This is a genomic window from Desulforamulus profundi, from assembly GCF_002607855.1.
In genome coordinates this window covers 69,761-127,431 of the sequence record NZ_AWQQ01000047.1, presented here as the reverse complement: position 1 = coordinate 127,431, position 57,671 = coordinate 69,761, and the positions used below count along the sequence as shown (strand labels likewise).

The following is a 57,671-nucleotide window of genomic DNA, read 5'->3' as shown; positions in this document are numbered from 1 at the left end:
AAAGTGAAAGGCAGGGAGCTTCCGTAGGTTCCCCCTGCCTTTCATGCTATCTTGGTGCATTACTTTTTGATGGGAAAATAAATTTCGGTTACATATTCACTGGGCGGAACGTTGTCATCGCAGCCTTTAATGTACAACTCAAAGGGCGGCCCGGAAACGGTATATCCTTCTCTTTCAATCCATTCCATCAGCGCCGTATAGCACGGCGTGAAATCGTCATACGGACCGATATGGGTTGCAAAGCAGCAAAGACCCGGAGCAAGCGCCCGCACATGCTCGCCGCTGCCGCCCGACACCTCCACCCCGACTTCAATATCCGTGCATTCGTGATTAAATTCCTCATCATGGTAGACGGACAGGAACGGCCCGGCAGGCTTCAGCCGACTCTTTTCCAACTCGGCGCATAATGCGCCAAAGGCTTCCGCAAAATCCCGAACACTCATTTTTCGTCTCAGGGAATAGATGGTTTTGGGCTGCGTCTCCACGGTTTTAACCAAATAATTGGCTTGCATTATATTCTCACACCTTTCTATTTTCTCAATGTCCTGCTCCATTTGCAGCAGGAGGTGCTGCTGGTCGTTGATTTGCCGCAGGAACTCCTCTTTTTTGGCTTGCAGGAGTTCGGCCAGACGGCCATTGTCCCTTGTGGCCAGAACAGCGGATATCTCAGGCAAAGAAAACCGATACCGCTTCAGCCTCGAAATCAGCAGCATGTCTCGAAGCTGAGAGACCTCGTAATAGCGGTAGCCGGAGTCCTTGCTGACGAATCCGGGCTTGAGCAGCCCAATCTGGTCGTAGTAACGGAGCGTCTTGGCAGACACTCTGCTGATTCTGGAGAATTCTCCGATTGTGAGCATAGAATCACCACCCGATGGCATTTGAACATGTTCTGATTGGAGTATACGGCTTCCAGTTAGGGCAAAGTCAAGCGCTCTTTCATATGTTTATAAAATTATTTCTATCTGACAAGGAGGGAGGGAAAAGATGAACGATCTGACGAGATACAGGCTTTGCGCGGGCCTCCACGCCCCCGCGTCGGCAAAGCTCCTGTACTGCTACCTGCTGGACATGGCGGGAGGCCGCCACCACAGCGTGGTCATATCCATTAAAAGCCTTGGTAAAAGCGTGGGCCTGTCCCGTTCGGCCACCAGCAGCAATCTGAACCGCTTGAGGCGGTTGGACATGATCGGCATTGCTCCCCGGTACTCCGAGGACGGCGGCAGGCTGTCCAACCAATATCTGATGAAGTAAAGGAGGGATACGGATTGGCGACAAAGCTGCAACTGATTACCGAGCTTTCCGAAAGGACGGCCCGCAGCGTCACCAGAAGCCATGCCAACTGGACTTCCTTCCTGAAAACTGCGGCCTGGAGCTACAAATATCCGTTTCAGGACCAGCTTTTGATTTACGCGCAGCGGTCCGACGCGACGGCCTGCGCTCCTATTGAAGTGTGGAACGGGAAACTGGGACGGTGGGTGAACAAAGGCGCGAAGGGCATCGCCCTCATTGACGACAGCGGAAGCCGGTTAAGGCTCCGCCATGTGTTCGATGTGAGCGACACCAACAGCCGCTACAATCGTCCCGTCCTGCTGTGGGAAATGCGGGATAAATATGCCAAGGCGGTGACGGAATCCCTGGAAAACACCTTTGGCGATCTGGATGATAAGAACGATCTACCATCCGCGCTGGTCTCGGCGGCCCACAATGCGGTGGACGACAATTGCACGGATTACCTGTCCGAGTTGCTTTCTTTTCGGGAAGGCAGCTTCTTGGAAGAACTGGACGATCTGAACGTCGAGGTGTTTTTCAAGAACGCCCTGAAAAGCTCCGTGGCCTGCATGCTCTTAACCCGTTGCGGCTGCAATGCCGACGAATACCTGACCTTTGAGGATTTTCAGAGCGTCCTTAACTTCAACACCCTCGACACCATTTCCCGGCTGGGCGCGGCCACCAGCGACATAGCGGAAATGCTCCTGCGGGAAATCGAGGCCACAGTCAAGGACATGCAAAAAGCGGAGCGAAAGCAAAGCCGCACATTTGCCAAAAATCGCAGCACGCCCCACAATAAAAACATAAAGCCACATGATGAAAGGAGCGGTGAGCATGGAACTGACCTACACGCAGCAGGGCGATTATCTGATACCCGACCTGGCCCTGCCGGAAGAACAAACGCACATCGGCAAATATGGGATGTTGCGCAGAACATACCTGAAAAACCACCGGAAAGGAATGTACGCCAGCCTGATGCTGTCCGGGGACCTGAACAGCCACCTGGCGGAGATCGACCGGACGGCGCGGGAGCGCGTCGAGCGGATCACGGCGAAGCTCCTGGAAAAGAGCCCCGCGCCGAACAAGGCGACCGACCCGCTGGGCTGGACGGGGCACATGAACAGCCTCAAGCACCAGGCGGAGGAAAGCGTACTGACGGAGCTTATTTACAGCTAACCCTCCTGCCAACCGAGGAACAGCAAACAGCGGCCATAGAACAGGCGGAGGACGAAAAATCCTCCGCTTTTTCTATTCCGCAGGAAGCCATTGACGCGGTTTTGCGGCAAGGCAGCGGTGCCCAGGGCGGCAAATACCGGATTTATCTGCACTTCCAGCAAAACGCCTCCGCGAAAGAAAACGCCGAATTTCTGAAAAAGGAGTACGGCACCGGCGGACGCGCCCCTGCCCTGTTCGACCTGGACATTGACGAATGGCATGATGTCAAAGGCATCACCCTCACCAGGGGAAAGCGCACCGGGCCGGATGCCAAAATCCTTCTGCCCTGGATGAAGGTGCAGAATCGAATCGGCGAGTTGATCGCCGCCGGACGCTATTTAAGCGACAAAGAAAAAGAGTATCTGCCCGCCTACCGGCAGCAGATGGAGGAACGCCGCCAGCAGCTTGCTGAGGAAGCCTACGCCCGCGACAGCCTGAACCGAGAGCCCGCCCCTGCCGAGGCAAAGCCGCCTTCGCGGGAAAACGCGCATTACGCCTTTTCCCTTGGCAGCACGGTCTACATTGGCGCGGACGAATACGAGATTTTAGCCTATGACGAAAGCACGGTACAGCTTCGGGACATAAGCTTCCCGCTTTTCAACAAGGAGCTTGCGCGGAGCGACTTTGACCGGAGGCTGCGGGAAAATCCCCTCAACGACCACCTGATCGCCAACAAGCAGGAAACTGCTGCAATGCAGACGGAAGCTCCTGCAGAGCAACCAGCCGAAAAAGAGCAAGCGCCATCCCCCCGCGACCTGTACCGGACATATCTACCGGAGCTGGTCAGCCGGGTGCAGCAGGATGAGATATTCTCCTTCCTGCGGGACCGGGACACCGACCCCGATAGCGCCAAGCGGGAGCTGGACGAGGCCCTTGACCGGATTGCCCTTTCCATGCGGAAGGAACACCCGGACTTTTATGAAGCCTACGCCACCCTGCCGCAGTTTCGGGAATGGCTCCAGGAGGACGTATTCCAGCGGACCTATCAGGATTACCTGACGGAACCCCGCGACCTGGCGACCATCCACGGTGACGACCCCGAAGCGCCGGAGTGGGCGCGGCAAACCGGGGATCCCAGCGTCACCCGCCAGGATACCGTCACCATCGGCAGCGGCGGCGAGGGCGAATCCCCGACGCGGAAAGAAGACCGCTCCCCGCCGTTCTATCTGTTCAGTATTGATAAAGAAGCGGGAACGGTAGTTCTACAGGACTTGAATTCTCCCCAACAGCTCACGGTGCGTCTGGAGGCCCTTGACATCCACGGAATTGCCCGGCGGATGCAGGGCTCTTTTTTAAATGACGACGCGGCCCTCGAATACTTTCAAGACTTCAGAATCGGCATCTATCCCGACACGGATATTAAACAACCAGCCGAAAAAGAAATGGCCGCGGGCCTGGAATTGTCCATCGACGGCCGCCGCTTTGCCATTGACACCATCGACGAGGAAACCGGCACGGTCAGCCTGCGGGACATCACCTTCCAAAACGGCGTGGGCTTCCCCATCTTCCGCCGGGAGAGCGTCGGCTTTGTGCGCCGTGTTTTGGAGCAGCAGACGGAACCAGCTCGGCAGAAGGCGCAGAGCGGCGAGGCTGCCAAAGCCCGCCTGCACCTTGCGCCGGAACCAGCGAAGCAGCCCCGCGTCAATTTCCGGATCACCGATGACAACCTGGGCGTGGGCGGGCAAAAGACCAAGTACGCCTGGAATGTCGCGGCCATCCGTCTGGTCAACCAACTGGAGGAAGAAAACCGCCTGGCCACGCCGGAGGAACAGGAAATCCTGTCAAAATACGTCGGCTGGGGTGGCCTGCCGCAAGCCTTTGACGAGGCCAACCCCCAGTGGGCGAAGGAATACGCGGAGCTGAAGGAATTGCTGGAGGAGGATGAATACAATTCCGCGCGGGCCTCCACCCTTAATGCCCACTACACGTCGCCCGTCGTGATTAAAGCCATCTACACCTGTTTGGAAAACATGGGCTTTCAGACCGGCAACATTCTGGAGCCCGCCTGCGGCAGCGGCAACTTCTTCGGCCTGGTGCCCGAGAGCATGAAAGACTCCAGGCTCTACGGCGTGGAGCTGGACGGCGTCACGGGCCGGATCGCCAAGCAGCTTTATCAGCAGGCCAATATCGCGGTGCAGGGCTTTGAGGAAACCAACCTGCCCGACAGCTTTTTCGACCTGGCCGTGGGCAACGTGCCTTTCGGCAGCTATGGCGTAGCAGATAAGAAATATGACAAATACAAGTTTTACATCCACGACTATTTCTTTGCCAAGACCTTGGACAAGGTGCGGCCCGGCGGCATTATTGCTTCATCACGTCCAAAGGCACGATGGATAAGCAAAACCCCGAGGTGCGCAAATACATCGCGCAGCGGGCCGAGCTTTTAGGGGCGGTCAGATTGCCCAACAACGCGTTTCTGGCCAACGCCGGGACCGAGGTTACCACCGACATCCTCTTTTTGCAGAAGCGCGACCGCATCATCGACATTGAGCCGGACTGGGTGCATCTTTCCGCCACCGGGGACGGCGTACCCGTAAACCAATATTTTGCCCACAACCCGGACATGGTGCTGGGCACAATGGTCTTTGACAAGAGCATGTACGGCAACGAATCCGAGACCGCCTGCCTGCCCCATGAGGACGCCGACCTTGCCGAGCTTTTGCGGGAGGCGCTGGAAAACATCCACGCCGAGATTAGCGACTACGAGATCGACGATATTGGCGAGGACACGGATACCTCCTCCATCCCGGCGGACCCCAGCGTCCGCAATTTCAGCTATTGCCTGGTGGACGGCCAGATTTACTACCGGGAAAACAGCCGGATGAACCGGGTGGAAACCTCCGTCACGGCGCAAGGCAGAATTAAGGGCATGATCGAACTGCGGGACTGCGTCCGCGAACTGATCGAATACCAGACCGAGGACTACGGCGACGAAACCATCCGGGCGCAGCAACGCAAGCTTAACCGCCTCTACGACGCCTTTACCGCCAAATACGGCCTGATCAACAGCCGGGGCAACAGCATGGCCTTTGCCGACGACAGTGCCTACTGCCTGCTCTGCTCCTTGGAGGTGCTGGACGAAAACGGCGAGATGGAGCGCAAGGCGGACATGTTCAGCAAGCGCACCATCCGGCAGCGCGCCACCGTTACCCATGTGGACACCGCCGCCGAAGCTTGGCCATCTCCATCGCGGAAAAAGCCCGCGTGGACTTAGGTTTCATGCATGACCTGACCGGGCTTTCCGAGGAACAGCTTGCCGACGACCTGCAGGGCGTGATCTTCCGCAACCTCGGCGACCAAGACCCTGCTCAAGTGCCGAAAGCCTTTTTCGACATCACCCGTTGCCCCTTCGTTACCGCCGATGAATACCTTTCGGGGAATGTGCGGAATAAACTCCGCCTGGCCAGAGGGCTTGCCGAAACGCGACCCGACTTTGCGGAGCAGATCGCCCCCAACATCAAGGCGCTGGAAGCGGTGCAGCCCAAAGACCTGTCCGCCTCTGAAATCGACGTGCGTTTGGGCGCGACCTGGCTGCCTCCTGATGTTGTAGAGCAATTCATGTTTGAGCTGCTTGAGCCTCCGTATTATATAAAGTCCAAAATTCACGTAAGCTTTTCAAGCTATACCGCGATGTGGAATATTTCCGGCAAAAACGCCGACAGCACAAACATCAAAGCGGCAATGACTTACGGCACGAACCGTGTCAACGCCTATAAGATCATCGAAGAAACCTTGAATCTCAAGGACGTGCGCATCTTTGACACCAGATACGATGCAGACGGCAGGGAAACGCGCGTCCTCAACAAAAAAGAAACCGCCATCGCCCAGCAGAAGCAGGAGGCCATCAAGGAAGCGTTCCGGGATTGGATATGGAAAGACCCCCAGCGCCGTGAACGGCTGACCAGAATCTACAACGACCGCTTCAACGCCATCCGGCCCCGCGAATACGACGGCAGCCACATCAAATTCACCGGCATGAACCCGGAAATCAGCCTGCGCCAGCATCAGGTGGACGCGGTGGCCCACATCCTTTACGGCGGCAACACCCTGCTGGCCCATTGCGTGGGGGCGGGCAAGACCTACGAGATGGCCGCAGCCGCGATGGAAGGCAAGCATTTGGGGCTTTGCAACAAGAGCCTGTTCGTCGTGCCCAACCACCTGACCGAGCAATGGGCCGGGGAATTCTTGCAGCTTTACCCATCGGCCAACATCCTTGTGGCCACCAAAAAGGACTTTGAGACCAAGAACCGCAAGAAATTCTGCGCCCGCATCGCCACCGGCGACTACGACGCGGTGATCATCGGCCATAGCCAGTTTGAGAAAATACCCATTTCCGCCGAGCGGCAAAAGCGCCAATTGCAGGAACAAATATGGGAGATCACCGACGGCATCCGGGAACTCAAGGCGGAGCGCGGCGAACGCTATGCCATCAAGCAGCTTGAAAGGACCAAGAAGACCCTGGAATTGAAGCTGAAAAAGCTCAACGACACCAGCCGCAAGGATGATGTGGTCACCTTTGAGGAACTGGGCGTTGACAGGTTGTTTGTGGACGAGGCGGATTTTTACAAAAATTTGTTCCTCTACACCAAGATGCGCAACGTGGCGGGCTTGGCCCAGACCGAGGCGCAAAAATCCTCCGACCTGTTTGCCAAATGCCGGTATCTCGACGAACTGACGGAAGGCCGCGGCATCGTTTTTGCCACGGGCACGCCCATCTCCAACTCCATGACCGAGATGTACACCATGCAGCGGTATCTGCAATACGAAGCCCTGCGCAAACAAGGACTCCAGCATTTCGACTGCTGGGCCTCCACCTTCGGGGAAACCGTGACCGCCATCGAGCTTGCGCCGGAGGGCACGGGCTACCGGGCCAAAACACGCTTCGCCCGGTTCTACAACCTGCCTGAACTCATGAGCATGTTTAAAGAGGTTGCGGACATCAAAACGGCGGATATGCTGGACCTCCCCGTGCCCAAGGCCAATTATCACAATGTGGCTGTCAAGCCCAGCGAGTTTCAGCAGGACATGGTGGCCGAGCTTGGCGAGCGCGCCGAAAAGGTGCGCAACCGGATGGTGGAACCACACGAAGACAACATGCTGAAAATCACCAACGACGGACGCAAGCTGGCCCTTGACCAGCGGTTGGCCAATCCCATGCTGCCCGACCATGAAGAAAGCAAGGTGAACGCCTGCGTGGATAATATCTTCCGCTTATGGCAGGAGCACCGCGACCAAAAGCTGACGCAGCTTGTCTTCTGCGACCTGTCCACCCCGAAAAGCGACGGGAATTTCAACGTCTACGACGACGTGCGCCAAAAGCTCATGGCGCGCGGCGTTCCCGCAGGCGAGATTGCCTTCATCCACGACGCCAACACGGAAACCCGCAAAAAGGAGCTGTTTGCCAGAGTGCGCACGGGACAGGTACGCGCCTTGTTAGGCTCCACCTTTAAAATGGGCGCGGGCACCAATGTCCAGGACCGCCTGATCGCGCTGCACGACCTGGACTGTCCCTGGCGGCCCCGCGACTTGGAGCAGCGCAGCGGCAGGATTGTCCGCCAGGGCAACAAAAACGACGAGGTGCATATCTTTCGCTATGTGACGGAAAATACCTTTGACGCCTATCTCTATCAGATTTTGGAGAATAAGCAACGCTTTATCTCCCAGATCATGACCTCAAAATCCCCGGTACGCTCTGCCGAGGACATTGACGAAACGGCCCTTTCCTACGCGGAAGTCAAGGCGCTGGCGACGGGCAACCCGCTCATCAAGGAGAAGATGGATTTAGACATCCAGGTTTCCAAGCTTAAGCTATTGAAAGCGAACCACCTCAGCCAGCGTTACGCTTTGGAGGACAGATTGCTCAAACAATTCCCCCGGCAGATCAAATCCACCGAGGAACGCATTGCGGGCTATGAGAAGGATATTGCCCGGTATGAAAGGCACAGCGCCTTGCCACCCGCCGGAGGGGATGCCGAGGAAAGCAAATTCGCTGGCATGACGGTCAAAGACATTTCCTACCCCGAAAAGGCCAAGGCGGGCGCGGCCATCCTGGAAGCCTGCAAGCTGATGACCTCGCCGGAGCCACAGGAAATGGGCAGCTACCTGGGTTTTCCGATGCTGTTTTCTTTCGACAGCTTTAACAAGAAGTATCAAATCACGCTCCAGGGCGCTCTCAGCCATACGGTGGCCTTGGGCGCGGACGTGCATGGCAACATTACAAGATTGAATAATGCTTTGGCCGAAATGCCGAAAAAACTGGCGTATTGCCGGGAACAGCTAAAAGCCCTCCTCCAGCAGATGGAAACGGCCAAAAAAGAAATTGACATCCCCTTTGAGAAGGAGCAGGAGCTGCAAAGCAAATCCGCGCGGCTGCATGAACTGAACATCCTGCTGAATATGGACAAGGCGGAAAACGAGATCATGGACGACCAACCGGACGAGGACCTGGATATTTCCGAAAAAAAGGCCGTGGGCTATGAACGGTAAAGGCTGAATACGCTTTAGCAGTTTTGACTTTCTATTTTCCCAGGCTAAGAGTAAAACAAAAAACCAGGAAGGAGGCGCGTGATGAACGAACCTTTTATATTCCAGACCCTGCCGGAGATACTGCAACCCGAATGGAGGACATGGAGCGTATGCAGCTTTATTTTCGCGGGCATACGGACGGCTTTTCCTATATCAAAAATCGGCGCAATATAGCCGCATTGCAAAAATTTCGTGAAAAGCATCGGAAGACAAAATCCGGTGCTTTTTCACGTTTGGAGGTGATCGCTATGCCCTATGTGGCCCCGGAACAGATTAAGCGCGCCAAACAGATGGATCTGCTGACCTATTTGCAGCATTACGAGCCGCAGGAGCTGGTTCGCTTTTCCGGCAACGTCTATACCACCCGCACCCATGACAGCTTGAAAATATCCAACGGGAAGTGGTGCTGGTGGTCCCGCGGCATCGGCGGGCGCTCCGCCCTGGATTATCTCATCAAAGTCCGGGGCATGACGCTTCCCGAGGCGGTCATGCGGATAGACGGGCAGGCAGTTGTTATGCCGTCTGCCCCGTCAAAGGCGCGGGGACCCGCCCAGCCGAGAACGCTACTGTTGCCGGAGAAAAACAAAAGCAATGACCGCGTGGCTGCCTATCTAAGAGGGCGCGGCATACACAGCGCCTTGATAGATTACTGCCTTCAAACCGGACGGCTGTATGAAAGCCGCTACCGCCACAACGCGGTCTTTGTCGGCTTCGACCCGCAGGGTGTCCCCCGGTATGGCGCTCTCCGGGGCACATCCGGCAGCCGGTTTATGGGGGACGTAAGCGGCAGCGACAAGCACTTCTCCTTCTCCATTCCGGCAAGAGATAAATCCACAAAGCTGCATTTGTTTGAAAGCGCCATTGACCTTTTGTCCTACGGCACATTGGAGCTGCTTTCCGGCAGGGATTGGCGGCGGGAAAACTGCCTGTCCCTGGCGGGTATTTACAGGCCGAAAAAGAACATCGGAGAAAGCACCCCGCCCGCCGCTTTGATGCAATACCTCAAGGATTACCCACAAATAACCGAAATTGCCCTGCATCTGGACAATGACGCACCGGGAAGGCTGGCGGCGGAGACCATCAAGGCCCTCCTTCCCTCAACCTACACCATTTCCGACGAGCCGCCCCAGCGCGGGAAGGATTACAACGATTATCTCAGGGTTGTATTAAGGATACGGCAGTCAAATAGCATGGAAAAATGATTGCTTTTTAGATGTTTTACAAAAAATACAAAATCCTTGATTTGTGTTATCGTATATGATAACATGATGGTGAGGTGAAGCATATACTAAGATTAGAGGTGTATCATGGATTGGCAAGTGGAATACTATAAAAAGGAAAACGGAGATATTCCCGTACTGGATTTTCTGCTATCGTTGGAAGCAAAAATGCGGGCGAAAGCCTTTAGCGAAATAGAACTGCTGGAAAAGCATGGGCCTGAATTAAGGGAACCATACGTCAAGCCTATAAAAGGCAAAGGACTTTTTGAATTGAGAATCAAGTTCGCCTCGGATATCAGTAGGATATTCTATTTCACATACCGCCATAAGACTTTTGTGCTGCTTCATGGTTTCACCAAAAAACTCAAAAAACTCCGCAAAGAGAGATTGAACGGGCACTGCGTTATAAAGAAGATTATGAAAGAAGGTGTGACAATGAGTAAGGCAGGAGCAAAGTTTTCCGAAGTGAAAGAGCTTTTGATGAAGGACGAAGAATTCAAAGCGGAATACGAAAAGCTGAAACCGCGCTATGATGTGATTTCGCAAATCATTGAAGCACGCACCAGCCAAAATATTACCCAGGAAGAATTGGCGCTTCGGGTTGGGACCCAGAAATCCAATATCAGCCGCCTGGAAAGCGGAACGTACAATCCATCCCTGGACTTTCTGGCCAAGGTTGCCCGCTCCCTCGGCAAAGAGGTACAGGTTACGTTGAAATAAAAAATGCGAGAAAATCATAAAGAAGTTTGTGATAGCACAGATGATTAATAATTAAGGCACTGAGAGATCAGCGCCTTTTTATCGTGCTGAAACGAATAAATGCGCTTTTGCGCTGCTTTATTCATTGATTCGGGTAAAGAAGTATAATATGATTAGATTGTAATTATAAGGAATATAACAGATAAAACCCTATGTGAGTATTTTGCGCAATTACAATGGATTTGCGGCTTTCCGTAAGTTAACCGGAAAGCCGATATATCTTACAAAAACGGCGAGGGGGATCTCGTGGTGATGGATATAGAGGCGTTTACTCTCCGCGAGAAAATGCTGAAGCTGCGGGAAAAACTGCTGGCCGTCGAGGAAGACCGTCTGGCAGGACACACGGGAGTTACCCCCGATGAACTGGACAAATACCTGGACGGTATTATCGACGAGGTGGAGCATGGTGCAGGGCTGTTATGCGACATTGGCATGGGGGAATAAAACTTGGAGATATTTAAGATATTTTTAAGAATACCCAGTGTTGTAAGAGCAATTTATTTTTTGAGGATTTGGGGATATAAGTTTTATACAGTTATCCCAATTTCAAAAGCAATCAATCAAAATGGGTATAAAGAAAAAATAGGAAAGGCAATTAGAAGTATTACCGAAATATTGAATGACAACAAAAATCTCAAGACAGAAATACTTGAGTATTTTTCTTCAGAGGAACCCTATCATTATATGCTCATCGAGGAAGGCAGAGTTGAGTTTGAAATTGTATTGCTAAGTTTTTTGATGAAGGAGATTAATCTTTTACAGATATTTGATAAAGAGATAGAAATGCTGCCCAAAGAAGCTGATGAAAAGTATGGACTTGTGCAGCTAGGGAAGGGTAAAATATTTACTCACGAAGGAGTAAATTTCGAGATGATTTCTATTATTTTAATCCGTTTGTAAGGTTAGAAATTCGAGGAATAGAGCCACCAAAACTTATTCAAACATTAAGTAAATGCAATACTGCAGAAAATTCATTGTTATTGCGCTTAGATTGTAATTTAAGTGTTTCTTTGTCAGATTATAAACCCATATATTTTGAGTATTTTGAAGTCTATTATGGTAAAGAAATAAATCTTGATAACTTTGAGTTCCCGTTTAGTAAAAATGACACATATTTTTGTGTATTCAATCCAAAGACCATGAAAAAAATACAGTTTCGACTATCTTTAAAAGAAGATAAGAAATGGATTGAAGTTGAAGAACTATGGAATTACAAAGAATCACAAGAAATCTACATTACTCGATACCTACATTCGATATATGATGATTCAATTTGTCAATTCAATCACATTGATGGCTCAATAAATGTTTATATGAATAAGGAATACAATAAACGATACGCTTCTCAAATTTCTTCACACGCAAATTCTCATATAAAGCTTTGGCTTATCAAAGGACTAATTGACATAAAAGATTGGGCAAAGTTGATATTATACTATTTTGACGATTATGATTTGCTCATAGATGCGTTTACTGGCAAATTAACAGAAGAAATATTTGAAGAAGAATTATATCGCAAATAAGGCCAACGTCGCATAACTTTTAGAGATTTATGATGTTCCTAGGTGCGAAAAAAGCCCGCGATAAAATCGTGGCTTTGACCGAGTAATTGCTCTAATTAGCGCATTGAACATCATAAATCTGTTGTTGTACTGAACCGCTGCCGAGGGATCCCCGGAAATATGGGAATTCAATCTTTTCTGTTCGGGTAAAAAGTTCTCCTCGAAGAGTCTTTTTCCGGATAGTTTTAGGATTAATCCGAATAAAATTTAGGTTAAAGGCCTAAAATGGGTAGACCTTCCCCCTCCCCAAAACGGGCAGTTTTTAAAATATTAAGTTCGCCAGACTTTATGGACCAGCAGATTGATAGCTGCGGAAAACCAAAAGAATTACATTCCGGCTTCCACAACATCGGCAAGACCTGTTCTGCTTATGGAAGATATGTGCCAAGGGCTTGGCTCGGGTCAGCTTTATACACCTTGATAACTTGGTCTGGATATTTCGGCTGGAAAGCAGACCGTAATGCCTGATCTTGACAAAACGATCCGGGAGTACGTGAAGAAGAAACCGCCGGGTAAACTCCACCGCCTCAAGTGTCATAACTTTAGATTTAGCGTTATCCTTATAATCCTTCCAGGAAAAACTGACGGACTGACCGTCAAACGACTGGATTCTCGAATTGCTGATAGCCACCCTGTGAGTATAGCGGCCAAGATAACGAACCACATGAGCCGGAGTCTTAAATGGTTTTTTAGCGAAAACAACCCAGTTATTGCGGTATAACCTATCCACAAGGGAAAGGAAATTACTCTTGAACGACAATTCTGCTGCCTTATGATAAAAGCTCATTTTTCCCTCGAAGTAGGCTCGCTTCAGAAGGTAAAGGAACTTTCCTCGAAACTTCTTCGATATCACTCTAACCGGGATAAAGAACTTTTGGCTGGAACGAACGAACCGAAGTCCATCACTGGAAAGGCCACCGCCGGTAACAATACAATGGACATGAGGATGAAATGATAAATTCTGTCCCCAGGTATGCAGTACCGAAGTAACTCCGATTGTTGCCCCAAGAAATTTAGGGTCCTTGGCCAGTTCAATGAGAGTATGTCCCGCCGATTGAATTAGTATGAAATAAAGTAGCTTCTGATTTTGAAAAACCAGGGTATTCAGCTCTTGGGGGAGCGTAAAAACCAGATGGAAGTAGCCGACAGGCAAGAGCTTGGACATCTGAGCCTCAACCCACTCTTCTTGTACCGAATGCTGGCATTTTGGACAATGGCGGTTGCGGCAAGAGTTATAAGAAACTTCAACTGAGCCGCATTCCATACAAACTTCGGCATGGTAACCGAGTTTTGAAGTGCGGCAGTGACGAATCATATGAAAGGCTTTGGCTTGAGCAGGAGACAGCGTATCAAGCCGGACGTGATTAAATATATCCTGAAGCTCAGGCATCGGAATCACATCCGTCAAGAGGACTTTTTACAGAGGCAATATGTTTAGTGGATAGGTGGATATAATTAGAGGTCGTCGAAATATCGCTGTGGCCCAAAAGTGTTTGGATCGTCCGCAGGTCGGCATTTGCTTCGAGAAGATGGGTAGCAAAACTGTGGCGGAGCGTATGAACGGTAGCCGGTTTCGAAATGCCGGCTCTGAGCTTGGCCATCTGAAAAACATATTGAATGTTCCTGGCGGCAAGCGGTTTACCCGGAACCTGTCCGGGGAAAAGCAAATCCGTTGGCTTATAAAGTTTCCAATAGGCTCTGAGCATTTTCAGGTTTTCAAGCGATAGAATGGTTAAACGATCTTTGTGGCCTTTGCCTTGGTTAACGCGGATCAACATACGATTAGAATCGATGTCAGAGACCCGAAGGTTAAGGGTTTCGCTAATGCGAAGGCCAGAGGAGTAAGTGGTCAGGAGAATAACTTTGTGCTTAAGATTATGGACCTGATCAATAATGGATAGGATTTCGTCTTTAGACAAAACGCAGGGCAGCTTTTTCGGTCTTTTGGGCCGGATGATAACGTCATCGGACCAATTATACTGAAGCACTTTGTTAAAAAAGAGCTTGAAAGCGTTGCAGGAGATATTCACATTACTGTAGCTGACGCCGGATTTAATGCGGTGGTGAAGGTACTCCTTAAGTTCGTCGGGAGAAACCTGGTAAGCCGGTTTGTCGAAATATTTTTCCAGGAGCCTTAAATGAGATAGATAATGTTGCAGGGTTTGAGGGGATAGACCGCGAAGTTCAATTTCGACCTTCATTTGTTGGAAATAACCAGGAAGGGTTAAACAGTTTTGAGTCATGATAATCCATCCTTTCGAGATTGATAGGGGTGTCAGAAAAGATGATATCATGACTCAAATTAAATTAGTTTGCTATAAATAGCCACCGCGCAGCGGTTTAGTACAACACTCGCTTCACACAAGGCTGGTACCGGAACCGAATCCCAGTCCGGCATTACGCCACAGCCCTTCGCCGGATGCAAGCACCGCAAAGGAGATGGGCTCCGTGGGTCCGGCTCAGGGGCGTCGTGAAGCTGGGAACGTAGGCGACAATGCAACTGCGGAGAATATGAGGTGAGTAATTATGAAATATATTAACGCGGATATCTCGGAAGAAGATTTGGAGGAGTTTTTTCCGTTTTATAGAGATTATTATCGTGATATTTCCGATTATACAAGGTTTCATGATGCAATCGATCGATTCATTTGGCTGATTCGATATAGGTATTCAGATAAAGAGGCAATGAAAAGTAAAAAGTATCGTTTAGATTTACTATTTCAACAATATATAAAAGAACATAGGATTAAGCCGGAAGATTTAAAGAAAAACTTAATTGGTAAGGTATATTCGAATGAAAAGTTTACATATTTTCTACAACAAGGTTGGTATAATGAGCTTGCCACAGCATTCCCCTTTATCGACGACCCAATGAATCTTAGTACAAACCTAGTTTCATCAAATTCTAATTGGAAAGTTGACTTATTTCCTTCATGGTACATTATAAAAAGTTATTATGCTGTATATTCTTTCCATAATGCTTTTGTATTCACTAATTCAAACAATATTAATACTTTTCAGCATAGAAAGCCTACCAATCATTTTAATAATGCACTTTTAAAAAAGTTTACAAACAAACTAATCTATTATCCATTTAATTTATCTGATCCAATTATTGAAAATGCAGGCTATTTAAGAGGTGTAAACAAAAAAGAATGGGGATATATGTATTCAAAGTATCCTCGAAATCCATCTCAAAGCTTTTATGACGTTGAAAATGATTATTTAAATGATTTAAAAATGGTTCGAAATGAGTTGAAATGTACTGCACCTGCTACCATTATTGATTTACTGTATTTGTTTAGAGTTTGGGCAAATTATATTGGAAATGATACAGTTGTTAATTTAAGAAGTGGAGGATTATTACTTTTTTTAGAAAGAAATCTATATTCTTTAATTTTCTTTTTTGGAGGATTATGTGAATTATTAGCAATAGGATTTCTTGGAGAAGATGAGTTTTTGAAAGTATTTAAGAAGTTTTATGAGAGTTTTATACATGAGAAGAAGGACCTTTATGAAAATTGGTTTTACATACCTCTAATTAATAGAATTAGGATATATGAACATTTAGGATTAGTATCAAAGTTGCCAAATGAGATAAAACCACCTAACAAAGACCTTTTAAAACTATACTAAAGCGCATATCGCCTAAACATCGTATTTCTGCTTACGCATGCGTTCGCATTAATCCATAATATAATCAATTTCTAATGTTGTTGAAGGTGCTGAAATCAGTGCCTTTTTCTTTTGCCCAAAATTAAGAAAGGCGGAAACCACAAGGATGCGCTATTTCATGGCCATCGCGCGCAGAATACTTCGCTGGCGTTGAGTTTATCATGCGAAAAAAATGGACACACGGAATAAAAATCACAAATGCCGTGGCCGGGAACGATGTACCACGGCATTTTCTTTTCGGCTGGTGATACAAGAATAATCGTAACCCACGCCCAACATAAGACTACTGTCTTGTGTTGCAGCAAGCACTGAATTTGGCTAGCCAAATTCGCTTGTTAGGGGCTCTCGGCCCCTAATACCCCCTTCATACTACACTCCTATTAATCAAGAAAAGAGGTGCTATGAATGAACGAACTGCAACAAAAGTGGTGGGAGGAATTTCGCGCCCTCATTGAGTGCAAGGACATCCATCCTCCGCGAAAGGAGCTGGAGCGATGAGAAAACGGAATATCCAAATCATTGTACGGCTAAACGCCAAAGAGCAACAAAATCTTGCCAAGCAGGTAAAGAAATCAGGGCTTTCACAGGAAGCATTTATTCGTTCCCTTATCAATGGCTATGTGCCCAAGGAGCTGCCCCCTCTCGACTATTTTGCCATGACGCGGGAACTGCATGCCATCGGCGGAAACTTGAACCAGATTGCGGCCAAGGCCAATGCTACCGGGCATATTGACAAGACGGTATTTCAATACGAAGCCAACCGGCTCAGAAAGGCGGTACAGGATATTATGGAAGCGGTCACAGCGCCGGAAAGGAGAACCAATGGATAAGGAAACACAACTAATAACCCGTATCAACCGTAACTTTATGGACTACAAGGCAAAGATGCTTAAACTGGACGGACAGAAAATTTTTGAAAAAGCAGAGGAAATCGCCGCCTATACACAGGCCCACTGGTATTTGACAGTAGACCATCGCTATGAACCGGAGGAACTGGATTGCCTCCTGCTGTTTCAAAACCCCCTGGAGGTTGTGACCGACCAATACCAAAATGAGGTACGGTGTGTGAACGACGTGCTTGAGCTTGTCGTGATGAATACCTGCGACAAGCGGGAGGCTCTTGCGGATTACCCTTTGCTGAAAAAGCACGGGGAGCCGGAGCGATGAACGATGGCAACCACAGCCATATGGGACGTGACCGACCGCCTTGACCGGGTAATCGACTACGCCGCCAACCCCGAAAAAACCGAAAACCCCGATTTTGCCAGTCCCGAATTTCAAGGCTTGCGCAAGGTGCTGGATTATACCCAGCAGGATGTCGAAACCGAAAAGCAGTTTTATGTAACAGGCATCAACTGCGATCCGGCCACCGCCTGCGAGCAGATGGGCCGCACAAAGCGGCAATATCAGAAGCAGGACGGCATCCTGGCCTTTCACGGCTACCAAGCCTTTGCGCCGGGAGAAGCCACCCCCGAAACCGCCCACGCCATCGGCGTGAAGCTGGCAAAAGAGCTTTGGGGCGACCGCTTTGAAGTGGTGGTGTCCACCCACCTTGACAAGCAGCATCTTCATAACCATTTTGTCCTGAATTCCGTGTCCTTTGTCGATGGGAAAAAATATTACGACAACAACGCCAGCTACGCCCTCATGCGGCAGACATCCGACCGGCTGTGCCGGGAACATGCCCTTTCCGTCATTGAAAACCCACAGCGCGGCAAGTCCAGGCACTATGCCGAATGGAAGGCCGAGCGGGAAGGTAAACCCACCTGGCGAGGCCTGATCCGGGAGGACGTGGACCAAGCCGTTGCCGCCGCCATGACCTTCACCCAGTTTATCGCCGCCCTGCGCAAAGAGGGCTATGAGGTGAAAACCGGCGTGAAACACCTGGCGGTGCGTCCTTTAGGCAAGGAACGGTTTGTCCGGCTGAAAACCCTGGGCGACGATTACGCCGAGGAAGCCATCAAACGGCGCATCCTGCAAAACCGCACACCCCGGCGGCCGCCCCCCTTGCCGGAGCCGAAGCGAAAACGCTGTGCCTTCAAAGGTTCTCGCAAGACGGCGAAAAAGCTCACCGGCCTGCAAGCGTTATACTTCCACTACCTCTATAAAATGGGCATCCTGCCCAAGCCCCGCGCGTCCCCCCGAAGGACGCATTTTTTATTGCGCGAGGACCTCCGGCATCTGGAGGAAATCACTGCCCAAACCAAGCTTCTCTGCAAAAACCGTATTTCCAGCAAGGAACAGCTTTTCGCCTACCGCTCAACCGTGGAGCAGGAAATGAGCGCCCTGTCCGCCCAACGCAAGTCCCTTTACAATCGCATCCGCCGGTGCGGGGACGAGGAGCAGGCGACAGCCTATAAGCAGCAAATCGCCGGGCTGACCGGCCAAATCAGCCAGCTTCGCAAGGAGGTGAAGCTCTGCACGGGCATCCTGTCCCGTTCCGGGGAAATGCGGGAAAAGCTGTCCCGGATCAAACAGGAAGAAATCCAGCAGCGAAAGGAGGAAAAAGCCTATGAGCAGCGGAGCCGACGCCGTGGACCAAGCCGTCAGCCTGAGTCTTAAGGGGATCGAGGTAATGGCCAGAATCTCCGGCGAGGGGGCCAAGAACCTGGCCACCTATTTGTATGCCGTTCTCACAGACCAAAAGAAAACCAGGGGGAAAATCCGGCTGGAAGGGCTGTTGCGCAGCGGCAAGGAACTGAAAGTCTTCGCGGTCAGGAACGAGGACTTGCAGAAATTCACCCAGGAGGCCAAACGCTACGGCGTCCTCTATTGCGCCCTCCGTGACAAAAAGGACACGGACGGCATGTGCGACATCATGGTGCGGGCCGAGGACGCTCCAAGATCAACCGCATCGTGGAACGCTTCAAGCTGGCCACCGTGGACACCGCCAGCATCAAGAGCGAAATCCAGAAATCCAGGGCCGCCAAACAAGAGGAAAAAGCGCCCGCCGAAAAGGAAACGCCCGCCGAAAAAAGCGCGGACGATTTTCTGGACGAGCTGATGGCCAAGCCCGATCAGCCGGAGCCGGAGCGGACCGACAACCCGAACTCCACGATGGACCTACGGCGGCGAAGGCGGAGAAATCCCCTCCGTCCGAGCCTACTTACGAGCGCAGCGGGAAAGCCGCCGGGGGTACGAGTGAGCCGGAGCGAAAATCCGTCCGGCAGGAACTGAAGGAAATCCGGGAAGCCCACCGGGAGCAGGCGGAACCCAAGCGGGAGGCGGCCAAAGAACAGGCCAAATCCGCCAAGCCGCCTGTCAAATCGGGCCAACAGAAATCCAAAGCCAAAAAGTCAAAACCGAAAGAGAGGTAAATCCACATGAGCAATTTTGACGATCTTTTCCGGCAGGAACAAGGCCAAACCACGCCCATAAGCGGCCAGCCCTTCGACAAGGAAGCCTGGGCGCAGAAAAAGCAGGAGCAGCGGGAAGCGGTGTACGCCCTGATCGACGAAACGGCGACAGCCGTGGCGCGGGACGGAGACACCTTCCAAAAATATCTGAACGTGCAGAGCCGCTTTGACCGCTACAGCGTTGCCAACGCCCTTCTAATCCTGGCGCAAAAACCGGAGGCCACCCGCATCGCGGACTTTGACACCTGGAAGGAACAGGGCGCGTACATCTGCAAAAAGGAAACCGGCTTTTTCATCATCGAGCCGGGCGAGGAATACCAGCGCGCGGACGGTTCCACCGGCATCAGCTACAACCCCAAAAAGATGTTCGACATTTCCCAAACCGGAAACAGCCGCAAACGGGAAACCCCCGTCTATCCCGACGAGCGCACCCGCATCAAGGCGCTGCTGGCCCACGCCCCCGTGCCCGTCCGCATCAGCGACACGCTGCCGAGCGGCGTGAACGCCCTGTACCAGCCGGACAAGCGGGAAATCCAAATCCGGCGCGGCCTGGACGCCAATCATATTTTCCGGGCTCTCGCCCAAGAGCTGGCTCAGGCGGAAATGGACAAGGGCGACGGGAGCTACAACCGTTCCGAGCAGGGCTTCCGCGCCTATTGCGCGTCGTATATGCTCTGCAAGCAGTACGGCGTGGAAACGGACGGCTTTTACCACTTCGAGGGGGTTCCCCAAAGGCTGGAGACTTTGGAGCCGCAGGAAATCCGGGCCGAGCTTACCGTCATCAAGGAAGCCGCAGGCGAAATTTCCGGCCGGATGAACCGGATGCTTAACCAAGAGCGGCAGCAAAAGCGGCAAGAACCGGAACGTTAGGAGGGATCGCCCATGAAGGAAGAAGAAAGGGTGCTGACCCTGGACGACTACGAATACGGCGTGGTGGTAAACGCCCTCAACGAACTGCGAAACGACCTGATTAAAGAGGAACGGCCCACCGACGCCGTGGACGAACTGCTTTTGAAAACCATCGACGCCCCGACCAAAAAGCAGAAGCGCAGAAACCACGATGAAGCGCGCTGAAACCGCCAGGAGCAATCTCATCCTCTGGGCGGTTTTTTTAATTCCGGTGGTGTGGGCGGCCTTGCTGGTCGCCCCCTCCCTTTCCGGCGGCCTGCCCGAAATCCTGGAAAACCTCACGGCGGCGATGAACGATCCGTTTCATATCCAATGGGTGGATCATTCGCCCAAGTGCGTTTTGCTCTTTGTCGCCGCCTACGGCATGGGCATCGGGATATACCTGTCCACCAAGCGCAATTACCGGCCCAGGGAGGAACACGGCAGCGCCCGCTGGGGCGGCGCGGCGGCTGTCGATAAGAAATACCGGGACAAGAATCCGCAGAAGAACAAAATCCTGACCCAGAACGTCCGTATCGGACTGGACGGCAGGAAGCACCGGCGCAATCTGAACGTTCTGGTGGTGGGCGGTTCCGGCTCCGGCAAGACCAGGTTTTACGCGAAACCCAACGTCATGCAGGCCAACACCTCTTTTGTGATCCTCGACCCCAAGGGCGAAATCCTGCGGGATACCGGAAACCTGCTCAAAGCCAGGGGCTATGACATCAAGGTACTGGATTTAATCAACATTCATCTGTCCCACTGCTACAATCCCTTTACCTATTTGCAGGACGACAAGGACGTGCTGAAGCTGGTCACCAACCTGATCCGCAACACCACACCCAAGGGCTCCAACACCAACGACCCCTTTTGGGAACGCTCCGAAACCGCCCTGCTGGAGGCCCTCATCCTCTACCTGCTCTACGAAGCGCCGGAGGATGAGCGAAACTTCCCGATGGTCATGGAGATGATCGCCGCCGCCGAGGTGCGGGAAGAGGACGAAACCTACCAAAGCCCCCTGGACGAGCTGTTTGAGCGGCTGGCCATGCGGGAGCCGGAGCATCTGGCGGTCAAACAGTACAACATCTTCAAGCTAGCCGCGGGTAAAACCGCCAAGTCCATTTTAATCAGCCTGGGCGTCCGGCTGGAAAAGTTCAACCTGTCCACCATCGCGGGCATCACCACGGTGGATGAAATGGCGCTGCCCGCCATCGGGGAGAAAAAGACGGCCCTGTTTGCCGTCATCCCAGACAACGACAGCAGCTTCAATTTCATTGTGGGGATGCTCTACACCCAGCTTTTCCAGCAGCTTTACTACCTGGCCGACCATGTTTACGGCGGCAGGCTGCCCCTGCACGTCCATTTCGTGATGGACGAATTCAGCAATGTCGCCCTGCCGGATGAGTTCGACAAGCTTCTTTCCACCATGCGCAGCCGGGAGGTCAGCGTCTCCATCATCCTGCAAAACCTGGCCCAGCTCAAAGCATTGTTTAAAGACACCTGGGAGTCCATTGTCGGCAACTGCGACGAATTCCTTTATCTAGGCGGCAACGAGCAAAGCACCCACAAGTATGTGTCCGAGCTTTTGGGCAAGGAAACCATCGACCTGAACACCTACGGGCAGAGCAGGGGCGCTCACGGCAGCTACTCCACCAATTTTCAGTTGTCGGGCCGGGAGCTTCTTACCCCCGACGAGGTGCGCATGCTGGACAACCGCTACGCCCTGCTGTTCATCCGGGGCGAACACGCCGTCATGGACGACAAGTACGATATTCTCAAGCACCCGAATTTGAAGCTAACCGTTGACGGGGGCGGCCAACCCTACCGGCACGGCACCACGGAACACGCCCTGGACTGGAAAGCCGTGGCTTTAAAGGAAGACGGCGATTACGAGCTGCTTTCCGAGGAAGAACTCGAAAGCTATCCCCATCATAAAAACAGGAGGAATGATCCTTATGAAAATGTTTGGAAAAATCAAAAGGGTTTTTGCCGTTTGCTGCGTACTGGCGCTGATGCTGACCCTTTTCGCCGTTCCCGCATACGCGGCAAACGATCCGCTTCAGGTGGTCAACAACCTGTCCGAATTTATCTTCGGGCTAATCCGCGCCATCGGGCTGATCCTGCTGGGCTTCGGCATTGTGCAAATCGGCCTGTCGCTGAAATCCCACGACCCGAGCCAGCGGGCCAACGGCTTTCTGACCCTGGCGGGCGGCGTCATCATCACCTTTGCCAAGGAAATCCTTAATCTCATCACAGGAGGTTGATGGCCATGTTTAACAAATTCCCGATCATTGAAAACATGCACATTCATTCCCTGGACGGCGAACTGCGGGAAGCACCATCCTGGGACGGCTGGGCGACAACGATTATCTTGCCGAATATAACGGCGTCAAGTGCCATGCGATCTACAACCCCTTTGTCAATCATTTCTATGTGGACGACAAGTATGGCGTCATCAAGGACAAAAAGCCCGGCAGGACGAGCCATGCCGGTAACGATCACAGGAGCAAAGCCCGCGCATGAAACGCGGGCTTTGCTTTGGGAACGAGGTGAGTTTATTTGGAAAACGGCAACTGGGTGATTGAGAACCTGAACAACGCCCTGGGAACCTGGAACGAAAAGCTGGCGGAAATCTGGCAGCTTGTCACCCAGTCCCCCACGGAATTCCGGGGCGGCGGCATCTGGCACGTCATTGCCGACATCCACGGCGCGCTGCAGGCTATTGGCCTGGCACTGCTGGTATTGTTTTTTGTGATCGGCGTGGTCAAGACCTGCGGCAGCTTTGCGGAGGTGAAAAAGCCGGAACACGCCCTGAAGCTGTTCATCCGCTTCGCTTTGGCGAAAGGCGTGGTGACCTATGGATTGGAACTGATGATGGCGCTCTTTAACATTGCCCAGGGGATCATCTCCACCATCATGAGCAGCGCGGGTTTCGGCACCACCAGCCAAGCCGTTTTGCCGCAGGCCATCGTGCAGGCCGTCGAGGAGTGCAGCTTCTTGGCGAGCATCCCCCTGTGGGCGGTGACGATCATCGGCAGCCTGTTCATCACGGTGCTGTCCTTCATTATGATCCTGTCGGTGTACGGTCGTTTTTTCAAATTATTCTTATATACCGCCATTGCCCCCGTACCTTTGGCCTCCTTTGCCGGGGAGCCCAGCCAGAGCATCGGCAAAGCCTTTCTCAAAAGCTATGCCGCCGTCTGCCTGGAGGGGGTCATCATCGTCCTGGCCTGCGTTATCTTTTCCGTCTTTGCGGCCGCCCCTCCGGTGGTGGACGCCAGCGCCAGCGCCGTGACGATGGTGTGGAGCTATATCGGGGAGCTGGTTTTCAACATGCTGATATTGGTCGGTGCGGTGAAGATGGCCGACCGGGTGGTGCGAGAGATGATGGGATTATAATTTTTGGATGGGAGGAAAACAAAATGAGTAGTAAAGCGATTTCAAGCAGCGATCCCAACGCTCTGGAAAAGCTGAACACGAAGCTGGAAGCCTGCGAGAAACGGCAGGCGTATATGAAAGAGGTCAACGCCTATTACCGAAAGTTCGGCACGTGCCAGGCTGCCCCGCTGTATCGGACGAGATGGCCGCGAAAATTGACGCGAAAATCGAAAGCTCGTCTTATTCGTGGGATAAGCAGCCGTTTGCAAGCTATGAGCTGACCAACAACAATTCCGAGATAAAACGGATCAAGCAGCGGATCAATGAGCTTGAAAGACACCGGGAGGTTGGTTTTGTGGGATGGAAGTTTGCGGGCGGCGAGGCGGTAGTCAACAATGACATCAATCGCTTGCAGCTTTTTTTCGACGAAAGGCCGGACAAAGAAAGATGTTCCGTTTTGAAGCGCAAGGGCTTTCACTGGTCGCCGCGGGAGGGCGCATGGCAACGGCAGCTAAACGACAATGCCATCTATGCCGTGAACTATGTTGATTTTGTCAAGCCCCTTGACGGCAGGAGACCGACGGAATTGCAGCCGAAAGCTCCGCAGCGGGATACCGGGGCACGGTGATAATGATAAATGAATCAGGCAAAGGAGATTTCGGCTATGAAAAAGGCGGCTCTCAATGACAAGCTGGAAAAAGAGCAAGAAAAACTGCGCAAACTTGGGGAGGAAGCCTTGAAAAACGGTATCCCCCTCACCCAGGATGAGGCATTTATGGCGCAGAACCGCAAGGTTGACGCCTTGGTAGTTAAGGTAACTAAGGAGCAAGAACGGCACAGGAAAAATCGGCAGGAACGATAAGACCGATAATCCGATGGCGCTTTGTTAAAGAGGCGCTATTTTTTGTGGAGGTGATGATATTTTGGAAGTCAAGATCAATCGGGAAATCCGGGACTATACCGAGAGCCTGTTTTTTGGACTGTCCATGCGGCAGTTCATTTTTTCTGTTCTGGCCATCGGAGTGGCCATAGGCATCTACTTTGGCTTGCGGAGGTTTTTTGGGACGGAAACCGTAAGCTGGATGTGCATTCTGGGAGCCGCCCCCTTTGCCGCCCTCGGTTTTATTCAATACCACGGCATGACGGCGGAGCAATTTCTCTGGGCCTACCTTAAGTCGGAATTTCTCCTGCCCAAGCGCCTGACCTTTCATCCGACCAACATCTATTACGAAGCCCTGAAACCCGCCCTGGAAAAACGTGAAAAGGAGGCATGGAAAGGCCATGATTAAAACCCTGCAAAAAATCATGAAGCAGGACAAGGAAAGGTTTGTCGTCCCCAAAGGCGTACAGCAGGCCATCCCCATCCGCGCCATCTGGCCGGACGGTATTTTTCAGGTAGGAAACAAGTTTTCCCGGACCTTTCGCTTCGAGGACATCAATTACGCCGTGGCCTCCAAGGAGGACAAGGAAGCAATGTTTCTGTCCTATTCGGAGCTTTTGAATTCCTTTGACAGCGGCGCGACCACCAAAATCACCATCAACAACCGCCACCTGAACAAGACGGACTTTGAAAACTCCATTCTGATCCCCCTCCGGGAGGACCCCCTGGACGAATACCGCAGGGAATACAACCGGATGCTTTTGGAGAAGGCCACCGGCGCGAACAGCATCGTGCAGGACAAATACGTCACCGTATCGGTAGCGAAAAAAGCATCGAGGAGGCACAAAACTACTTTTCCCGTGTCGGCACGGACCTGATCACCCACTTTTCCCACCTGGGTTCCAAATGCGCGGAGTTGGACGCCACCGACCGCCTGAGAATCCTGCACGACTTTTTCCGCTCCGGCGAGGAAACGTTTTTCCGTTTCGACCTGTCCGAAACCATGCGCAAGGGACACGACTTCAAGGACTACATCTGCCCCGACACCCTGGAGTTTGAACGCGATTATTTCCGCATGGGCAACAGATTTGGACGAGTCATTTTTCTGCGAGAGTACGCCAGCTTCATCAAGGACAGCATGGTGGCCGAGCTGTGCGACTTAAACCGCAGCATGATGCTGTCCCTGGACATCATCCCCATCCCCACCGACGAGGCCGTGCGGGAGGTGGAAAATCGGCTACTGGGCGTGGAAACCAACATCACCAACTGGCAACGAAGACAGAATCAAAATAATAATTTTTCCGCTGTTGTGCCTTACGACATGGAACAGCAAAGAAAAGAGAGCAAAGAATTTCTGGACGACCTGACCACCCGCGACCAGCGCATGATGTTCGCCGTTTTGACAATGGTGCATATCGCAGACAGCAAAGAGCAGCTTGACAGCGACACGGAAACTTTGCTGACCACAGCCAGAAAGCACCTGTGCCAGTTCTCTCCCCTGGCCTGGCAGCAAATGGACGGCCTGAACACGGTGTTGCCCTACGGCCTGCGCAAAATTCACGCCATCCGGACCCTGACCACCGAAAGCACAGCGGTGTTCATCCCTTTCCGGGCGCAGGAAATCGCCCACAAGGGCGGCATCTACTACGGCCAGAACGTTATCAGCAAAAATATGATTATCGCCAACCGGAAATTATTGCTGAATGGCAATTCTTTCATCTTGGGCGTTTCCGGCTCCGGCAAATCCTTCACGGCCAAGCGGGAAATCGTCAACCAGATGCTGGCCAGCGACGACGACATCATCCTCATCGACCCGGAGCGCGAGTATTCGTCGCTGGTCAAGGCGCTGGGCGGCGAGATCGTCCACATCTCCGCCACCTCCAAAAACCACATCAACGCGATGGACATGAGCAAGGATTACGGAGATGGCGCAAACCCGGTCATCCTGAAATCCGAATTTGTCCTGTCCCTGTGCGAGCAGCTTATCGGCGGCCAGAACCTGGGTGCTAAGCAGAAATCCCTGATCGACCGCTGCACCGCCAATGTCTACCGGAAGTACCTGCAAAGCAACTTCAAGGGGAAAACGCCCACCTTGCAGGACTTCCATGGGGAGCTTTTAAAGCAGGCGGAGCCGGAGGCCCAAGAAATTGCCCTAGCCATCGAGCTTTTTACTTCCGGCAGCCTGAACACCTTTGCCAAGGCCACCAACGTGGACGTGACCAGCCGCCTGATCTGCTACGACATTCTGGATTTAGGCAAGCAGCTTCTCCCCATCGGCATGCTGGTCGTATTGGACAGCATTCTGAACCGCATCACCCAGAACCGGGCCAAAGGAAAAAACACCTTCATTATTATTGATGAAATCTACTTGCTCTTTCAGCATGAGTACAGCGCCAACTTCCTGTTTACCCTCTGGAAGCGGGTGCGTAAGTACGGCGCATTTTGCACAGGGATCACCCAGAACGTGGACGATCTTTTACAGAGCCATACGGCCCGGACCATGCTGGCCAACAGCGAATTCATTGTCATGCTCAACCAGGCTTCCACGGACAGAATGGAGTTGGCCAAGCTGCTGAACATTTCCGACCTGCAATTAAGCTATATCACCAACGTGGATGCAGGCAACGGCCTGATCAAGGTGGGCAGTTCCCTGGTGCCCTTCACCGACCAATTCCCGCGCAACACCAAGCTCTACAACCTGATGACCACCAAGCCGGGCGAACAGGCCCAGGCTGAATGAAGCTGCCAAGCACCAACGGCTGGCCGTAATTTTCCGGCCAGCCGTTCATTTACTTTGAAGGAGGAAAACACAATGGAAATCATCCGGTTTGCAGACAGGGAACACAAGGCTTTTTATAATCAAATGCTGACCAAAACCCGCAATAACGACGCCTATCACCGGGCTTTTTTTACGCAATGGGCATCTGCGCGGAAACGAGGCGCAATATCCATGCCCTCTTTGACTTCAAGGAGGACGGCATCAAACCGGAGGGCCTTACGGCGGCCTGGCAGACAGGCGGAACCCGCCGCCTGTGCCGTCTGGCCTTCAACCTCTGGAACGGCTGGACGGAGGAAGGAAAAGAAAACCGTTCCACGCCCTACGAGCTGTTTGACTGCGGCTTTGCCCCCTACTTTTTTGAAGCAATCCGGCTGCGCTATCCCGAATATTGCCCGAGTTTGGAGCGACCCGCGCCCTATTTTTCCGTAAAGGCACGGTAGCAGTCAGTAAATCCTGGAAGGAGGTTGGGCGCGTTGAAAGACATCAAAACCAAAGCCACCGTCAAGGACATTAAGGCTCTGGACAAAAGCCTCGATGTGACCCGCAGGGCGAAAAACGCCTTCATTCGTACCAAGGATCAGGCCGAGCGGACGCAGCGGCCGGAACACGACAGCTATGTGGCGTATGCCGAGGATAAGGTAAAGGAAAATGTGGAAACGGTCGGTAATGAAGCTGTTCACACGATGGGGCGGAAAGGCCAAAAGGCGGTTCAAAAAATCAAGGAACGCCGCAATTCCCCTTCGGACAGCTATCACACCGATGCTGCCGACGGATATGCGGCGGAGCAGCCCTCCCCTTCCGAAACCGGACGTCCCCAAGCGCGCCGGAGCGCCGTTTCCCCTCAAGGAAAGCAAACTGCCTCGCTCAAGGCCGGAAAAGCACCTGCACAGTCCAAATCTCCCGCGCAGGCCAAGCCATCAGCCCGGCGAAAAGCGTCCCATTCAAAGTGACGGAAAGAGGTAAACGAAAATATACCCTGGCCAAGCCCAACGAATTGGCTAAACGCCGGTTTGTTCAGAGCCGGGCAAAGGCGCGGTTTACCCAAAACAAAGAAATTCAGGCGGCGGAAGCCAAAACCGCACAGGCCATCCCAAGTCCCGTGTTCAAATCAGACGGAAATATGACACGGCATACTGCCCAAACCGGCATCGGCGGCATTGGCCGCACCGTCAGGCAATCCGCCCGGTCCGGCAGCAAAGCGGTAAAGGAAACTGTCAAGAGCACCATTAAAACGGCGCGGAAATCGGTCAAGACCGCCGGGCAAACCGCAAAGACCGGTGCAAAAACCTCTCAGACGACGGCTAAAGCCGCCCCCAAAACCGCGCGGGCCACCGCTAAAGCGGCGCAGACGGCAAGGGCCACAGCCAAATTTACTATTCATATGATGAAACTGACCGTCAAAGCCGCCGCCGTGCTGACCAAAGGACTAATCGCTCTTGTGGGCTCAAGCGGGGCCGTCCTTGCCCTGTTCCTGATTATTATCGCCGTGGCCGCCTTGTTATCGTCTCCCTTTGGCCTTCTCTTTTCCGACGAGAACAAAAATGCGGGGATAACGCCCGTCTCCGTGGTGATACAGGAAGTGAATGAGGAATACAACCAACGGATAGAGGACATCAAGAACGACAACACCTGGGACACGCTGGATGTTCAGTACGTCGGCACCGGAGGCAGCCGGGGCAATATCTGGATAGACATTCTAGCCGTGTTTGCCGTCAAAACCGCACTGACCGACGACGGCATGGATGTTTTCACCATTGACCAGACCCGTGTTGACCTTATCCGGGAAGTATTTTGGGATATGACGGAAATTGACCACTGGATAGAAACCGTGAAGCATACCGACAGCGACGGGGGAACATGGTACGAACGCGTTCTGCATATCGTCATCACCCAGCGAACTGCAGAGGAGCAGGCGGAAATCTATCGCTTTAACGACGACCAGAGGGAAGTGCTGGATGAGCTTCTGAGCGGCGAATACGACCAGTATTTTATTGCCCTGATCACGGGTTTGAGACACCTAGGGGACGGAACGGAGGTTATTGCGGAGGGCCTTTATATCTGGCCCAGCGCCGCTAGTGACTATGTAACTTCATTTTTTGGCACCAGGCTGCACCCCATCCTGGGCGTCTACAAAACCCACAGCGGCATTGACATCGGGGCGGGATACGGAACGGCGGTACTGGCCGCCGCGGACGGCGCGGTCGCAACCGCAGCTTACGATGCGGGCGGCTATGGAAACTATATCATCATCGACCACGGTAACGGCAACATGACCCTTTACGCCCACATGAGCCAAATGAGCGTCGGTGTCGGGCAAACGGTGAAGCAGGGCCAGACCATCGGCTTCGTGGGCAGCACGGGAATGTCCACGGGTCCGCATCTGCATTTTGAGGTTTATGTCGGCGGCACAAGGGTTGACCCCCTGCTGTACTTCTCTAATTATACGGCAGCATGGTAAGTATTGGCTGATTAAAAAGTTGCTGACGACCATCTAAAAGATAACGGTGCGATAGCCGATTGATTGGTTGTCATGCCATCGTGCTTTTTATTAGTGCTAAATTATATGAAAGGTGGAAGAAAGAATGAATTTAGAAGCATTAAGGGAGTTGGAATATAAAAAGTGCGCGGATGCACTGGCTGAATTGCTTGGCTTGGACTGGGATACCAAAGAAAGAATTCTGAAATGCTTTCAACGCACGGGAATCAAAAACTTTTTTCAGCATCTTGAATCGGCGGACTTAGCCCCTGAGACTTCCGGGAAGCTGCAAAGTATACAAGCCCTGATTGAAATATTGGACAACAAAAGGGGGCGGATATAATATGAGGTCAGACACACGGCATACCGAGAAATTTCTACAAGGGCTGACAACTTTAACAGGTCTGCCCTACAAAAGGTTCAGCAGTATGTAAAACAAAATAACCCCTTTAATATCTTAGAGCATCCCCGCATTATGGACCCAAATGAAAAGCAACTCGAAAAGATCGGACTGCTCAACGAGTTCATTGCCTCCTACAACCTTTTAAAAATCTATGAGAACAATGAAAAAATTACCTTCAATTCATCAACTGCGGCAGGCCAATATTTTTACGCCCTCTTAAGCGGAATGAAGGATAGAGAACGATTTATGGTCGCTTTTTTAGATAGGAGCAATAACGTAATCGAAATAAAAACCATGTCAGAAGGAACTGTTGGTCAGACAGCCGTTTATCCAAGAGAAATATTAAAGTACGCCTTGGCCTGTGATTGCAATGCGGTCATTCTGGCCCACAACCATCCCGGAGGCTCCCAGAATTTTTCCCCGGAAGATAAAGCGTTGACCCATAGAATTGTGGATATTTTCCATCCTTTAGAGATCAAAGTTTTGGATCACATTATTGTGGGTGGTGGAAACTATTCTTCTATGGCAGACAGAGGAAGCATGCCTGACTACTGCAAAGATCCAGCAAATTATGAACCGGTTGCATTAGGCGCAATACCCATAGCAGAAAAGCGAAATAGATTTCAAAATACCCGCTAAAGACGGAACTCTAAATATAGTGCGATACCAAAAAGACCGCTCGACAATACCTAAAAACGGTATAGCCGAGCGGCCTTTTTTTAGAGAAACTTTATCAATCATTTTCGTCAGCGTTATGTCAAAGAGGTACGTTTCCTCCCTGTACGGTTATTATCAATGCCAGGTTACTTGACATTGCTAAAATAATTTAATAAAATTAGGACGTACGTACGACCAAGATTTTGGAGGTGCCACATGCAACAAAAGACTGTTAAAACAAACCCATCTGAGAAAATTCTTATAACGGCCTTTGAATGTCTTTCTACAAGAGGCTATGCCAATGTATCCATGCGAAATATTGCCGAGGAAGCCGGAGTCGCGTTAAGCCAACTGACATACTACTATAAGAATAAAGAAAAATTATTCATTGAAGTTATCAATATGATGACACTCCAATATTTACATGAAATAGAAGGAAATTTAGAATCTGTCACGGGTGAGAAAGAAAAGCTCGCGTCCCTTGTGAGGTTCTTTAAGGAACTGATCAGGGATAAACCAAAACTTTTGAAACTTTTTATTGATTTTATAGCACAGGCTTTATGGATTCCGTCTTTTAGAGAACAACTGGACAGCTTATTTACTGAGCTGACGGAGATTATTGAAAGAAACCTATTGACCTACACGAAAATCAATAAAAGATATCTTGGATATTCTCCCCAAACGGTAGCTAAATTAGTTCTTGGAGCTTTGCTCGGAACATCTATTCAAATAATACTCGGTTCCGACCGGGACAGCGCCTTTGAATCCTTAAATTTGGCAGAAAGCCTATTAAATTAAGAGGGAGTGTATATTATGTCAAACGCATTTGAAAAGACAATCAATTTAGGATTAGGGTTTTTATTGTATTCACGGGAAAAAGTGGAGGAAGTGGTTGAGGAACTGGTCGGCAGAGGCGAGGTGGCCAAAAAAGACGCCCGGCAGTTTGCGAGCGAGCTTATGCAAAGAGGCGAAGAACAGAGAGAAGAACTGAAGAAGCTGATTCAGGGTGAGGTCACCAAGGCGCTGGATCATGTAAATGTGGCGAGAAAAGAAGACCTTGTTACAAAAGATGAAATCAGAGAAATTGTTAGAGAACAAATGCAGCAAGTACTCCGGGAACAAGGATTTTTCAAAAGCGAGGGCACCAAGTAAAGGGGATAAATGTTCAGAGTGCCGGAAAAGTAGCAGGCTCAGGGAAAGAGAGCAAATCAATCTATGTGATGAAACGATAGGAGTGCTTCCTTTCCCCTCTGCTTAAATATTGCGGAATCGCGGGATAGAGTTGATATGATGAATTACAAGCGCATTCGTGCCAGAAGATATAAAGAAATTATTGCTGTTTTTACAAAACATGGTTTTGGATTGTTTGTAAAGCGACTTAGGCTCCCTTATTCTTTAAGGTTCAAAAATAAAATTTTAGACGCCGGAACTGCGCCTGACACGGCTGGAGCTCGGCAGGAAAAAGGCTGAAGATGGCCTTGGAAGAACTGGGGCCGACGTTTGTTAAACTGGGACAAATTTTAAGCATACGACGGGATATTTTACCGGCTGATATTATTGAAGAGCTTAAAAAGCTGCAAGACTCGGTGCAGCCGTTTCCTTTTTCTGAGGTAAAGACGCTCATTGAAACGGAATTTAATGACACGCTGGGAAATATCTTTAAAGAATTTGATGAGGTACCTGTAGCCGCGGCATCCATATCCCAAGTCCATCGCGCCAGACTGATTTCAGGAAAGCAGGTGGCCGTAAAGGTTCAAAGGCCGGAAATAGAAAGACTCATAGATTTGGACTTAAACATTTTAAAAGACATGGCGCATCTTCTCGACCATCACACAAAATACGGGGAGATTTATGATTTTAGCGGTATGGTGGCGGATTTTGAAAACACGCTTAAAAATGAACTGGATTTTACCAAAGAAGGTGAAAACGCGGATGCCTTCAGGCTTAATCTCAGCCGGGACGAAGGCGTAACAGTCCCGAAAGTGAAGTGGATATATACGACAAAGCGGGTTCTCACCATGGAGTATTTTGAAGGCATCAAGATCAGCGATTCTGCTGCCTTGGATCTGGCGGGCATTAATCGGAGAAAGATCGCCGAAAGGCTTGCCGCCTCCATATGCAATCAAATACTCAGAGATGGTTTTTTTCATGCGGACCCGCATCCGGGCAATATTCAGGTCATGCCGGACGGAACCATCATATTTCTTGATTTGGGGATGGTTGGTTGCCTCAACGAATCCCGGAAAAGAGCGATTTCAAACTTTTTTATCGGGGTTGCCTTCAAAGACAGTCGAATGGTGGTCAACTCCATTTTTGCGATGGAGGCCGCAACTGCTCGAAGCAATGCGAAAAGCTTTGAAAAAGACGTTGATGCGTTGATCGAAAAGTACCTTACGATGCCTATGAACGAGATGAAAATTGATAAGCTGCTCCAGGAAATCTTTCATATTGCGTTTTTGAACCATGTAAAAACACCCCGTGAATTTGCTTTGCTTTCCAAAACATTGACAACTCTTCAAGGACTGTTGGAAAAACTGGCCCCGGATCTTAACGCTCTTGTTATTGCGGAACCTATCGCTAAAAAGCTGCGTTATCAGTCGCTTTCAGTCGAGAGAATGGGAAGCGGAATAAAAAAGAGCTTATTAGATTATTGGAATCTGTTGAGCGAATTCCCGGCCGCAATGCAAAACCTTCTGCATAAAGCGGCAGATACAGACTTTGCCGTTCAATTTGAGATGAAAGAGATGGATAAGCTTCAAAGGCGATTGGAACGAATTTTTAACAGAATATCCTTCAGCGTGATCTTGCTTGCCGTAAGCATTATCATCGCCGGAGTCCTGATAAGCTCCGGCCTTAATGCAAATACAAGCAGCGAGATGTATCTTTTTAATATCGCAGTATTAAAAATCGGTTTGGCATCGGCTGCGATTATTGTTTTGGGACTGGTGATTTCCATGATCAGGTCAAGGCACTGAAAAATAACGCGCAAAAGGAGCAATGACAGATGATCGGCTGGATCATTTCAAAATTAAGACTGGAACCGGATTCCTTCGCTGATGCGGAATACCTGGACTGTATAAGCGGGCTGATCAACCATGAAATGGTCCGGTCGATGGGAAATTATATCCAACACAGCGACATCAATTGTTTAAAGCATAGCCTTTATGTGTCGTACAGCAGCTATCTTGTTTGCAGGCGGATGGGGCTTGATTATCGTTCGGCGGCCAGAGGAGGGTTGCTACACGATTTTTTTCTGTACGACTGGCATCTTGAAAAACCGTACAAGGGGCTACATGGTTTGACGCATCCTCACGTCGCCTTGCAGAATGCGAATAAATATTTCCATTTAAACATACTGGAACAGGATATCATCCGAAAACACATGTGGCCTTTGACAGTAACACCGCCTCAATATAAGGAAGCATACATTGTGGCCGCGATAGATAAATATTGTGCATTTATGGAAACTTTCAATTTTGGAGAAAGAAAAAATGTGCGCAGGTTGCAAAGTCTATTGTGCTGTTAATGCACCTTTCTTAGAAAGGATCAAAAAGTATGTTAGATTTTATAGCAATCCCGATGGGAGCCATCTTGAAATATATATATGATAACATTGCGTTCCAGAATTATGGGATCGCAATCATACTTTTTACGGTAGGAATAAAATCACTTATGCTTCCCCTGACCATAAAACAGGTTCAATCGACCTCAAAAATTGGTGAGCTTCAGCCACAGATGCAGGAAATTCAAAAGAAATATAAAGACGACAAGGAAAAGCAGAGTACGGAGCTGATGAAACTCTATCAGGAAAATAAGGTGAATCCGACCGGAGGCTGCCTTCCCCTGCTGATACAGATACCGATTTTGTTTTCTTTATATTACGTTATTTCCCAGCCTTTGAAATACATGGCTGGGAAATCTCCTGAAATCATAGCGCGGCTCTATGAACTGATACCGCAGGGTGCCGAAAAGATTGAGAATATGAAAGATCTGAGCATTATTGCTTATTTTAGTGACCACTCAGAACAGCTTCAGGCGGTATCTCATTTGCTGAAACCGGAAGATTTACTCAATATGAATTTTTTAGGGATCAATCTTGGAGCAGTGCCCGCCTGGAATACCGGCAATTATATCAACAGCGGTACAAGCATACATAGCTACCTTCTGCTGTTGATTCCGTTGCTGTCGGCCCTCACATCCTATATATCCGTAAAATATTCTATGAAGGACGCACCGAAAACAAACGAAGCACAGATGCAAACCTCCATTCAAAATAATATGGCTTTAGTCTCTACAGTTATGAGTGGTGTTATTGCATTTACCGTGCCTGCCGGGCTGGGCCTTTACTGGATTGCCGGAAATGTCTATCAAATCGCGCAACAAATGTTTATAAACAGATTTGTGATGAAAAAGCATACTGACGGGAGAAAGAAGAAATCCAAAATAAATAGCGCAAATCATGCCAGACATATGAGCCTTAAATAAGATTTTGTATTGCATTAGGGAGGGGGCAATAATGTCCGATTCGAATATAACGAAACTGGCCCTTGCCAATTCATTGAAAGGGCTAATGGCAAAGAAAGCTTTTAATAAGATTTGCGTCAGCGATATTGTGGATAACTGCGGACTAACAAGGCAAGCATTTTATTATCATTTCAAGGATAAGTATGATCTTATGAATTGGATTTATTATACCGAGACCGCCCGTTTCATGAGCTCCTATAACAAGGTGGAGCATTGGCTGGACGGGATGTTGGATTTGTGTAATTATATGCGGCAAAATAAGACGTTTTATATCAACGCTCTTAACACAACCGGGCAAAATTCTTTTCAGGAATATCTGCACGATTACATCCGCGATATTTCGATATCTGTAATAGAGAGCATCAAAAGCACAGAATTTGAAGAAGAAAAATGGGGATTTATTGTCGAATTTATTTCCACCGCTTTTGTCGGTCTGATTGTGCGGTGGGCCGACAATGGCATGAAAGATGATCCGGCAGAGTATGTAATGAAAATGCGCAGCTTATTTGACGGAAGCATTCTTTGTGAACTGGAAAGCCAGAGCGAAGAGATATCCACGGAAAATCCGACCAAACCGGAATAATATTATGGCAGCCCATTATTTTTTGTTTGTCAGTAATCAGATTTTTAGCAATGTGTGTAAAACATTCCAAACTGAAATTGGAGCAGGTAGCTTGAAAAACATTATTGATTACACAATAGAAGAAAATGATACTTTTAAAAATAGAAAATTCAACGCAGTTGACAGCCTGGTTTTATCCCAATTGGCGTATCTGCGTTTTGATAAGTTCGTACCCGGTCTATCTGATACCGCGATGCCGGTGAGCATAAAAGAAATAGCAAGTAAGGAAAACCTGGATATGCTGTTTCGTGATACATGGAACAGCAAAAACAACCGGCGTCTATTCTTTGCGCTGGCGAACAGTTCGAGGTTCCGTGACTTGAAAATGGTTTTTTATGTCAATAAAATAGACAACAAGACTGAGAAGCAGTTCTCAGCCATTACGTTTTTACTGGACGACTGTTCAGCCTATATCGCTTATCGCGGAACCGATTCAACCTTTATTGGATGGAAAGAGGATTTTAACATGGCATTCATCAGCCTATTCCCTCGCAGGAAGAAGGCGTCGCCTACCTGAATGCCGTTGCCGATAGAATTTCATGCCAATTAAAAATTGGCGGACACTCAAAAGGAGGAAATATTGCGGTCTATTCCTCGATAAAATGCCGCCAGTCCGTTCAAAAAAGGATCACGCATGTCTTTAGCCATGATGGACCCGGATTCAGGGATGAAGTTTTTCAATGCCACGAGTATTTAATTATAAAAGACCGAATAAATAAAATCTTGCCTCAGTCATCCATAATCGGAATGCTATTGCAGAATCAGGAACATTATTCTGTGGTGAAAAGCAATCGCATCTGGTTTATGCAGCATGATTCTTTTTCGTGGCTAATTGACGGCAGTGATTTTCAATATGCTCAATCGGTTAAAAAAGCGCGCTTTATATGAACGGGACGCTAAACAAATGGGTTAACTCCTTTGACGACCAAAAACGGGAGTTGTTTGTCAATACTCTTTTTCAGATTATCCAAGCAACAAATGCCTCAACATTTTATGATCTGACCGGTGATTGGCCCAAAAAGGCTGTTGCCGTGCTTGGCGCAATCAGAGATATTGACGATGAGACAAGGAAGTTTGTATTTCAAACCATAAGGGCGCTGTTTGCTTTGGCTGTTAAAAATATACGAGAAATAGGCTCGGAGAATAGTCAATAAGCCTGAAACCCGTAAAGCTGAAAAATGCGCTGAACATTCACTCTTTGTTAGCCCAAGGCAGTTCTTTGCTAGAAAACATCACTATGCCAATTGCCAAAATTATTACAGATATCAACTGAGATGTTGACAGAATTCCGACGCTGCCCCTGTAATCGTTTCTAAAGAATTCTATTATGAATCTTCCCACACTATAAAGAATAAGGTATAAAGACCCTACCTTCCCTGTTCTCCGGTCTTTTTGTGCATAAAACAACAATACTATCGCGATCAAGAAGTCTCCTGCGCTTGAAAACAACTGGGTTGGTATAAGTTTAACTCCATTAGGTGCAAAAGATGAATTGTGAAAAACTATACCAATGGCGGAATCTGTTTCACGTCCATAGCAGCATCCGGCAAGAAAACAACCAATTCGACCAAACCCTTGTGCCAGTGCTACGGATGGCACTGTTAAATCAAAGTATTGAAAGAAATTAACTCTTTTTGATCTACAATACATCATAGCCGCTAATATGCCGCCAATTATGCCTCCATATACTACGAAACCGCTCCCGGATACAATCCGCATAGGTTCATTGAAAAAGGCGTTTATTTCTACTACACAATAAAGCAGTTTTGCTCCAATAAATCCGAATATAAGGGTTACAACTCCTAAACTATACACGAAATCTGCATCAAGCCCTCTTTTTTTGCCCGTTTACCCGCTGTTATCAAAGCGCATAAGATGCCGATCCCTATCATTAGCCCGTAGCCGTGTATTGATATGAAACCAATATCAAATATTTCGTTATACATATGATTATAGCCTCACAAAATTGAATGCTATCTGTATTCGTCCCTTCTCTTCCTTTTAATCCAGACATTATCCAAAACTTATTCTGTTTTTATCAGCTATTGCTTGAAAAAATCATTATCATAAAGATGTTTTATTATGACTACGGCAACAGGCAGAGCGAGTATTCCGATTAATCCGAAGACCTTTAATCCGATATATATGCATATTAACATGACAAGAGGATGCAGCCCTATTTGTTTTCCTACCAATTTGGGTTCCAATATATTACGGACTATAATTATGATAAGGTATAATACCGCAAGCCCAATGGCAAGCGGTATATTGCCTTTTATAAGTTCAATAATGATCCATGGAACGACAACGCCACCCGTGCCAAGCACGGGCAGTATGTCGATGACGGCAATCAGCGCGGCAATGGTAACCGCCCCGGCCACCTTCAAGATAGAGAGCCCTACTGCAAGCTCAATAAATGTTACGGCCATTAAAATCGCATAAGCTTTAACATACTTTAAGCCGATGCCGGTGGCAAAACCTTTTATCTCAGCTAAAAGGTTTTGTTTTTGAGACGGAAACAACTTAGCAATATACCCTGTAATTTTATTGTAATCCATAGCAAAAAACAGGGATGAAATGACCGCAAATATGATAGATAGGAACAGCCCCGGTACAAAAGATGCCGAGGATGCTATGAACCCAATCGTCTTTGAGGAAATGCTGGAAATGAACGATCCCACAGATTGAGATAAAGAATCTGCCATATTTTGAATTGCCTGAACCATCATAGGATCAAGTTGGGCTGTTATTCTTTCTGCATTATCAAAGATTTCATTAATTGCAGGCTCAATATCCATCGCATATATTTCTGGGAGCTTGATGATACCATCTTTTAGCTCGGCAAGAAACCTTAAACCGATCCAGGATACAAAAAAGCCCGCCGCACCATAGAATAGCAGAATCAGGACAACCGCGACAGCCTTTTTGTGAACATGCAATTTTTCTGATGTAAAATTTATTACCGGCTTCAAAAGCAAAGCCACTATAAAACCAATAATAAATGGCATCAATAAGCCAAGTACATATTTTATCACAATAAATACAATAGCGATAATCAAGGCAAAGTAAATGAAATTAATAATAAAGTTTTTTTTCTTTTCTATGGTCATACTTTTATCGTCGTAAAACATGATCAGAAGCTTGTACAGGGCCGTGTGCTCTGAAGTATTCCAAGAAGCGATTTTGTAAGCTCATCTTTTGCTTTGATATATTCACAATAAACCCTTTCCGCCAGGTTAATTGCCAGGTAGCCGTCGCCGGAGAGGATTTTTTACTGATAACCCGCATATCCCGGAACCATTCCAGCGTAATCAAAGGCTGGCCGTTTTCTCCTCTTATATTGCACGCAAAGGTATATACGGCGTCCCTGCACGCATCCGAAACGCCGTTTTCGGCGATATATACACCGAACAGATTTCCGAGGCCGATCGCGGAGTGGATATATTCCGGAGTAGTCAATTGCTTCATAGTATCCTCGTTATAATTTACATGGAAGCCATATAAGCAGTGGTTCTGTTTTAATAGCCGGAATGCGTTTTTATCACTTCCACAGCTTAAATCCGTAGCCATTATCTGTACAGAAATCATCGTGTTATGGATTTTGCCGAGAGACTTGGCAGTTTGCTCCGAAATTAAGCCGGGAGATACTTTCAATATGAACAGGCATTCATCAAACCGTTTGGCGATTTCACATATGGTTGGTATATCATCCTTTTCGTGCGGACAAGCGATATAGCTGTGAATGCCCAACTCCCGCCCTTCCTCTATGAAATGCTCCATCTGATCAAAAAAATCTGAACTGGATTCGTCAATATCAAAAATCAGAAGCCAGGGAATAGGAACCCCTAAATAATCCTGCTTTTTTTTCAGCTTGTTGGCCCCATATACCAGGCTGCTGTATCCCAGATTCAGACCGACTTTTTTTATCGTATCGTTGTTAACATCAGAAATCATTCTTTTAACCAGCGAATTATAAGGATTCTTTGGATTGGCAATGACCTTTTTGGCGGCATTAAAAAACCATTCCTGATTTTCACTTGTTGAAAAAAACAGGCCCAAATCAATCAGATTCCTTATGCTGCGGTTTGTGTTGCTTTTCATATCTTCCATAGCTTTGCTGACCGCTATATTGATTGTCCGCCTTATCAGCCTATGCTGCAACTCCAACACCGACAACTCCCTTCCATAATCAAGTACATTATTTAATATACCCCAAAGCGGGGAGGTGCTCTATTGACAGACATCTGCATGTGTAAAGATTCTTTACACATGCTTTTTTGTCTAATTACTCAAAATATGCTCTATGCTACACTTTCCCATAGATAAATCTGATTGGAGGAGTGTGGTATCATGAATAAAATTATCGGTTCTACAGGGATGAAGCTGGCATATGCCTACTTAAATTCCAATCCCGAAAGGAATATTCCAAAACTCATGGATTGGGTGGATCGTATTGCTATAAACAATACAATGGAAGGTCAGCGCAAGGCGATCCGCAAGATCATCGAAGATAAGGACAACAACTGGTATAAGCTGATTCTCAGTATGTGGACAGATGTTGATCCCGGGGTGCGGAGGGCGTTTTTCAATAATTTCATATTGAATGAAAACTTCATCGGATGGTCCATACAGGAGAAAAACCGGGAAAAGTATGGCTGTAACATACCATGGGCCATCCTGATGGACCCCACCTCGGCCTGCAACCTCAGATGCACAGGCTGCTGGGCGGCTGAATACGGAAACAAGATGTCCATGAGCTATGAAACACTGGACAGCATCATTCAGCAGGGTAAGGAACTGGGGGTATATTTCTTCCTCTATTCCGGCGGAGAGCCGCTTGTCCGCAAAACGGATATTATACGTCTTTGTGAAAAGCACGGTGATTGCCAGTTTCTTGCGTTCACGAACGGCACGCTGATTGATGAGACGTTTGCCGACGAAATGCTGCGCGTCAGAAATTTCATACCTGCCATTAGCATTGAGGGTTTTGAAGACGCGACGGATTTCCGCCGCGGCCAGGGCACTTATCATGCGGTTATCCGCGCTATGGAGATCCTCAAACGGAAAAAACTCATCTTCGGCGCTTCTCTCTGCTATACGCGGTATAACACCGAGGTGATCGGCAGCGAAGAATTCTTTGATTTCTTGATTGACAAAGGAGTGAAATTTGCGTGGTTTTTCACCTATATGCCGGTGGGAGCGGATGCGGCGCCCGACTTGATGGCAACTGCCGACCAACGTGAATATATGTATCACCAAATTCGTCACTTCCGCGAAACAAAGCCGCTGTTCACCATGGATTTCTGGAACGATGGAGAATATGTGCAGGGTTGCATCGCTGGCGGACGCAGGTATCTGCATATCAACGCCAACGGAGATATCGAGCCATGCGCGTTCATCCATTATTCGGACTCCAATATCCATGAAAAAACGCTTCTTAAGGCGCTGCAGTCTCCGCTGTTCATACAATACCACAAGAACCAGCCCTTTAACGACAACCACCTGCGGCCCTGCCCTCTTCTGGACAATCCGGGCAGACTGGCGGCGATGGTGGAGGCGTCCGGTGCGACCTCGACGGATTTCGTCAAACCGGAGGACGTGCGCAGCTTGAGCGGTAAGTGTGTAAATGCCGCTGAAAAATGGGCTGTGACTGCGGAAAGGCTATGGGGTAAATCACATAACTGCGCCGGTTGCGCGCAATGCGGTGATAAGGCTCGAAAGGCCGTCGGTTGAAAGAAACCGACGCTTTTCTCAAGTCTCGGAAAATCATTCTGGCGTGCGCTTGCCATAAAAGCGGCTGCCGTGGTGCAGGGGGCTTACTATGATAAATGATTTTATTATTTTCACTGATGCCGCATCGGACCTTCCGACAGAGTTGATTGAAACCCATGGAGTTTCTGTTTTACCTATGTATTTTGAAATAGACGGTAAAAGCTATCGTCATTATCCTGACGGCAGAGAACTTGGATATTCCAGATTCTATCAGATGCTTCGCTCCGGCATCATGGCCAAAACATCGCAGGTTAACAATTTGGAGTATCTGCACTATTTTGAACCTGTATTAAAAAGCGGTCTGGATATCCTCTACATATCGCTTTCTTCAGGGTTGAGCGGCACTTATCAATCCTCAGCAATGGCCGCAAAAAAGTTGATGGAAAGGTATCCTGAACGAAAAATATACTGCGTTGACTCACGTTGCGCCAGCGTAGGACAGGGTATGCTTGTGTACCACGCCGCGTTAAAAAAGTATGAGGGTTTAGATATAGACGAATTGAAGGATTGGGTAGTTCAAAATCGTGATCACCTGTGTCATTGGTTTACGGTGAATGACTTGAATTACTTAAAACGGGGCGGCAGGTTAAGTACTTCAGCGGCTATCGTCGGCACTATGCTTTCAGTGAAACCAATTCTTCATGTTGATAAAGATGGTCATCTCATCCTGAGAGGGAAAGTACGAGGACGCCGTAAGTCTCTAGTAGAGCTTGCCGACCATATGGAAAAATTCTGTGTTAGCCCGGAGAAACAGACGATCTTCATCGGCCATGGAGACTGCATTGATGATGCAGGTATCCTTGTATCTATGGTTGAGCAAAGATTTGCACTAAAGAATATAGCTGTCAGCTATATCGGACCAATTATTGGAGCGCATACCGGACCTGATGTGATGACTTTGTGCTTCTTTGGCAGTGAAAAATAGCCTGAATAAAAGAGGATGAATCAATTGTTTATTTTATCAAAATACTTTTTATGGTTTATTGCATATAGCTTTTTGGGATGGGTCTATGAATCCGCAATTTGCTCAATAAGTGAACGAAGCCTTGTAAATCGTGGATTTTTGAATGGACCCTTATGCCCGGTATATGGTTTTGGAGCTTTAGCTTCCATATTTATTTTGGATATGAGAACAGACAATCTTATTATTCTGTTTTTTGCCGGCATGCTTATAACCTGTACGGTCGAATATATTACCGCGGTTTTGCTTGAAAAGCTGTTTGATGCGAAATGGTGGGATTATTCTAATTACCGATTCAATATCCAAGGCCGTGTCTGTCTTATAGGGGCCGTAGTTTTTGGTGTTCTCGCGGTGCTGCTTATCAAGTATATTCATCCGTTTGTGGGAGGTTTAATTGGCCAACTGCCTTCTTGGTGGCAGATTGTTTTATCAATCGTTATTTTTATTTTTCTCATGCTTGATTTGTATATAACTGTGCGTCATCTTCTGGTTCTGAACAGCAGACTGAAAAAGATGCAGTTGGCAATAAATCAATTTTTGAAGCAGTATGCACAACAGGCCGGAGAACTTAAAGAGTCTCTTATGAGCAAATTTGAAGAAAGTGAATTTTATAACGAACGCATTAAAGCTTTAATTAGTCTAAGTCGGTTTCAGAGTATAAGAATTATTAAGGCGTTCCCAAGCTTGCGATCCATCAACTATGATGATGCATGGCAAAAGCTTAAAAGCATTCTGTTAGGCTCTGATAGCAGAAATTAGAACTTGCGTTTATAGATGTGCTTTGGAAAAACATAAACAATTATATACAACACAGCGATATTGATTGCTTGGAACGTAGTTTTTATGCCTTTCTGTTAAAGCGCGATCCCGCATACAGGCAGAAGAGGTCTGATGCTATTTACGGTCGAAATGCCTTTTTTCTATTTCATTTTGTACATAAGGCATTCTTAAACGAACGAGTAGCTATACGCTCAAAGAGGGAAGATAGTATGAACTTACCAAACAAATTGACAATATTAAGAGTGATATTAATACCAGTTTTTATTATTTTTTTAACAAAAGAGTACTATTACATATCAGGAATCCTCTTTGTCACAGCTTCTATTACAGATGCCCTGGATGGATATTTAGCAAGAAAATATAACCTCATTACGGATTTCGGCAAGATAATCGATCCTCTGGCTGATAAGCTTCTGATTACATCAGCTTTGATTTGTTTAGTGCAACTAGGCAGTATTGCGGGATGGCTTGCCATAGTAATTCTGGCGCGAGAATTTGTAATTACCAGCTTAAGATCTGTTGCGGCTAGAGAAGGCATAATCATTGTTGCAGAAAGATCGGGAAAAATCAAAACAGTACTGCAAATGTTGGCCCTGTCGGTTATTATGCTGCGCAATTGGCCTTTTTCAATTTTCACCGATTTACCTATCGGAGATTATTTGCTTTGGCTCGCTGTAGGCATGACCTTGTATTCGGGAATTGACTATATTATAAAAAATAAAACATTACTTCTGCCAAAAAATTCAAGCATGAAAAACAGCCCAATATTCAGCACTATAGCAAAAGGAAAGCTGAACATAGGGCGTTTACTGATATACAACTACTGTATCAAGAAAAGGTAAAAAATTTATAGCCTGCCTGATAACCCATCTAGGCAGAGCAGAGTCTATTGCATCGCCATAAAGATGCTTGATGCAATCATGTTATCTAGGCAACTCTTAGACAAGTGGCTCAGGCTTTGACGCATTTTTCAAATGTGCTAACGTCCTTGCTGTTTGGCTTTATAAAACATCATTTTATGGAGGAAAATTCTATGTCCTTGCAGGACTACGATAATTAGCTTTTATGCCAGGTAACTGAATAATTGCATGATATGGAGTGCTATGTCGTCTGTATTTTTTGTCAAATGGGCGTAGGCTGCAAGGTTTTCCTTGCAGCCTACGCCTTTTCATTGTCGCTTTTTGCTGGATGTGAAGGAAAAACAACAGCTTTTGTTGTTAAAAGGAAGCCGTAATATCGGGAAAAGACAGCATTAAAAAATTATTTTTCCAAAACCCTGTATTTCATCCTTCTCATTTAAATGTATAGGGCGAGAGGAGAGGAAGTTCTATGAAAAGGAGTGCTGAAACCTATAAGGCTGTAGAAAAAGCGTTTTGCGCATACATAAAAATCGTAATAACCCGCTCGTCATGGGGATATTTCCGCGCCCAATACAAGCATTTCAACAGAACCATCCCCTTGGAGGAAGTGGAGGAAATCAACTTATGCGCCGAAGCTGACATAGACATCAATATTCCTGTTTTCAATGGGGACAAGCTGGATGAATACATCGAAAATGAAATCCTTTCTGCGGTTATCAGCACCCTCAATTCAAAGGACAAGCAACTGCTCTACATAAAATATTATGAGAATAAAACCGACTATCAGCTTTCCCTCATTTTCGGCGTAACGCAGCAGAGCATCACCGAGCGGAAAAACCGGATTCTTAAAAAGCTGAAAAATCGGTTTCAGATATGAACCAGCCATTTTTTATCTAATCCGCGCCCCGCCCTTTCCGTGAAAGCCAACCACTTTTACGGAAAGGAGGAAAGGGCATGCCGGAAATACTGGATTTAATCGAAGCAGCCCAGCATGGTAACGAGCGGGCGATGGAAACCCTCATCCGGCAGTTTGAACCGCTGATTATCAAAAATCTTGCCTGTTTGGCAAGCTGGACGAGGATTGCCGCCAGCATTTGACGCTGGAATTCATATTGGCGGTACAGAACTTCGACCTGAAGCGGTTTGAAAAATAAAGCATAAGGCTTGCAGAAAATTTTCTCTGCAAGCCTTGTTTTGCCCTGTATTTTGCGAGACTTTTTTCAATGTATAGAGCGAGAGGACAAGACAGCTTTCCCCTCACGGTCTTTGATAAGTGAATAGGTGTCTTTCCGGTACGTTCCCCGTATGCCCTAAAAAGGGAAGCCAGCTTGCAGGTACGCCAAGACCACCTGTCCGGCATCAGCCGGATCACAGCCAAGGTATCCATGCCGTCATGGACTAAATAAAGGTAAGGTGCGAGCGATCAATACCCGTGCAACAATAAATGTCGGCTGCATTTAAGGTGAAACATACGGAGGGATAATGATACTTCCGTCCAGCCACAGTCCGAGCGTGATAAAACCGTCGCAGGCAATGGGGATGGCCCGTCAGTATGGGGGGAGGTGAAATTCCTATGAGGACGATCAGCCGACGTCCGCCGGATAAGCCCGTAAAACGATAGAAGCAAAACAGAAATGCAGGTCAGGGGTGCACACCTTGGTGCGAGATGTATGCGTATCCAATCATGGCGTGCCCCTGCTGCCTGCATTTAAATTCCGAACCGAAAGGGGCTGATACCTTGCTGAAAAGCAATGAAGCATATAAGCTGATTTTTCGGGAATACCCGGACGTGGTCAGTGTGGAGCAAATGTGTGAAATGCTTGGCGGTATCAGCGCAAAAACCGCATATCGCCTTTTGCGGCAAAATCAGATCAAGCACTTTAAAATAGGCCGAACGTACAAAATCCCCAAGCTCCATATTTTCGAATACCTGGCGGTCGCGCAGGAATCCGATGCGTAAAACATCGCTCGCACCTTTGCAAGATACTTTGAAGCCTGCTACAATAAACCCGTCAATGGTAGGTGAATATGGACTGTTACTGATTTAAAGGAGGCAAGAATTCATGGTAACAGGACACCTGCGAGAAAAAAACGGCTATTTCCAGATGATCCTCACCTACAAGGATATGAACGGAAAGCGCCAAACCAAGTCTGTCAGCACGGGACTTCCCGTCAAGGGGAATAAAAAGCGCGCCGAAGCGATGCTCTGGAAAACCAGGCAAGAGTTTAATCCCGACACGGCGATGAGCGACAAAAACGCTTTGTTTGCAGACTTCCTGAACAAATGGCTGCAGGCTGTTATAAACAGAGTGGACGCCGACACTTACGCCCTTTATGCGTATGATGCCAAAACCTTCATCATCCCTTACTTTAAGGATACCGCCGTTACGGTGGCGAAAATAAAGCCGGGGGACATCGAAGGCTACTATCAGTATGAGAGAACAGAAAATCGCGCATTGAATACCGCCCTGCTCCAATATCACGAGGTCATCAAGGAAGCCTTGGCCTATGCCGTGGAGCTTGAATTGATCCGGGACAATCCGGCCGACAAGGTAAACCCGATCTCCGGCGAGGTGCGGATACTGTTCACCGACTTCCTGCTGGAATGGCTGGAGATGATCAAACACAATGTGGAAATGACCACCTACGCCTCTTACGCTATGTGCATCAAGAGCCGCGTCATTCCTTACTTTGAGGAGTTCAAGCTTACGTTGAAGGACGTGACGCCGAAGCACATTCAGGACTATTATCAGTACGAGCTGAACGAGAAAGGCGTAAGCGCCTGCACGGTGATCCACCGCCACGCCAACATTCGCAAGGCTTTGCAGTATGCGTTCAAGGTGGGCCTGATCGCCTTTAACCCCGCCGACCGGATCGAGCGGCCCAAAACCGCAAAATTCGTGGGCAGCATTTACGATGCCAACGAATTGGAAGCCTTGTTCGCCGTCGTGAAAAACAAGCCGATAGAGCTGGCCGTTATCCTGGGCGCGTTTTACGGCTTGCGCCGCAGTGAAATCGTGGGGCTGAAATGGGACGCCATTGACTTCAAAAAAAGACGCTGACCATCAAGCACACCGTAACCGAGGTAAGGGTGGACGGAAAAGCCATCATCGTGGAAAAGGACCGCGCCAAAACCAAGTCGAGCCACCGCACCCTGCCGCTGGTAGAGCCCTTTGAAAAGCTTCTCCGGCGGATGAAGGCGGAGCAGGAGCGCAATCAAAAAGTATGCGGGAAAGACTATTGCTGGGAATATCTTGGCTACATTTACGTGAACGAACTGGGAGAGCGGGTCAAGCCGGGCTATATCACCCAGAATTTCGCGCTCACGCTGAAAAACCACGGCCTCAAAAAAATCCGTTTCCACGACCTGCGGCATAGCTGCGCTAGCCTGTTGTACGCCAACGGAGTCAGCTTGAAAGAGATCCAGGAGTGGTTGGGACACAGCGATATTTCCACCACCTCCAACATCTACACCCACCTGGATTTTAGTTCCAAGGTCGCTTCTGCCAACGCCATCATCGGCGTATATCCCTCCTGACATCCCTCCAAATCGGGCGGAATGCCAGGTGGAAAGGGCGATGAGAGCATTGCCAATATGCGCTAAAACGTGTCATGTGACGGTATGACGGGCGGCAAACAAAAGGTGCCGCCAGAAAAGAAAAAAGCCCTCAAATCCGCTTGTATCGCGGCTTTAAGAGCGATTGTTTCTGGTGCCGATGGCCGGAGTCGAACCGGCATGGAGGTTATCCAACGGTTTTTGAGACCGCCGCGTCTGCCAATTCCGCCACATCGGCAAGTTTATTTCAATTTCCCTCTCCATAATCCGCCTTTGGAATTTGGAGGGATATGGTGGAGGGATATGAAAAACCATGAAGGCTATTCGATTGTCAAGAACCCAGCAGCCACGCGGGTTTGGGAGCCGCCGGCCGGTCGAAAAGGGGCTTTCGCGCAGTAGATTTTGAGTCCGGTGCGTCTGCCAGTTCCGCCACTTCGGCTTAAAATAATTGCTTGTTTATTATACGAAAATGGAGCCAAAGTTTCAAGTGCTAAATAAAGTTTTTTAGCATTCCACAGGTAGAAAATAATTGAAAAAAATAAATTTTTTTGTTACAAAAAGTTGATGCCGTAAGTCATATATATATAGTTATTTGTTTTTTCCAAGTGTAGTATTCTTGGCTTGGCGAGGGCAGCGAATACCATACATGGTTTTTTTAGCTAAAGGATTTATCAAAGGGAATGTAGAAGATTCACTCAGCAGAGTACTTTGAGGTTTTTTGACCAACTAACTGGAAACATTATGCTGGTTTTTTAATATTCTGGAAGAAATGCAAACCCTGTGGTGGAGAAGGAGGGGGGACCCTTGCCCCTGGAAGATCAGTTGTTAGTGGAGCGCAGTAAAAAAGGCGATCGGGATGCCTTTGAACATCTTGTTCGATTATATGAAAATAAGGTTTATACCATTGCTTACAGATTAATGGGAAATCATGCGGATGCAGCAGACCTGGCCCAAGAATCTTTTATTAAGATCTACCAGGCACTGCCAAATTTCCGGGGTGACTCCAGTTTTAGTACATGGATTTATCACATTACCGTCAATGTCTGCCGTGACGAATTGCGGAAGAGGCAGAGAAGACCAACGGTTTCACTGGATGAACCTGCGGGCGACGGGAACAACAGTACATATGAAATCCGCAGCACGGCTCCCGGCCCGGAAGAAATGTTGGACCGCAGTGAAACCCAGGCCATGATTCAGCACTGCCTCAATAATTTGTCGGAGGATTACCGGACAATCCTGGTCATGCGAGAGATTCAAGAACTGGCTTACGAAGAAATTGCTGAAATACTGGGCTGTTCCTTAGGAACTGTAAAATCCCGTCTCAGCCGGGCCAGACAGGCGTTAAAGGAGAAAATCAGCAAGCAAATGGAACTTTTATCCCCCTGCAAACGTCTAGCAAAGTAAAGGAGGGATGTTCCGTGCGTTGCCAGGATGCTTTAGAAATGCTGTCACCTTACCTGGACGGGGTACTTACTCCCGCTGAGCGGGAGGCAGTGCGTGTTCACTTAGCCTGCTGCCCCAATTGCAGTGCTGAGCTGGAAGAACTCAGGGCTTCGCTTCGCCTGCTGCAGGAACTTCCTGAACTGACCCCGCCAGCCGGTTTCAGGGCTGGGGTAATGGAAAAAATTGATCAACAGGCTGCTCCCCAACAGGCGCCTCAACATAAAAGCTGGTTGAACCGGGTCACCGGTGTGGCCAGGAGCACATGGTACCGTACGGCTGCAGTGGCGGCTGTTATGGCCATGACGCTAGGACTGACTGCTCTGTGGGAGAAAGAGGGCAACCAGTTTCTTCCTGTAGACACTAAACCCAATGATGCGGTTGTAGCGGTTCAGGAACCAAAGCAGCCCGGAAATGATCAGCCGGCTCCCAAGGATGATGTGTCCGCACCTGTCCAGGAACCGGGTACCTCCACCGCTAAACCGGATACCGTTTCTCCGGATGACGGCGCCAGGTCGGATGCAGCTTCGGGCAAGCCCAATGCAACTGTCGCAGTACCAAACCACCACGATAAGCAGGGAGAAGGGTTTGTACCCCAGCCCAGTGAAGGCATGGTTGCCGGCAGCGCCGTCCTGAAGTTGGATGTTGAGAATTTGGAATCAGCTTTGAAGTCGGTGGGTACCATTGTCCAAAATAAAGGGGGAGCTGTTTACCAGCCTACGCCGGTTCGGAGGAAACCGGCACCATCGGCATAAAAATTTCCCGCAGCAGCTATCATTCCGTTATTGGTTCCTTACAAAACTTAGGTACTGTTATCACCTATTTACCCAACGAAAAGGATTTAAGTGCCCAGCACAAGGAAGCCACGGAAAAAATGCAGCAACTACAGTCGAGACAGGCAGAACTAGAGGAGAAGCTGACCGAGGGAGCGAACCCCGAACTGCAGAGTCGGTTGCTGGAAGTGAAGGCTTCCCTGGAAGAAAAAATAACTGCCATAAAGCAATTAGAGGATCGCAGCAGTTACTGCCTTGTTACTATAACCTTGATGTAAAGACTTCATAAACAGCAAGAAACCGGAGCACTTGGATGCGCTGGTTTCTTGTTGTTTATGAAGTTTCTTTATGTATTACATTTTAATTAATTAACCAAATATTTCTTGTAATGCTGTATAAAAATAGTTAAAATTATTTTGTGACATGACGATAGTAAGTAGAACCAGCAGTGATCATAAAAAGGAGGCTGTGCCATGAAAGAGAAAGTAAAAGAAGTATTGGAGCAAGTCCGGCCTTTTCTGCAAAGGGACGGTGGCGATGTTGAATTTGTGGATTGCGATGAAAACGGTGTAGTGAAAGTACGGCTGAGAGGTGCTTGCGGCAGCTGCCCCGGAGCCCTTTATACATTAAAAAATGGTATCGAGCGTACATTAAAACAACAGATTCCTGAAGTTAAAGAAGTTGTACGGGTGGATTAATAAATAAAACCACAGTCCTTTCAGGGTCTGTGGTTTATTCCTTTCACCGGGGCACGCTAAATCTGTACTAAAGTACAGCGGTTCTGGAGATATTTAGGTTATACAGCAGCAAGGGGGTGAAAAGAAAAATGCGTGATAAGGTTCAAGAGGCTTTAGAAAAGGTCCGCCCGTTTCTGCAAAGGGACGGTGGCGATGTTGAACTGGTGGATGTTAATGAGGCCACCGGCGTTGTCAAAGTAAAACTAAAAGGGGCCTGCGGTGGCTGACCCGGCGCTACTTATACCCTGAAAAACGGGATTGAGCGGTCGCTCAAGCAGGCTGTTCCTGAAGTTAAAGAAGTTGTACAGGCATAATCAAATCCCCCTGCTAGGCAGGGGGATTTTGCTTGAGGGCAAACTGAATAAAGGCTTCCACCATGGGGCTTTTGTTTTTGCGACCGGGATAAACCAGATACAAATCCCGCTGCATGGACAAGTCCTTTACTTTTACCGTTATAATTTTTCCCAGGGCCTGTTCTTTTAATACGGCCCAGCGGGAGACAACCGAAACGCCGGCGCCGGCTTCCACGGCTGTCACCACGGCACCGGTACTTCCCAGTTCCAAAGCAATGTTTAGTTTATCCGGTGTAAGGCCACCCCGGGCCAAGTGGGATTCCACCACCGACCTGGTCCCGGAACCCGTTTCACGCCATACCAGGGGCTCCCGGGCCAGTTGATCCAGGGAAATTTCAGGGTAATTGGCAAAGGGATGTTCCGGGGGAACAATGACCACCAACTCGTCTGAAAAAAACTTAACTCCCTCAATGCGCTTGTTGTTGGGCAGCATGCCCACAGCACCCAGGTGAGCGGATTCTTCCAGCAGCTTGCGAATGGCTTCTTTGGAGTCTCCGATATGCAATACCGTTTGCACGTCCGGGTACTCTTTTTTAAAGGTCCCGATGATCGGCGGCAAAATATAATGACCGGGAATGGTGCTGGCCCAGATAATCATACGGCCCCGAATTTCACCGGACATCTGCCGGATATCTCTTTCCGCCCGGTTCATGAGGTCCACAATTTCCCTGGCATGGCGGTAGAATACCTCCCCGGCGGGGGTGAGACTCACACCGCGGCCCTTTCGTTCCACCAGGGCGGTTCCAAAATGCGACTCCAGTACACTCAACTGTTTACTGATCGCCGGTTGGGTGATGTGAATATCCTGGGCGGCCAGGGATAAGTTCTTCTTCTCGGCCACAGCAATAAAAGTTTGCAGTGTTGCTAAATTCATTTTCAATCACCAGGCCTATTATAGCATTTAAAAGAATCTGTTTACCAGGACAATCTGAATTTTATGTCACCTGGATACCGATCCATCGTTTTTGATCCGGTCAAGGATCCGGTTGAGTACAGTGGCGAATTCACCCCAGGTAACCGGGGCATCGGCTGGATGATCATTGGCCAGTAAACCCGCTTCCTTCAGTTTCTGGATTTCCTGCTGGGGATCCCAAACCGGCGGTGGGGTTGGAGTGGGTTCAGGCGCCGGTGTCGGCTTCGGTGCCGGAGATGCCGGGGGCAATCTCAGACCCTCCACCAGCCCCCTGGTGATCCCGTCACACAGCCCTTTGATAAATTCGTCATCCTTTAACAATGCCGCATCCTTAGCTGTATCGATAAAAAGAATTTCAAGTAACGCCGCAGGCATATTGGTTTCTCTTAACACGGCAAAATTGGCTGCTTTTTTGCCCCTGTCAACCACACCGTAATTTTTCAGGAAGGCGGCGATGTTATTATGAATAATGGTCCGGATGGAAGAGGTGCTGGGGGCCAACGGCCCGTTGTAAACAAAACTTTCAAATCCTGTCCCGCTGCCTGCATTTACATGAATGGAGAGAAAATAATCCGCTCCCAGGTTGTTGGCAAAGTTTACCCTGGCATCCGCAGAGAGATACGTATCGTCGTCCCGGGTTAATCTGACGGTGACATCGTAGAATCCCAACCTCTTGGCCACCTTGCGGGCCACCATTAAGGTGATCTCCTTTTCCAGTAAACCATTGCCCACGGCGCCCGGGTCTCGCCCGCCGTGGCCGGGGTCTAAGACAACCAGCTTTTTAGCCATGCTGTACCTCCTACCCATCGCTTCTTAAAGCTCATTCCTAGTAAACAGTTTCCCGACGGTGTTTCAACAGTGGCAACTGCTGCCTGATGCGAAACAGGCGCTCCAGGTCGATCTCCGCCATCAGGATAGCGGGTTTTTCGTCCGCTTGGACCAGCACGTCGCCCCAGGGGGTTGTTACCATGGAGTGACCGTAGGCCACATAATCAGCCTTTTCCTCCCTGGCCGGCGACACGGCAGCCACATAGATTTGATTGTCCAGGCCCGGGCCCGCATGGTCAGTTCCCAGTGAGCAGGGCCGGTGGTCATATTAAAGGCAGCGGGCAAAACCAGGAGATGGATACCCTGCAAAGCCATGGAGCGGGTTAATTCAGGAAACCGTATGTCGTAACAAACAGCCAGGCCAACCCGGCAAAAGGGGGTATCAAAAACGGTGACAGTATCCCCGGGTGACAGGGTATCGGATTCTTTAAATGTAATCTCTCCCGGGATGTCGATATCAAACAGATGTATTTTACGGTGGCGGGTCAACAGGTTGCCGTCGGGTCCAAACACGAAGGATGTGTTGTAGAGGTTCCCGTCCTCTTTTTCCGGAATGGAACCGCCTACCAGGTAAATGGAATGTTGCCGGGCCAGGTCGGCAAGGGTGTTGATTGTTTCTCCGCCGGGAAACTCCTCGGCATATACAGGGAAGTATTCGTTGCCGTAGGGGCAGTTAAACATTTCCGGCAGGGCTACCAACCGGCAGCCCTTGCCGGCGGTCTCCTTTACGGCCTTACGGGCATTGTGAAGATTGGCGGCCTTATCGGCACTTACCGGGAGTTGGCAGAGACCTATCTTAAAGTTAGCGGACATAAGGATTACCTCACTCTACAATTTTTTTCAGCATAGCACAGGACGTTCTCCGGAGTCTATGAAATAACCCCTACTCAACTCTATTTTTCCCTTTTTCTTTGGCCAGATAAAGGGCTTCATCCGCCCGGGCCAACAGTTCTTTCTCCTTACGACCGTCCTTTGGCCACTCGGCGATGCCCATTGAAACAGTAAAGGACGGATCAGCAATTTTGGCCAGATGGATCCTGACCTTTTCCCCCGCCACTCTGGCGCCTTCCCTGGGGGTATTGGGCAGCAAAAGCATAAACTCATCCCCGCCGAAGCGGGCCACCGAGTCCGCAGGCGCAGCACTTCCCGGGCTGCTCTGACAAATGTCTTCAGGCATTCGTCCCCCACGGCGTGGCCGTAGGTGTCATTGATCTTTTTAAAGGAGTCAAAATCAATGGCCATAACGCAGTGGACCGCCTGTTCTGGAGCATTCCCCACCACGGCCTTGAACCGGTTGGAAAATTCCAGGCGGTTAATGGCCCCGGTAAGATAATCGTGGGTGGCTGCCTGGGCCAGTTTTTTGTTGGCTTCCTCTAAATCCCGGGTGCGTTCACGGACCTTTTCTTCTAAAATGATATTTGCTTTGGCCAGTTCTTCTCTTGCTGCCACCAATGCCAGGTACGGGCGTTTTACATTATTTAAAAATATGGCCACGTAGATAAGGACATAGGATGCGAAACGAAACAAATGACCCAACAAATTGGTGGTATCATATACACTTTGGTAGGAAGTAAAACATAATTCACTAAAAACCGAGATCAAAAGCGTGCTGATAATCAACTGCAGGTAGCCGTCCATGTGCTTTTTATACAACCTGAGATAGCCGATGAGAGCCGCCAGCAAAACAGCAATGATCAGATACTCCAGCAGCACTTTGGCCTGTGTAAGGCCCTGACCCTTAACATACATAGCCGGGTAAAGGCCGGGATCCCAGGACACGGTGGCCAAAACAAACCCCACCAGTGCCAGCGTGGCCGCCAGCAGGTGATAGCGAAAGCGCCCAATAAAGCAAAATTCTCTCTTATACAAAAAAACACTGACCAGGAAGGTGACAGCCATGATCAGCCTGCCGAAGAAGTGGTAGAGCGTAGCTTTGTTGGCGCAGGCCTTGGAAAAAATATTGGGCATCCCTTCATAGGAGTAAAAGTGAAACAAATCGATAAAACCACTGCCAGCAGCCCCAGCCCAATAAAGTAACTGTAATAAGAGCAATTATTTAAATAGGAGTACCAGGTTACCGTAAAAGTACACAAGGCCACAAAAACACAAAAGAACTCTAGGATGGTATGAATGGGAAGAAAAAGCTCCGGGGAATATATAGTATCTAATCCTAAAAAGTTTACTGCGATAATTAAGGAACTGCAGACGATCGTCACCAACAATATTTTTAATCTCAGGTTGGCCATGCGAAGCTTTTGCAGGGTGTGCTCTGGCAAGCCCATTTAGGTCACCTCTCTTTCTGTGTTTGTTCCATAATATGTAAACCAAAGTGAAGTGTGAGTAGCTAAACATAAAAGGAGCCTGGCAGTTAGCACCAGACTCCTTTTGTATGCGGTTTAAAGTTTACTTCCCCCCCGGTATATTCCTGGGCGCGAGGGGTGTTCGTGGTGACAGAGCCACATCCCAGAAGGGCAAGAGAAAGGCCAAGGGTTAACAGCAGGGATTTAATCAATCCAACATCACATCCAGGTACTTTTGATCACCTATTCGCTGTCTGGGCCATTAGTCCTGCCGGGGAAAAAATTTGTTCAAGCTTAGAGCACTGTTCCGATTTGGTACGCACCCCTTGTCCTGATAATGCACATTATTGAATCCTGAACAGTCAAGAGCTGTTTTCATCGAACGGTCTTTCTCATCCGACCCTTAATTTACAGTATAGTAAGAAAATTTACTAAATACTGAATCATTTGGCATGGTCTTTGCTTTAATAAATTGGCAAGTAAACAAGGGGGAAATTCCCCCGCAATAAAAATAATTCTAATCTAAGGAGGAGTTCTTTCATGGCACTGGGTGAACAAGTTTACGGTTATTTTATTCCCACAGTTAACCTCATGGGCGTAGGCGCTCACAAGGAGATCCCCAATCAGGTGAAGACCCTTGGCGGCAGCAACGTTCTGATTGTTACCGACGCTTTCCTGGGACGTCCCGGCGGTATGGCCGACGACATCAAAGCCATGCTGGAAGCCGAAGGCATTAAGGTTACCGTTTTCGCCGGCGCTGAGCCGAACCCCACCGATATTAACGTGCATGACGGTTTAAAAATCTATCAGGATTGCGGCGCTGACATGATTCTCTCCCTGGGCGGCGGCAGCTCCCACGACTGTGCCAAAGGGATTGGCATGGTAGCCACCAACGGCGGTCACATCCGTGACTTTGAAGGCATCAACAAGAGCACCAAGCCGATGCCCCCGTTCATTGCCGTAAACACCACCGCCGGTACCGCTTCCGAAATGACCCGTTTCTGCATCATTACCAACACCAGCAATAAAGTGAAAATGGCCATTGTAGACTGGCGCTGCACTCCCAACGTAGCCATCAACGACCCGCTGTTAATGGTTGGTATGCCCCCGGCTCTCACCGCTGCCACCGGTATGGATGCCCTGACCCACGCCGTTGAGGCCTATGTGTCCACCATTGCCACTCCGGTTACCGATTCCGCCGCTTTAATGGCCATCAAATTGATCTCTCAAAACCTGCGTCAAGCCGTTGCCAACGGCCAGAACATGGAAGCCCGTGATAAAATGGCTTATGCCGAGTTCTTAGCCGGTATGGCCTTTAACAACGCATCCCTGGGCTATGTTCACGCCATGGCTCACCAACTGGGCGGCTTCTACAACCTGCCCCACGGCGTCTGCAACGCCATTCTGCTGCCTCACGTTGAAGCCTTCAACCTGATCGCATGCCCCGCACGTTTCGTTGACATTGCCGTGGCCATGGGTGAGAACGTAGAAGGACTGTCTGTTCGTGAAGCTGCCGACAAGGCCCTGGCTGCCATTAAGAAGCTGTCTGCCGATATCGGTATTCCTGCAGGATTAACCGAACTGGGTGTTAAGGAAGAAGACCTGAAGATCATGGCTGAGAATGCTATGAAGGATGCTTGCAGCTTTACCAACCCGAGAGTCGCTACGCTGGAGGATGTCATCGGCATCTTCAAGGCTGCCCTCTAAAAATGCCATCATAAACCCCATAAATATATATTTTGTAGTCACAGGTGGGTGTTCGCCCACCTGTTTTTTCGCGTGTTGCAGGGATGAAAAACTTTTTGCAGAATATTTTTAATCAAAGGCCCCAAGACAGAATTATGAAGCTTTTTAGAATATTCTGGAGGTAAGAAAAAGACCATGCCCAAAAATAATCTGCTGAATATCAGTAAATTTGTTGCCCCCGAGGTGATCTTCGGCCTGGGAGCGCTCAGTCAGGTGGGGGAAAGCGCTGCCCGGCTGGGAATTAAAAAGGCCTTTTTGGTCAGTGACCAGGGGGTCATGGAAGCCGGCTGGGTTGACAAAGCCCTGGCCTTTCTCAAGGAAGTGGGCATTGGTTCTTATGTCTGGTACGGTTTGACCACCAACCCAAAGGATTGTGAAGTGGCAGAGGGCTCCAGCCATTACCTGGCCAGCGGCTGTGACGGGATTGTCGCGGTGGGCGGTGGCAGTCCTATCGATGTAGCCAA

General features: G+C 48.9%; 55 protein-coding genes, 1 tRNA gene and 10 pseudogenes (1 of these 66 cut by a window edge). 52 read left to right on the top strand and 14 right to left on the bottom strand.

Annotated elements, in window-relative coordinates; all coding sequences use genetic code 11:
- Positions 1 to 59: 59 nt before the first annotated feature.
- Complete coding sequence (locus P378_RS08145; protein ID WP_180261022.1) at positions 60 to 857, bottom strand: MerR family transcriptional regulator; 798 nt, start codon at positions 855 to 857, stop codon at positions 60 to 62.
- Positions 858 to 984: 127 nt separating this feature from the next.
- Between P378_RS08145 and P378_RS08140 the strand changes: the two genes are divergently transcribed.
- The 7 genes and pseudogenes from P378_RS08140 to P378_RS08105 all read left to right on the top strand — a co-directional run bounded on the left by P378_RS08140 (position 985) and on the right by P378_RS08105 (position 12,511).
- Positions 985 to 1,251 carry a helix-turn-helix domain-containing protein gene (locus tag P378_RS08140; RefSeq protein ID WP_099082886.1) on the top strand — a complete coding sequence of 89 codons (267 nt, stop codon included), beginning with the start codon at positions 985 to 987 and terminating at the stop codon, positions 1,249 to 1,251.
- A gap of 2,867 nt (positions 1,252 to 4,118) precedes the next feature.
- Positions 4,119 to 8,970, top strand: a pseudogene (locus P378_RS08135) (N-6 DNA methylase); the annotation flags it as partial.
- A gap of 287 nt (positions 8,971 to 9,257) precedes the next feature.
- A complete protein-coding gene (locus tag P378_RS08130) occupies positions 9,258 to 10,211 on the top strand; it encodes a DUF3991 and TOPRIM domain-containing protein (protein WP_099082914.1) in 954 nt (317 codons plus the stop codon).
- 105 nt (positions 10,212 to 10,316) lie between these two features.
- Positions 10,317 to 10,949 carry a type II toxin-antitoxin system RelE/ParE family toxin gene (locus tag P378_RS24495; protein ID WP_476588324.1) on the top strand — a complete coding sequence of 211 codons (633 nt, stop codon included), beginning with the start codon at positions 10,317 to 10,319 and terminating at the stop codon, positions 10,947 to 10,949.
- Positions 10,950 to 11,130: 181 nt separating this feature from the next.
- Positions 11,131 to 11,432 (top strand): annotated as a pseudogene (locus P378_RS08115) (prevent-host-death protein).
- Between the two features lie 3 nt (positions 11,433 to 11,435).
- Positions 11,436 to 11,888, top strand: coding sequence for a hypothetical protein (locus P378_RS08110; RefSeq protein WP_099082884.1), 453 nt, complete (start codon positions 11,436 to 11,438; stop codon positions 11,886 to 11,888).
- Between the two features lie 74 nt (positions 11,889 to 11,962).
- The gene (locus P378_RS08105; RefSeq protein ID WP_099082883.1) at positions 11,963 to 12,511 is read left to right on the top strand and encodes a hypothetical protein; all 549 of its coding nucleotides are present in this window, start codon (positions 11,963 to 11,965) and stop codon (positions 12,509 to 12,511) included.
- Positions 12,512 to 12,836: 325 nt separating this feature from the next.
- Here the strand turns inward: P378_RS08105 and P378_RS08100 are convergent, their stop codons facing one another.
- Together P378_RS08100 and P378_RS08095 are read right to left on the bottom strand one after the other, a co-directional pair.
- Positions 12,837 to 13,940: an IS91 family transposase gene (locus P378_RS08100; RefSeq protein WP_143338436.1), complete on the bottom strand. Its 1,104-nt coding sequence runs from the start codon at positions 13,938 to 13,940 to the stop codon at positions 12,837 to 12,839.
- Positions 13,933 to 14,793 (bottom strand): tyrosine-type recombinase/integrase, encoded by an 861-nt coding sequence (locus P378_RS08095; protein ID WP_099082882.1) that lies wholly within the window; start codon positions 14,791 to 14,793, stop codon positions 13,933 to 13,935. The genes P378_RS08100 and P378_RS08095 overlap by 8 nt, the downstream gene beginning before the upstream one ends.
- A 283-nt stretch (positions 14,794 to 15,076) precedes the next feature.
- Between P378_RS08095 and P378_RS08090 the strand changes: the two genes are divergently transcribed.
- The 5 genes from P378_RS08090 (at position 15,077) to P378_RS23500 (ending at position 19,229) form a co-directional block, all read left to right on the top strand.
- The gene (locus P378_RS08090; RefSeq protein WP_099082881.1) at positions 15,077 to 16,186 is read left to right on the top strand and encodes a hypothetical protein; all 1,110 of its coding nucleotides are present in this window, start codon (positions 15,077 to 15,079) and stop codon (positions 16,184 to 16,186) included.
- A 533-nt stretch (positions 16,187 to 16,719) separates the two neighbouring features.
- Positions 16,720 to 17,055 (top strand): plasmid mobilization protein, encoded by a 336-nt coding sequence (locus P378_RS08085; protein WP_099082880.1) that lies wholly within the window; start codon positions 16,720 to 16,722, stop codon positions 17,053 to 17,055.
- Positions 17,048 to 17,392 (top strand): DUF3848 domain-containing protein, encoded by a 345-nt coding sequence (locus P378_RS08080; RefSeq protein WP_099082879.1) that lies wholly within the window; start codon positions 17,048 to 17,050, stop codon positions 17,390 to 17,392. The genes P378_RS08085 and P378_RS08080 overlap by 8 nt, the downstream gene beginning before the upstream one ends.
- Before the next feature lie 3 nt (positions 17,393 to 17,395).
- Positions 17,396 to 18,787 carry a relaxase/mobilization nuclease domain-containing protein gene (locus tag P378_RS08075; RefSeq protein ID WP_099082878.1) on the top strand — a complete coding sequence of 464 codons (1,392 nt, stop codon included), beginning with the start codon at positions 17,396 to 17,398 and terminating at the stop codon, positions 18,785 to 18,787.
- Complete coding sequence (locus P378_RS23500) at positions 18,738 to 19,229, top strand: PcfB family protein (RefSeq protein ID WP_338013864.1); 492 nt, start codon at positions 18,738 to 18,740, stop codon at positions 19,227 to 19,229. Before P378_RS08075 ends, P378_RS23500 begins: the two co-directional genes overlap by 50 nt.
- 102 nt (positions 19,230 to 19,331) lie before the next feature.
- Here the strand turns inward: P378_RS23500 and P378_RS21380 are convergent, their stop codons facing one another.
- Positions 19,332 to 19,478 carry a hypothetical protein gene (locus tag P378_RS21380; protein ID WP_238473041.1) on the bottom strand — a complete coding sequence of 49 codons (147 nt, stop codon included), beginning with the start codon at positions 19,476 to 19,478 and terminating at the stop codon, positions 19,332 to 19,334.
- 70 nt (positions 19,479 to 19,548) lie between these two features.
- On the opposite strand from P378_RS21380, the gene P378_RS08065 reads away from it, so the two are divergent.
- From P378_RS08065 to P378_RS21375, 4 genes and pseudogenes are all read left to right on the top strand, one after another.
- Positions 19,549 to 20,451, top strand: coding sequence for an ArdC-like ssDNA-binding domain-containing protein (locus P378_RS08065; RefSeq protein WP_099082877.1), 903 nt, complete (start codon positions 19,549 to 19,551; stop codon positions 20,449 to 20,451).
- Positions 20,452 to 20,463: 12 nt separating this feature from the next.
- Positions 20,464 to 20,655: a hypothetical protein gene (locus tag P378_RS08060; protein WP_092475092.1), complete on the top strand. Its 192-nt coding sequence runs from the start codon at positions 20,464 to 20,466 to the stop codon at positions 20,653 to 20,655.
- Positions 20,642 to 22,390 (top strand): annotated as a pseudogene (locus P378_RS08055) (VirD4-like conjugal transfer protein, CD1115 family); the annotation flags it as partial. The gene P378_RS08060 and the pseudogene P378_RS08055, both read left to right, overlap by 14 nt.
- 34 nt (positions 22,391 to 22,424) lie before the next feature.
- On the top strand, positions 22,425 to 22,733 hold the full coding sequence (locus P378_RS21375; protein ID WP_099082913.1) for a TrbC/VirB2 family protein: 309 nt from the start codon (positions 22,425 to 22,427) through the stop codon (positions 22,731 to 22,733).
- A 43-nt stretch (positions 22,734 to 22,776) separates the two neighbouring features.
- Here P378_RS21375 and P378_RS19475 read toward each other — a convergent pair whose 3' ends face one another.
- Entirely contained in the window at positions 22,777 to 22,971 is a 195-nt protein-coding gene (locus tag P378_RS19475) for a hypothetical protein (RefSeq protein ID WP_180261021.1), read from the bottom strand.
- A 57-nt stretch (positions 22,972 to 23,028) separates the two neighbouring features.
- On the opposite strand from P378_RS19475, the gene P378_RS08040 reads away from it, so the two are divergent.
- The 20 genes and pseudogenes from P378_RS08040 (at position 23,029) to P378_RS21355 (ending at position 37,342) form a co-directional block, all read left to right on the top strand.
- A complete protein-coding gene (locus P378_RS08040; RefSeq protein ID WP_099082876.1) occupies positions 23,029 to 23,868 on the top strand; it encodes a VirB6/TrbL-like conjugal transfer protein, CD1112 family in 840 nt (279 codons plus the stop codon).
- Between the two features lie 23 nt (positions 23,869 to 23,891).
- Entirely contained in the window at positions 23,892 to 24,128 is a 237-nt protein-coding gene (locus P378_RS08035) for a hypothetical protein (RefSeq protein ID WP_099082875.1), read from the top strand.
- Between the two features lie 74 nt (positions 24,129 to 24,202).
- Complete coding sequence (locus P378_RS08030; protein ID WP_099082874.1) at positions 24,203 to 24,475, top strand: hypothetical protein; 273 nt, start codon at positions 24,203 to 24,205, stop codon at positions 24,473 to 24,475.
- A 36-nt stretch (positions 24,476 to 24,511) separates the two neighbouring features.
- A complete protein-coding gene (locus tag P378_RS08025; RefSeq protein WP_099082873.1) occupies positions 24,512 to 24,709 on the top strand; it encodes a hypothetical protein in 198 nt (65 codons plus the stop codon).
- 61 nt (positions 24,710 to 24,770) lie between these two features.
- Positions 24,771 to 25,136, top strand: coding sequence for a PrgI family protein (locus P378_RS08020; RefSeq protein WP_099082872.1), 366 nt, complete (start codon positions 24,771 to 24,773; stop codon positions 25,134 to 25,136).
- Positions 25,129 to 27,467, top strand: a pseudogene (locus tag P378_RS08015) (VirB4-like conjugal transfer ATPase, CD1110 family). Before P378_RS08020 ends, P378_RS08015 begins: the two are co-directional and overlap by 8 nt.
- Positions 27,468 to 27,539: 72 nt before the next feature.
- A pseudogene (locus P378_RS08010) lies at positions 27,540 to 27,946 on the top strand (DUF6075 family protein).
- A 33-nt stretch (positions 27,947 to 27,979) separates the two neighbouring features.
- A complete protein-coding gene (locus tag P378_RS08005; RefSeq protein ID WP_099082871.1) occupies positions 27,980 to 28,456 on the top strand; it encodes a hypothetical protein in 477 nt (158 codons plus the stop codon).
- Positions 28,453 to 29,964, top strand: coding sequence for a M23 family metallopeptidase (locus tag P378_RS08000; protein WP_207654009.1), 1,512 nt, complete (start codon positions 28,453 to 28,455; stop codon positions 29,962 to 29,964). Before P378_RS08005 ends, P378_RS08000 begins: the two co-directional genes overlap by 4 nt.
- Positions 29,965 to 30,088: 124 nt before the next feature.
- Complete coding sequence (locus P378_RS07995) at positions 30,089 to 30,325, top strand: hypothetical protein (protein WP_099082870.1); 237 nt, start codon at positions 30,089 to 30,091, stop codon at positions 30,323 to 30,325.
- Positions 30,326 to 30,457: 132 nt separating this feature from the next.
- Positions 30,458 to 31,024, top strand: coding sequence for a JAB domain-containing protein (locus tag P378_RS07990; protein WP_238473021.1), 567 nt, complete (start codon positions 30,458 to 30,460; stop codon positions 31,022 to 31,024).
- Positions 31,025 to 31,258: 234 nt separating this feature from the next.
- A complete protein-coding gene (locus P378_RS07985) occupies positions 31,259 to 31,840 on the top strand; it encodes a TetR/AcrR family transcriptional regulator (RefSeq protein WP_099082869.1) in 582 nt (193 codons plus the stop codon).
- Between the two features lie 15 nt (positions 31,841 to 31,855).
- Positions 31,856 to 32,194: a phasin-related domain-containing protein gene (locus tag P378_RS07980; RefSeq protein WP_099082868.1), complete on the top strand. Its 339-nt coding sequence runs from the start codon at positions 31,856 to 31,858 to the stop codon at positions 32,192 to 32,194.
- 135 nt (positions 32,195 to 32,329) lie between these two features.
- The gene (locus P378_RS21370; protein ID WP_238473020.1) at positions 32,330 to 32,512 is read left to right on the top strand and encodes a hypothetical protein; all 183 of its coding nucleotides are present in this window, start codon (positions 32,330 to 32,332) and stop codon (positions 32,510 to 32,512) included.
- 2 nt (positions 32,513 to 32,514) lie between these two features.
- Complete coding sequence (locus P378_RS07975; RefSeq protein ID WP_238473019.1) at positions 32,515 to 34,017, top strand: ABC1 kinase family protein; 1,503 nt, start codon at positions 32,515 to 32,517, stop codon at positions 34,015 to 34,017.
- Positions 34,018 to 34,046: 29 nt separating this feature from the next.
- Complete coding sequence (locus P378_RS07970; protein WP_099082867.1) at positions 34,047 to 34,568, top strand: HD domain-containing protein; 522 nt, start codon at positions 34,047 to 34,049, stop codon at positions 34,566 to 34,568.
- A 29-nt stretch (positions 34,569 to 34,597) separates the two neighbouring features.
- Entirely contained in the window at positions 34,598 to 35,527 is a 930-nt protein-coding gene (locus P378_RS07965; protein ID WP_099082866.1) for a YidC/Oxa1 family membrane protein insertase, read from the top strand.
- Positions 35,528 to 35,558: 31 nt separating this feature from the next.
- On the top strand, positions 35,559 to 36,149 hold the full coding sequence (gene dhaS, locus P378_RS07960) for a dihydroxyacetone kinase transcriptional activator DhaS (protein WP_099082865.1): 591 nt from the start codon (positions 35,559 to 35,561) through the stop codon (positions 36,147 to 36,149).
- Between the two features lie 4 nt (positions 36,150 to 36,153).
- Positions 36,154 to 37,076 (top strand): annotated as a pseudogene (locus P378_RS24065) (Mbeg1-like protein).
- On the top strand, positions 37,073 to 37,342 hold the full coding sequence (locus P378_RS21355; protein ID WP_238473017.1) for a DUF2974 domain-containing protein: 270 nt from the start codon (positions 37,073 to 37,075) through the stop codon (positions 37,340 to 37,342). Before P378_RS24065 ends, P378_RS21355 begins: the two are co-directional and overlap by 4 nt.
- Positions 37,343 to 37,379: 37 nt before the next feature.
- On the opposite strand, the pseudogene P378_RS07950 reads toward P378_RS21355, so the two are convergent.
- The 3 genes and pseudogenes from P378_RS07950 to P378_RS07940 all read right to left on the bottom strand — a co-directional run bounded on the left by P378_RS07950 (position 37,380) and on the right by P378_RS07940 (position 40,358).
- Positions 37,380 to 38,080, bottom strand: a pseudogene (locus tag P378_RS07950) (prolipoprotein diacylglyceryl transferase).
- A 150-nt stretch (positions 38,081 to 38,230) separates the two neighbouring features.
- Entirely contained in the window at positions 38,231 to 39,298 is a 1,068-nt protein-coding gene (gene ytvI / locus P378_RS07945) for a sporulation integral membrane protein YtvI (protein WP_099082911.1), read from the bottom strand.
- A 4-nt stretch (positions 39,299 to 39,302) separates the two neighbouring features.
- The gene (locus P378_RS07940) at positions 39,303 to 40,358 is read right to left on the bottom strand and encodes a hypothetical protein (RefSeq protein ID WP_143338434.1); all 1,056 of its coding nucleotides are present in this window, start codon (positions 40,356 to 40,358) and stop codon (positions 39,303 to 39,305) included.
- 180 nt (positions 40,359 to 40,538) lie between these two features.
- Between P378_RS07940 and P378_RS07935 the strand changes: the two genes are divergently transcribed.
- From P378_RS07935 to P378_RS23495, 9 genes are all read left to right on the top strand, one after another.
- Positions 40,539 to 41,921, top strand: coding sequence for a radical SAM protein (locus P378_RS07935; RefSeq protein ID WP_099082863.1), 1,383 nt, complete (start codon positions 40,539 to 40,541; stop codon positions 41,919 to 41,921).
- A gap of 88 nt (positions 41,922 to 42,009) precedes the next feature.
- Positions 42,010 to 42,885, top strand: a complete 876-nt coding sequence (locus P378_RS07930) for a DegV family protein (protein WP_099082862.1) — start codon at positions 42,010 to 42,012, stop codon at positions 42,883 to 42,885.
- Positions 42,886 to 42,909: 24 nt separating this feature from the next.
- The gene (locus P378_RS07925; RefSeq protein WP_099082861.1) at positions 42,910 to 43,680 is read left to right on the top strand and encodes a putative ABC transporter permease; all 771 of its coding nucleotides are present in this window, start codon (positions 42,910 to 42,912) and stop codon (positions 43,678 to 43,680) included.
- Positions 43,681 to 43,910: 230 nt separating this feature from the next.
- Complete coding sequence (pgsA, locus tag P378_RS07920; RefSeq protein ID WP_420795982.1) at positions 43,911 to 44,543, top strand: CDP-diacylglycerol--glycerol-3-phosphate 3-phosphatidyltransferase; 633 nt, start codon at positions 43,911 to 43,913, stop codon at positions 44,541 to 44,543.
- Between the two features lie 487 nt (positions 44,544 to 45,030).
- Positions 45,031 to 45,438: a sigma-70 RNA polymerase sigma factor region 4 domain-containing protein gene (locus P378_RS07915; protein ID WP_099082860.1), complete on the top strand. Its 408-nt coding sequence runs from the start codon at positions 45,031 to 45,033 to the stop codon at positions 45,436 to 45,438.
- A 77-nt stretch (positions 45,439 to 45,515) separates the two neighbouring features.
- Positions 45,516 to 45,659, top strand: coding sequence for a helix-turn-helix domain-containing protein (locus tag P378_RS07910; protein ID WP_207654008.1), 144 nt, complete (start codon positions 45,516 to 45,518; stop codon positions 45,657 to 45,659).
- A gap of 640 nt (positions 45,660 to 46,299) precedes the next feature.
- Positions 46,300 to 46,521 (top strand): helix-turn-helix domain-containing protein, encoded by a 222-nt coding sequence (locus P378_RS07905; protein WP_420795981.1) that lies wholly within the window; start codon positions 46,300 to 46,302, stop codon positions 46,519 to 46,521.
- Between the two features lie 103 nt (positions 46,522 to 46,624).
- Positions 46,625 to 47,623 carry a tyrosine-type recombinase/integrase gene (locus P378_RS07900; RefSeq protein ID WP_338013863.1) on the top strand — a complete coding sequence of 333 codons (999 nt, stop codon included), beginning with the start codon at positions 46,625 to 46,627 and terminating at the stop codon, positions 47,621 to 47,623.
- 29 nt (positions 47,624 to 47,652) lie between these two features.
- Positions 47,653 to 48,099, top strand: coding sequence for a site-specific integrase (locus tag P378_RS23495; RefSeq protein ID WP_338013862.1), 447 nt, complete (start codon positions 47,653 to 47,655; stop codon positions 48,097 to 48,099).
- A gap of 170 nt (positions 48,100 to 48,269) precedes the next feature.
- Here P378_RS23495 and P378_RS07895 read toward each other — a convergent pair.
- Positions 48,270 to 48,355: transfer RNA gene (locus P378_RS07895), tRNA-Leu, on the bottom strand.
- A gap of 566 nt (positions 48,356 to 48,921) precedes the next feature.
- Between P378_RS07895 and P378_RS07890 the strand changes: the two genes are divergently transcribed.
- The 5 genes from P378_RS07890 (at position 48,922) to P378_RS07875 (ending at position 51,381) form a co-directional block, all read left to right on the top strand.
- Complete coding sequence (locus tag P378_RS07890; RefSeq protein ID WP_099082859.1) at positions 48,922 to 49,521, top strand: sigma-70 family RNA polymerase sigma factor; 600 nt, start codon at positions 48,922 to 48,924, stop codon at positions 49,519 to 49,521.
- Positions 49,522 to 49,535: 14 nt separating this feature from the next.
- Positions 49,536 to 50,312, top strand: a complete 777-nt coding sequence (locus P378_RS07885) for an anti-sigma factor family protein (RefSeq protein WP_238473016.1) — start codon at positions 49,536 to 49,538, stop codon at positions 50,310 to 50,312.
- 119 nt (positions 50,313 to 50,431) lie between these two features.
- The gene (locus tag P378_RS24060) at positions 50,432 to 50,608 is read left to right on the top strand and encodes a hypothetical protein (protein ID WP_238473015.1); all 177 of its coding nucleotides are present in this window, start codon (positions 50,432 to 50,434) and stop codon (positions 50,606 to 50,608) included.
- Positions 50,609 to 50,803: 195 nt separating this feature from the next.
- Positions 50,804 to 51,028 (top strand): NifU family protein, encoded by a 225-nt coding sequence (locus P378_RS07880; RefSeq protein WP_099082858.1) that lies wholly within the window; start codon positions 50,804 to 50,806, stop codon positions 51,026 to 51,028.
- Between the two features lie 128 nt (positions 51,029 to 51,156).
- A complete protein-coding gene (locus P378_RS07875; RefSeq protein ID WP_180261020.1) occupies positions 51,157 to 51,381 on the top strand; it encodes a NifU family protein in 225 nt (74 codons plus the stop codon).
- Positions 51,382 to 51,394: 13 nt separating this feature from the next.
- On the opposite strand, the gene P378_RS07870 is transcribed toward P378_RS07875, so the two are convergent.
- From P378_RS07870 to P378_RS24485, 5 genes and pseudogenes are all read right to left on the bottom strand, one after another.
- Positions 51,395 to 52,294 (bottom strand): selenium metabolism-associated LysR family transcriptional regulator, encoded by a 900-nt coding sequence (locus P378_RS07870; RefSeq protein ID WP_099082857.1) that lies wholly within the window; start codon positions 52,292 to 52,294, stop codon positions 51,395 to 51,397.
- Positions 52,295 to 52,360: 66 nt separating this feature from the next.
- Complete coding sequence (locus P378_RS07865) at positions 52,361 to 53,122, bottom strand: N-acetylmuramoyl-L-alanine amidase family protein (protein ID WP_099082856.1); 762 nt, start codon at positions 53,120 to 53,122, stop codon at positions 52,361 to 52,363.
- 37 nt (positions 53,123 to 53,159) lie between these two features.
- Positions 53,160 to 53,974, bottom strand: a pseudogene (locus P378_RS07860) (carbon-nitrogen hydrolase family protein).
- Between the two features lie 27 nt (positions 53,975 to 54,001).
- Positions 54,002 to 54,610, bottom strand: a complete 609-nt coding sequence (locus P378_RS24490) for a GGDEF domain-containing protein (RefSeq protein WP_476588325.1) — start codon at positions 54,608 to 54,610, stop codon at positions 54,002 to 54,004.
- Positions 54,611 to 54,682: 72 nt separating this feature from the next.
- Positions 54,683 to 55,407: pseudogene (locus tag P378_RS24485) on the bottom strand (MASE3 domain-containing protein); the annotation flags it as partial.
- A 594-nt stretch (positions 55,408 to 56,001) separates the two neighbouring features.
- Between P378_RS24485 and P378_RS07850 the strand changes: the two are divergent.
- Positions 56,002 to 57,168 carry an iron-containing alcohol dehydrogenase gene (locus P378_RS07850; RefSeq protein ID WP_099082855.1) on the top strand — a complete coding sequence of 389 codons (1,167 nt, stop codon included), beginning with the start codon at positions 56,002 to 56,004 and terminating at the stop codon, positions 57,166 to 57,168.
- A 174-nt stretch (positions 57,169 to 57,342) separates the two neighbouring features.
- Positions 57,343 to 57,671, top strand: a pseudogene (locus P378_RS07845) (iron-containing alcohol dehydrogenase); it runs 837 nt beyond the window's last position.

Excerpts from the sequence above, each read along its gene's own strand:
- P378_RS08145 (WP_180261022.1), bottom strand. The coding sequence starts at position 857 with ATGCTCACAATCGGAGAATTCTCCAGAATCAGCAGAGTGTCTGCCAAG.
- P378_RS08140 (WP_099082886.1), top strand. The coding sequence starts at position 985 with ATGAACGATCTGACGAGATACAGGCTTTGCGCGGGCCTCCACGCCCCC.
- P378_RS08130 (WP_099082914.1), top strand. The coding sequence starts at position 9,258 with ATGCCCTATGTGGCCCCGGAACAGATTAAGCGCGCCAAACAGATGGAT.
- P378_RS24495 (WP_476588324.1), top strand. The coding sequence starts at position 10,317 with ATGGATTGGCAAGTGGAATACTATAAAAAGGAAAACGGAGATATTCCC.
- P378_RS08100 (WP_143338436.1), bottom strand. The coding sequence starts at position 13,940 with ATGCCTGAGCTTCAGGATATATTTAATCACGTCCGGCTTGATACGCTG.
- P378_RS08095 (WP_099082882.1), bottom strand. The coding sequence starts at position 14,793 with ATGACTCAAAACTGTTTAACCCTTCCTGGTTATTTCCAACAAATGAAG.
- P378_RS08090 (WP_099082881.1), top strand. The coding sequence starts at position 15,077 with ATGAAATATATTAACGCGGATATCTCGGAAGAAGATTTGGAGGAGTTT.
- P378_RS08085 (WP_099082880.1), top strand. The coding sequence starts at position 16,720 with ATGAGAAAACGGAATATCCAAATCATTGTACGGCTAAACGCCAAAGAG.
- P378_RS08080 (WP_099082879.1), top strand. The coding sequence starts at position 17,048 with ATGGATAAGGAAACACAACTAATAACCCGTATCAACCGTAACTTTATG.
- P378_RS08075 (WP_099082878.1), top strand. The coding sequence starts at position 17,396 with ATGGCAACCACAGCCATATGGGACGTGACCGACCGCCTTGACCGGGTA.
- P378_RS23500 (WP_338013864.1), top strand. The coding sequence starts at position 18,738 with ATGAGCAGCGGAGCCGACGCCGTGGACCAAGCCGTCAGCCTGAGTCTT.
- P378_RS08065 (WP_099082877.1), top strand. The coding sequence starts at position 19,549 with ATGAGCAATTTTGACGATCTTTTCCGGCAGGAACAAGGCCAAACCACG.
- P378_RS08060 (WP_092475092.1), top strand. The coding sequence starts at position 20,464 with ATGAAGGAAGAAGAAAGGGTGCTGACCCTGGACGACTACGAATACGGC.
- P378_RS21375 (WP_099082913.1), top strand. The coding sequence starts at position 22,425 with ATGAAAATGTTTGGAAAAATCAAAAGGGTTTTTGCCGTTTGCTGCGTA.
- P378_RS08035 (WP_099082875.1), top strand. The coding sequence starts at position 23,892 with ATGAGTAGTAAAGCGATTTCAAGCAGCGATCCCAACGCTCTGGAAAAG.
- P378_RS08025 (WP_099082873.1), top strand. The coding sequence starts at position 24,512 with ATGAAAAAGGCGGCTCTCAATGACAAGCTGGAAAAAGAGCAAGAAAAA.
- P378_RS07995 (WP_099082870.1), top strand. The coding sequence starts at position 30,089 with ATGAATTTAGAAGCATTAAGGGAGTTGGAATATAAAAAGTGCGCGGAT.
- P378_RS07990 (WP_238473021.1), top strand. The coding sequence starts at position 30,458 with ATGGACCCAAATGAAAAGCAACTCGAAAAGATCGGACTGCTCAACGAG.
- P378_RS07985 (WP_099082869.1), top strand. The coding sequence starts at position 31,259 with ATGCAACAAAAGACTGTTAAAACAAACCCATCTGAGAAAATTCTTATA.
- P378_RS07980 (WP_099082868.1), top strand. The coding sequence starts at position 31,856 with ATGTCAAACGCATTTGAAAAGACAATCAATTTAGGATTAGGGTTTTTA.
- P378_RS21370 (WP_238473020.1), top strand. The coding sequence starts at position 32,330 with ATGATGAATTACAAGCGCATTCGTGCCAGAAGATATAAAGAAATTATT.
- P378_RS07975 (WP_238473019.1), top strand. The coding sequence starts at position 32,515 with ATGGCCTTGGAAGAACTGGGGCCGACGTTTGTTAAACTGGGACAAATT.
- P378_RS07970 (WP_099082867.1), top strand. The coding sequence starts at position 34,047 with ATGATCGGCTGGATCATTTCAAAATTAAGACTGGAACCGGATTCCTTC.
- P378_RS07965 (WP_099082866.1), top strand. The coding sequence starts at position 34,598 with ATGTTAGATTTTATAGCAATCCCGATGGGAGCCATCTTGAAATATATA.
- dhaS (WP_099082865.1), top strand. The coding sequence starts at position 35,559 with ATGTCCGATTCGAATATAACGAAACTGGCCCTTGCCAATTCATTGAAA.
- P378_RS21355 (WP_238473017.1), top strand. The coding sequence starts at position 37,073 with ATGAACGGGACGCTAAACAAATGGGTTAACTCCTTTGACGACCAAAAA.
- ytvI (WP_099082911.1), bottom strand. The coding sequence starts at position 39,298 with ATGACCATAGAAAAGAAAAAAAACTTTATTATTAATTTCATTTACTTT.
- P378_RS07935 (WP_099082863.1), top strand. The coding sequence starts at position 40,539 with ATGAATAAAATTATCGGTTCTACAGGGATGAAGCTGGCATATGCCTAC.
- P378_RS07930 (WP_099082862.1), top strand. The coding sequence starts at position 42,010 with ATGATAAATGATTTTATTATTTTCACTGATGCCGCATCGGACCTTCCG.
- pgsA (WP_420795982.1), top strand. The coding sequence starts at position 43,911 with ATGAACTTACCAAACAAATTGACAATATTAAGAGTGATATTAATACCA.
- P378_RS07915 (WP_099082860.1), top strand. The coding sequence starts at position 45,031 with ATGAAAAGGAGTGCTGAAACCTATAAGGCTGTAGAAAAAGCGTTTTGC.
- P378_RS07910 (WP_207654008.1), top strand. The coding sequence starts at position 45,516 with ATGCCGGAAATACTGGATTTAATCGAAGCAGCCCAGCATGGTAACGAG.
- P378_RS07900 (WP_338013863.1), top strand. The coding sequence starts at position 46,625 with ATGGTAACAGGACACCTGCGAGAAAAAAACGGCTATTTCCAGATGATC.
- P378_RS24060 (WP_238473015.1), top strand. The coding sequence starts at position 50,432 with ATGCAGCAACTACAGTCGAGACAGGCAGAACTAGAGGAGAAGCTGACC.
- P378_RS07880 (WP_099082858.1), top strand. The coding sequence starts at position 50,804 with ATGAAAGAGAAAGTAAAAGAAGTATTGGAGCAAGTCCGGCCTTTTCTG.
- P378_RS07870 (WP_099082857.1), bottom strand. The coding sequence starts at position 52,294 with ATGAATTTAGCAACACTGCAAACTTTTATTGCTGTGGCCGAGAAGAAG.
- P378_RS07865 (WP_099082856.1), bottom strand. The coding sequence starts at position 53,122 with ATGGCTAAAAAGCTGGTTGTCTTAGACCCCGGCCACGGCGGGCGAGAC.
- P378_RS07850 (WP_099082855.1), top strand. The coding sequence starts at position 56,002 with ATGGCACTGGGTGAACAAGTTTACGGTTATTTTATTCCCACAGTTAAC.